This is a genomic window from Nostoc sp., assembly GCF_036918015.1.
Lineage (GTDB): Bacteria > Cyanobacteriota > Cyanobacteriia > Cyanobacteriales > Nostocaceae > Nostoc.
In genome coordinates this window covers 1-50,779 of the sequence record NZ_JBALEO010000072.1, presented here as the reverse complement: position 1 = coordinate 50,779, position 50,779 = coordinate 1, and the positions used below count along the sequence as shown (strand labels likewise).

The 50,779-nt window shown below is 42.1% G+C and carries 42 protein-coding genes and 2 pseudogenes; 22 read left to right on the top strand and 22 right to left on the bottom strand.

Going from position 1 to position 50,779, the window contains the following annotated elements; translation table 11 throughout:
- The first annotated feature begins 482 nt into the window (after positions 1–482).
- Positions 483–1,202, top strand: a complete 720-nt coding sequence (locus V7K61_RS19180; RefSeq protein ID WP_335055607.1) for a choice-of-anchor K domain-containing protein — start codon at positions 483–485, stop codon at positions 1,200–1,202.
- 231 nt (positions 1,203–1,433) lie between these two features.
- Here the strand turns inward: V7K61_RS19180 and V7K61_RS19175 are convergent, their stop codons facing one another.
- The 3 genes from V7K61_RS19175 to V7K61_RS19165 form a co-directional block, all read right to left on the bottom strand.
- Positions 1,434–2,558, bottom strand: coding sequence for a site-2 protease family protein (locus V7K61_RS19175; protein ID WP_335055613.1), 1,125 nt, complete (start codon positions 2,556–2,558; stop codon positions 1,434–1,436).
- Between the two features lie 611 nt (positions 2,559–3,169).
- A complete protein-coding gene (locus tag V7K61_RS19170; RefSeq protein WP_335055612.1) occupies positions 3,170–4,003 on the bottom strand; it encodes a sulfurtransferase in 834 nt (277 codons plus the stop codon).
- A 65-nt stretch (positions 4,004–4,068) separates the two neighbouring features.
- Positions 4,069–4,485 carry a DUF6220 domain-containing protein gene (locus tag V7K61_RS19165; protein WP_335055605.1) on the bottom strand — a complete coding sequence of 139 codons (417 nt, stop codon included), beginning with the start codon at positions 4,483–4,485 and terminating at the stop codon, positions 4,069–4,071.
- Between the two features lie 215 nt (positions 4,486–4,700).
- Here V7K61_RS19165 and V7K61_RS19160 point away from each other — a divergent pair, with 215 nt between their 5' ends.
- Positions 4,701–5,363: a LuxR C-terminal-related transcriptional regulator gene (locus tag V7K61_RS19160; protein ID WP_335055603.1), complete on the top strand. Its 663-nt coding sequence runs from the start codon at positions 4,701–4,703 to the stop codon at positions 5,361–5,363.
- Between the two features lie 120 nt (positions 5,364–5,483).
- Here the strand turns inward: V7K61_RS19160 and V7K61_RS19155 are convergent, their stop codons facing one another.
- Positions 5,484–7,184, bottom strand: coding sequence for a putative bifunctional diguanylate cyclase/phosphodiesterase (locus V7K61_RS19155; RefSeq protein ID WP_335055601.1), 1,701 nt, complete (start codon positions 7,182–7,184; stop codon positions 5,484–5,486).
- Between the two features lie 447 nt (positions 7,185–7,631).
- Positions 7,632–8,330, bottom strand: a complete 699-nt coding sequence (locus V7K61_RS19150; protein ID WP_335055600.1) for a 5'-methylthioadenosine/S-adenosylhomocysteine nucleosidase family protein — start codon at positions 8,328–8,330, stop codon at positions 7,632–7,634.
- 260 nt (positions 8,331–8,590) lie between these two features.
- On the opposite strand from V7K61_RS19150, the gene V7K61_RS19145 reads away from it, so the two are divergent.
- From V7K61_RS19145 to V7K61_RS19095, 11 genes are all read left to right on the top strand, one after another.
- Positions 8,591–11,344 (top strand): efflux RND transporter permease subunit, encoded by a 2,754-nt coding sequence (locus tag V7K61_RS19145; protein WP_335055599.1) that lies wholly within the window; start codon positions 8,591–8,593, stop codon positions 11,342–11,344.
- A complete protein-coding gene (gene hpnA / locus V7K61_RS19140) occupies positions 11,344–12,354 on the top strand; it encodes a hopanoid-associated sugar epimerase (protein ID WP_335055597.1) in 1,011 nt (336 codons plus the stop codon). The genes V7K61_RS19145 and hpnA overlap by 1 nt, the downstream gene beginning before the upstream one ends.
- Before the next feature lie 70 nt (positions 12,355–12,424).
- Positions 12,425–13,444: an adenosyl-hopene transferase HpnH gene (hpnH, locus tag V7K61_RS19135; protein ID WP_334716559.1), complete on the top strand. Its 1,020-nt coding sequence runs from the start codon at positions 12,425–12,427 to the stop codon at positions 13,442–13,444.
- Positions 13,445–13,617: 173 nt separating this feature from the next.
- Entirely contained in the window at positions 13,618–14,433 is an 816-nt protein-coding gene (locus tag V7K61_RS19130) for an alpha/beta fold hydrolase (RefSeq protein ID WP_335055595.1), read from the top strand.
- 419 nt (positions 14,434–14,852) lie between these two features.
- Positions 14,853–15,374 carry a phycocyanin subunit beta gene (locus V7K61_RS19125; protein ID WP_289795183.1) on the top strand — a complete coding sequence of 174 codons (522 nt, stop codon included), beginning with the start codon at positions 14,853–14,855 and terminating at the stop codon, positions 15,372–15,374.
- Positions 15,375–15,465: 91 nt separating this feature from the next.
- Positions 15,466–15,957, top strand: coding sequence for a phycocyanin subunit alpha (cpcA, locus tag V7K61_RS19120; protein WP_012411562.1), 492 nt, complete (start codon positions 15,466–15,468; stop codon positions 15,955–15,957).
- A 707-nt stretch (positions 15,958–16,664) separates the two neighbouring features.
- The gene (locus V7K61_RS19115) at positions 16,665–17,477 is read left to right on the top strand and encodes a phycobilisome linker polypeptide (protein WP_335055593.1); all 813 of its coding nucleotides are present in this window, start codon (positions 16,665–16,667) and stop codon (positions 17,475–17,477) included.
- 149 nt (positions 17,478–17,626) lie between these two features.
- Complete coding sequence (locus V7K61_RS19110; RefSeq protein ID WP_335055591.1) at positions 17,627–18,496, top strand: phycobilisome linker polypeptide; 870 nt, start codon at positions 17,627–17,629, stop codon at positions 18,494–18,496.
- Positions 18,497–18,578: 82 nt separating this feature from the next.
- A complete protein-coding gene (locus V7K61_RS19105) occupies positions 18,579–18,836 on the top strand; it encodes a phycobilisome linker polypeptide (RefSeq protein WP_335055589.1) in 258 nt (85 codons plus the stop codon).
- Positions 18,836–19,678 (top strand): HEAT repeat domain-containing protein, encoded by an 843-nt coding sequence (locus tag V7K61_RS19100; RefSeq protein ID WP_335055587.1) that lies wholly within the window; start codon positions 18,836–18,838, stop codon positions 19,676–19,678. The genes V7K61_RS19105 and V7K61_RS19100 overlap by 1 nt, the downstream gene beginning before the upstream one ends.
- 170 nt (positions 19,679–19,848) lie before the next feature.
- Positions 19,849–20,577 carry a HEAT repeat domain-containing protein gene (locus V7K61_RS19095; protein WP_335055585.1) on the top strand — a complete coding sequence of 243 codons (729 nt, stop codon included), beginning with the start codon at positions 19,849–19,851 and terminating at the stop codon, positions 20,575–20,577.
- A 147-nt stretch (positions 20,578–20,724) separates the two neighbouring features.
- Here V7K61_RS19095 and V7K61_RS19090 read toward each other — a convergent pair whose 3' ends face one another.
- Positions 20,725–21,375: an HD domain-containing protein gene (locus tag V7K61_RS19090; protein WP_335055583.1), complete on the bottom strand. Its 651-nt coding sequence runs from the start codon at positions 21,373–21,375 to the stop codon at positions 20,725–20,727.
- Positions 21,376–21,575: 200 nt separating this feature from the next.
- On the opposite strand from V7K61_RS19090, the gene V7K61_RS19085 reads away from it, so the two are divergent.
- From V7K61_RS19085 to V7K61_RS19070, 4 genes are all read left to right on the top strand, one after another.
- Positions 21,576–23,120, top strand: a complete 1,545-nt coding sequence (locus tag V7K61_RS19085; RefSeq protein WP_335055581.1) for a serine/threonine-protein kinase — start codon at positions 21,576–21,578, stop codon at positions 23,118–23,120.
- Positions 23,121–23,233: 113 nt separating this feature from the next.
- The gene (locus V7K61_RS19080; protein ID WP_335055579.1) at positions 23,234–24,601 is read left to right on the top strand and encodes a protein kinase domain-containing protein; all 1,368 of its coding nucleotides are present in this window, start codon (positions 23,234–23,236) and stop codon (positions 24,599–24,601) included.
- Between the two features lie 173 nt (positions 24,602–24,774).
- Entirely contained in the window at positions 24,775–27,768 is a 2,994-nt protein-coding gene (pruA, locus tag V7K61_RS19075; RefSeq protein ID WP_335055577.1) for an L-glutamate gamma-semialdehyde dehydrogenase, read from the top strand.
- A 327-nt stretch (positions 27,769–28,095) separates the two neighbouring features.
- Positions 28,096–28,551 (top strand): GNAT family N-acetyltransferase, encoded by a 456-nt coding sequence (locus tag V7K61_RS19070; RefSeq protein ID WP_335055575.1) that lies wholly within the window; start codon positions 28,096–28,098, stop codon positions 28,549–28,551.
- A gap of 199 nt (positions 28,552–28,750) precedes the next feature.
- Here the strand turns inward: V7K61_RS19070 and V7K61_RS19065 are convergent, their stop codons facing one another.
- Positions 28,751–30,979 (bottom strand): hybrid sensor histidine kinase/response regulator, encoded by a 2,229-nt coding sequence (locus V7K61_RS19065; RefSeq protein ID WP_335055573.1) that lies wholly within the window; start codon positions 30,977–30,979, stop codon positions 28,751–28,753.
- A 448-nt stretch (positions 30,980–31,427) separates the two neighbouring features.
- On the opposite strand from V7K61_RS19065, the gene V7K61_RS19060 reads away from it, so the two are divergent.
- A complete protein-coding gene (locus tag V7K61_RS19060; RefSeq protein ID WP_335055571.1) occupies positions 31,428–32,354 on the top strand; it encodes a cobalamin-binding protein in 927 nt (308 codons plus the stop codon).
- Between the two features lie 181 nt (positions 32,355–32,535).
- Here the strand turns inward: V7K61_RS19060 and V7K61_RS19055 are convergent, their stop codons facing one another.
- The 3 genes from V7K61_RS19055 to V7K61_RS19045 form a co-directional block, all read right to left on the bottom strand.
- Entirely contained in the window at positions 32,536–32,838 is a 303-nt protein-coding gene (locus V7K61_RS19055) for a TMEM165/GDT1 family protein (RefSeq protein ID WP_099100177.1), read from the bottom strand.
- A 39-nt stretch (positions 32,839–32,877) separates the two neighbouring features.
- The gene (locus V7K61_RS19050) at positions 32,878–33,309 is read right to left on the bottom strand and encodes a TMEM165/GDT1 family protein (protein WP_335055569.1); all 432 of its coding nucleotides are present in this window, start codon (positions 33,307–33,309) and stop codon (positions 32,878–32,880) included.
- 101 nt (positions 33,310–33,410) lie between these two features.
- On the bottom strand, positions 33,411–33,761 hold the full coding sequence (locus V7K61_RS19045) for a YkgJ family cysteine cluster protein (protein ID WP_335055567.1): 351 nt from the start codon (positions 33,759–33,761) through the stop codon (positions 33,411–33,413).
- 352 nt (positions 33,762–34,113) lie between these two features.
- On the opposite strand from V7K61_RS19045, the gene psb30 reads away from it, so the two are divergent.
- On the top strand, positions 34,114–34,257 hold the full coding sequence (gene psb30 / locus V7K61_RS19040; protein ID WP_069068686.1) for a photosystem II reaction center protein Ycf12/Psb30: 144 nt from the start codon (positions 34,114–34,116) through the stop codon (positions 34,255–34,257).
- A 65-nt stretch (positions 34,258–34,322) separates the two neighbouring features.
- Here the strand turns inward: psb30 and V7K61_RS19035 are convergent, their stop codons facing one another.
- The 6 genes and pseudogenes from V7K61_RS19035 to glpK all read right to left on the bottom strand — a co-directional run bounded on the left by V7K61_RS19035 (position 34,323) and on the right by glpK (position 40,869).
- A complete protein-coding gene (locus V7K61_RS19035; protein WP_335055565.1) occupies positions 34,323–36,494 on the bottom strand; it encodes a single-stranded-DNA-specific exonuclease RecJ in 2,172 nt (723 codons plus the stop codon).
- 113 nt (positions 36,495–36,607) lie between these two features.
- Positions 36,608–37,033 (bottom strand): hypothetical protein, encoded by a 426-nt coding sequence (locus V7K61_RS19030; RefSeq protein ID WP_335055563.1) that lies wholly within the window; start codon positions 37,031–37,033, stop codon positions 36,608–36,610.
- A 107-nt stretch (positions 37,034–37,140) separates the two neighbouring features.
- Entirely contained in the window at positions 37,141–37,491 is a 351-nt protein-coding gene (locus V7K61_RS19025) for a hypothetical protein (RefSeq protein ID WP_335055561.1), read from the bottom strand.
- Between the two features lie 109 nt (positions 37,492–37,600).
- The gene (argC, locus tag V7K61_RS19020) at positions 37,601–38,575 is read right to left on the bottom strand and encodes an N-acetyl-gamma-glutamyl-phosphate reductase (protein WP_335055559.1); all 975 of its coding nucleotides are present in this window, start codon (positions 38,573–38,575) and stop codon (positions 37,601–37,603) included.
- A gap of 72 nt (positions 38,576–38,647) precedes the next feature.
- Positions 38,648–39,250, bottom strand: a pseudogene (locus tag V7K61_RS19015) (hypothetical protein).
- Positions 39,251–39,354: 104 nt separating this feature from the next.
- The gene (gene glpK / locus V7K61_RS19010; RefSeq protein WP_335055610.1) at positions 39,355–40,869 is read right to left on the bottom strand and encodes a glycerol kinase GlpK; all 1,515 of its coding nucleotides are present in this window, start codon (positions 40,867–40,869) and stop codon (positions 39,355–39,357) included.
- Positions 40,870–41,482: 613 nt separating this feature from the next.
- On the opposite strand from glpK, the gene V7K61_RS19005 reads away from it, so the two are divergent.
- Positions 41,483–42,172 carry a CPBP family intramembrane glutamic endopeptidase gene (locus V7K61_RS19005; RefSeq protein WP_335055557.1) on the top strand — a complete coding sequence of 230 codons (690 nt, stop codon included), beginning with the start codon at positions 41,483–41,485 and terminating at the stop codon, positions 42,170–42,172.
- Positions 42,173–42,202: 30 nt separating this feature from the next.
- Here the strand turns inward: V7K61_RS19005 and V7K61_RS19000 are convergent, their stop codons facing one another.
- The 5 genes from V7K61_RS19000 to V7K61_RS18980 all read right to left on the bottom strand — a co-directional run bounded on the left by V7K61_RS19000 (position 42,203) and on the right by V7K61_RS18980 (position 48,500).
- A complete protein-coding gene (locus V7K61_RS19000) occupies positions 42,203–43,390 on the bottom strand; it encodes a PAS domain S-box protein (protein ID WP_335055556.1) in 1,188 nt (395 codons plus the stop codon).
- Between the two features lie 1,345 nt (positions 43,391–44,735).
- Complete coding sequence (locus V7K61_RS18995; protein ID WP_335055554.1) at positions 44,736–46,028, bottom strand: hypothetical protein; 1,293 nt, start codon at positions 46,026–46,028, stop codon at positions 44,736–44,738.
- 484 nt (positions 46,029–46,512) lie between these two features.
- Positions 46,513–47,367, bottom strand: coding sequence for a DUF4351 domain-containing protein (locus V7K61_RS18990; RefSeq protein ID WP_335055552.1), 855 nt, complete (start codon positions 47,365–47,367; stop codon positions 46,513–46,515).
- Positions 47,368–47,465: 98 nt separating this feature from the next.
- Positions 47,466–47,801, bottom strand: a complete 336-nt coding sequence (locus V7K61_RS18985) for a XisI protein (RefSeq protein ID WP_335055550.1) — start codon at positions 47,799–47,801, stop codon at positions 47,466–47,468.
- A 261-nt stretch (positions 47,802–48,062) separates the two neighbouring features.
- Positions 48,063–48,500 carry a hypothetical protein gene (locus V7K61_RS18980; protein WP_335055548.1) on the bottom strand — a complete coding sequence of 146 codons (438 nt, stop codon included), beginning with the start codon at positions 48,498–48,500 and terminating at the stop codon, positions 48,063–48,065.
- A 177-nt stretch (positions 48,501–48,677) separates the two neighbouring features.
- On the opposite strand from V7K61_RS18980, the gene V7K61_RS18975 reads away from it, so the two are divergent.
- On the top strand, positions 48,678–48,968 hold the full coding sequence (locus V7K61_RS18975) for a hypothetical protein (protein ID WP_335055546.1): 291 nt from the start codon (positions 48,678–48,680) through the stop codon (positions 48,966–48,968).
- Between the two features lie 148 nt (positions 48,969–49,116).
- Here the strand turns inward: V7K61_RS18975 and V7K61_RS18970 are convergent, their stop codons facing one another.
- Positions 49,117–49,497: an endonuclease domain-containing protein gene (locus V7K61_RS18970; RefSeq protein ID WP_335055544.1), complete on the bottom strand. Its 381-nt coding sequence runs from the start codon at positions 49,495–49,497 to the stop codon at positions 49,117–49,119.
- A gap of 259 nt (positions 49,498–49,756) precedes the next feature.
- Here V7K61_RS18970 and V7K61_RS18965 point away from each other — a divergent pair.
- Positions 49,757–50,779: pseudogene (locus tag V7K61_RS18965) on the top strand (CHAT domain-containing protein); the annotation flags it as partial.

Genomic DNA, 50,779 nt, shown 5'->3' with positions numbered 1-50,779 from the left:
ATTTCTCGGTTTTCGCACTATCCCTCAAGCTCAACGTGCTTTAGCCAATCAAATCCAAAAGGTTTTTTCTTTCTTTGTATGAAACCACCCTGCCTCCCCGCAAGCGAGGAGGGGGCTAAGATGTACCTCATGTGATTAGGAAACGCTATACGTAATTACTAGACTTCTTGCATAAATCAAAAAAAAGAACCCTACTTTGCCTTTGACTTACGTCAAAGTCTTTACTCCTGCTGGGTTTAGCGTGTTAGGGAACTTGTTGCAAGAGGTTTACCGTTTTACTAATTACAAATTAGTGAAATATATTTTAAAAAACCATAATTGTAACTTAATAAATATAAAGTATTCATTAAATTGTTTTGAAATACACATAAAATTTTTATAAAAAATACAATAAGATGTTGGCGGATTTTCCGTAAATTTACTAAGGTAGATTGAAGACCTACTTGAAAGAAGCTCCAGAATGATAATTAAAACCTAGAATTATGAAACTTAGTTTTGTTTTCGCTACTGCTATATCTAGTTTTTTTGTGAGTTTGACCACAGGATTTAGTTTCTCTGGTCAAGCACAAGCTCTAACTTTTTCTGGCATCTCTAGTGCGACATGGGGAAATCCTACTCCAGGAATCACTGATACTAATCCCATATATACAGGTGTGGGAAGTAACATATTTACTTGGGGTCAAGCTAATTTGCCGCCAGGACTTCCAAATAAACTAACCTCCAATGGAACTTCATTTTCTGCGGACATTAACTCTGTATTCAAAATAGCTGATTTAACTTACTTTAATGGAAAGGTACGCATTGATTCAAGCGTTGAATTTGTACCTTTAAATCTCAATGTATCTTTCAGCCCTCCTGTGGGAACCAGCCAAGTTTTTGACTTCAACTTGCGTTTAGTAAATACACTTAACGACCCAAAAGATCCTGAAAAGAGTGCAGACTTAGTATTTTTAGACACAAATTTCAGTAATCGCAGTTTCACCTTTGGAAGTAATAAATATACCCTTGAGTTAATCGGTTTTAATCCAGACAGTCGCCAGATAAGTATTAAAGCTTTTGAAGAAGCTACAACTACAACAGCTATTTATGCCAAAATCACAACTATACCCGAACCTGCGCCAGTGGTGGGTCTATCCTTGCTAGGGATATACCTGATATCTCGTAAAAATTCTTGGAAAAGAAATACAGGGAATAAGGAATAGATATATACTGAGTTTTATTCAAAAATTAAATAGGAGTGCTACATAACAATCCGATTTGATTTTTGAACTTATTTACGGGGACAGATAAGAGGCAACGGTCAAGAAGGCTCTTTCAATTGTACGGAGTTTTTTTATGCAATCAAAAATTTGGGTGATAAAAATGTAGAGACGCGATTTGTCGCGTCTCTACAAGGGTTTACGGTTTTTTGATAGATGCGATGAATTGCGTCTTTATGCAGGGTTAGGTTGGGTTCGGTTTTGAAGTAGCTGGATAATTGCAGCTTTTTCTAAGATTCCAACTAGGACGCCATTCTCACGAATTACGGGAAGCACAGATAGTTTTTGTTGTTCGAGTAACTGCATGACTTCCAGTAGAGGTTGATCTGATTGGACTGTGGTAGATTCGGTAATTGGTCGCATGACTTGTTTGACTTGAGTTTCTGACCACAGTGCTGTAGGGATGGTTCGTAAATTATCAACTGCGATCGCACCTACTAATTGTCCATCATCATCAGTCACTAAGAACCGATGCCAGTTTTGCCCACTTATGACTCGCTCATCGGCAAACTCTCTCAGGGTAAGATTAGCAGAGACAATCGGGCTGTCATGAGTTACAGCATCCTCGGCTGTCAAACCTGTGAGTTTTTCTTGCACTCTGGCAAATTGAGCCGAATTACCAGCATTTTGCAACAAGAAGAAGCCAATTAACAAATTCCAGAAGTTACCGGCGTTGCCAAATAATAGTAAGGGAACTACACCAGAAAGAATTGCTACCCAACCAAAGATTTGCCCGACTCGACTAGCAAAGGTTACACCTTTATAAGGATTACCTGTAATTTTCCAAACGATAGCTTTCAGTATATTTCCGCCATCTAAGGGCAAGCCAGGAATCAGGTTAAACAGGGCTAATGCCAAGTTAACAGAAGCTAGAACACCAAGAATTGCAGCTAACGGCCCTGATGCAGATGTAGTAACACCAATCGCTGTAACGATACCGCATAGTAGTAAGCTTACCATTGGCCCAGCGATCGCTACCCAAAAAGCTTCACCTGGGGTTTTCGATTCTTTTTCTAAGCTCGCCAAACCGCCAAATATAAACAGCGTGATGGATTTGACATCAATTCCCTGACCAATCGCAACAAAACTGTGGCCTAATTCATGGGCGACGACAGAGGCAAATAACATCAGCGCTGTCATCAATCCTAGTAGCAAAGCTAATCCCGCAGACAATTGGGGAAATTGCGCCGCCAGTCCACTGCTATAGCTCCACGTTACCAAACCCAGAACTAAAAACCATGACGGATGGATATAGAAGGGAATTCCGAAGAGATTACCAACGCGAATTGTGCCATTCATGTCGTTCACCTTTGATTTCAGCTTCGAGAGGTTTGTTTTCGTCCTTCTCGATGTCTCTAGTGTAACGAAAGGTTAAGAGATTTTAATCTTGATGGCAGTAGTGGTGTCCGTCTGTAAAGGTGCGGTTATTGGTAATATTGTCAGCATCCTAATTCAGGAGGTAGGAGCAACCCACGAGAAGTTCGACAGAGCTAAACTAATCAGCATTAAAGTTGCATTAGGGCGGGCAAGATGCCATAGGTGTCAACTTAAGCTGGAAATAGCTTATCTGTTGGCTTCCATGCCCGCCCGGAAATAAATTTTCGGGCTAATAGCTTAAGTCTACTGAAGTAGACTGGAGATTTTTGGCAATATTTAGTCATCTTCAGATGACTTTAGCTATGAGACGGGAATTTCAATTCCCGGCGGACGAGCGGTTTCACGTTAAGTTGACACCTATGGCAAGATGCCCACCCCACAAGATATTGAGAAAATTTTAATATGCAAATTAAATGTGTTTTAGTTTACCTGTGAGATTTGTCGTTGCGTAGCCTCTTATAGAGAAGGAAAGTTTTTTACTTTACTTTTTTCCTCCTGCCTTCTGCCCTCTGCCTCCTGCCTCCTGCCTTTCTTTACCTCTCGATCGCTACATCAGGCAAGCGACTCCATTCATTCCAAGAGCCATCGTAATTCCGAACATTCGGATAGCCCAATAAATACTTTAAGACAAACCAGATATATCCAGAACGCCCACCGATAGTACAGTAGGGAAACACTTCCTTATCAGCCGTAATGCCCTTACTGGTATAAAGATTTTTCAACTCGTTGAATGATTTAAAAGTTCCATCTTCATTGAGAATTAAGGTATGCTCAAGATGCACTGCACTTGGAATATGTCCAGTGAGTTGACCTTCTTGTGGTGGCCGATCGAAAAACCACTCACCAGAGTATTCTTGCAGTGTTCGGACATCCAATAATATGCGATCGCTTCTACCTATCGATGCCTGAACTTCATTGTGTAATACTCGTAGATGAGCATCAATACCTTTGGTATGGTAATCAGTAGAAGCAAATGTAGATAATTCAGTTGCTAGTGGACGACTTTCTGATTTCCATTTTTGGTAGCCGCCATTGAGAACTCGTACATTCTCATGTCCAAAGACTTTCAACAACCAGAAAATCCAGGCTCCTGTTCCCGGATAACTGCCATAAGCAATCACTGTGGTGTCATTGGTGATGCCTGAATGTGCCATTAGCTTTTCAAAAGCGATCGCATCCAAATTCATCTTCAAGTCGGGCAAAAGTAAGTCTGTAAAGATGTTCCAGAAGACAGCACCAGGTATGTGAGCATTTTTGTACGGCTCTGGACTCACATCCACTTCAATAATACGGATGTTTGGATCGTTAAGATGATTTGCAAGCCATTGGGTATCAATGAGAACAGATGGATCGGCGTATTGAGACAATTGAGACACTTGTATTTCTCCTGTAATAGCGCGAAAAGAATTGAAAATTGTGTTTCCTCAACGATTTAGTCTTGGTTGTGGTTGGGAAATACGATGTGTGATGTCCGATGCACTAAGGTTGTGGAAATAGAGAATAAAGAAAAGCCGATGAGTGGGTGGAACACTGCTAAAGGCAAATAATGCAAGTGAATTGTGAGAAATTGCAGTCCTAGCAGCACTGGCATACTTGCCGTAAGGTTTCGGATTCTTCGAGGAAACGGAATTAAAAACACCCATACCAACAAAATTAGTGAGAGTCCGCCATATCCTCGCACGAGCCAAATATGTAGGTTCCACCAATCAGAGTTGTAAAAGTAAGCCAGTCCAACACTGAATATTTGGATTATTAAACAGAGATTGAAAAGCACTGCGGCGATCAAAAAACTGATTTTAATCCAGCGCCCAGATATCTGTGTGTCATCAATGCCAGAATTTACAGTCATGTAAAGTAATCCCAAAAACCAAACAAATTAGTCATTGGTCATTGGTCATTAGTCATTAATAAAGAGTTTTTTGGTACATACCTCGCAACAGAGTGGGCGAAAAAACTAAGGACTAATAACTAATGACTCCGCGAAGCGGTTTGATCTGACTAAAGCTAAGATAAGTCTGGTTGCGATACTGCGGCTAGACCTCGAACGAGTACACTTTGCAAATCATGGTTGCCTTACAAGCTCTATTTCATGGAATTGCTCAAGCTGAAGATGAACAGACTTTGCGATCGCACATATCCGCAGAAATGAGTGAGTATTTTTCAGCTACACGATGTGGGCTGTTTTTCTTTGCCCAAATTTCTTTAGTTGACAGCAAGATTCAAAAAGCACTGCAAATTGCATTATCACCTCAACACAATCCAGTTGCACGCTACTTGCTAGAACGTCATGCCCCTGTTCATGAAGCTTTGGTAGTAGAACCTAAAACATGGAAATTGATTTGTCCTCGTGCCGATCACTGGCACGTCATGGCAGGGCCAATTGTCAGCAATGGTGAGTTAGTAGGTGTGGTAGGTTTGACTCGTCAGCAAGGAATGCCTGCATTTGATTCACAAAATCTTACAGATTTGAGTGCGCTTTGTCTGCATATTTCTACTTGGGTGGCAATGGCGCGATTGCAACAACCACTATTACAGACAAAGCGTTTAACGCCTCGTGAAATGCAAATTGCTTCCTTGGTGGCTCAAGGACAAACCAATGCAGAAATTAGTGCTGAACTTTGGATTACTGAAAACTCTGTCAAGCAAGCCTTAAAAAGGATGTTTCGCAAGCTTGAAGTTTCATCTCGCGCTCACATGGTTGCAAAGCTTTCCACAGTTTCAAAATAAATGACCTTTTATTGCCTGATTAATCCCGAATTTCTCTCCTCATCTCCCCCTGATAAGCATTTCTATGAAAATAATAAAGTGAAACGCGATCGGGGGGGATCTTCTGGCTTAGGCATCCACTTATGCTGGAATTTTCTCCATCTGCTGAGAAATTTTCTGCAACATCGGGGTAATTAGCTCGGCGGGCACAGGACAACTGAAGTAGTAACCCTGACCTTCATCACATCCCAGCATTTTCAGGTAGTCAAGCTGTTCTTGGGTTTCCACACCCTCTGCCGTGATGTTCAACCGCAGGCTTTTTGCCAGGGCAATAATCGCATTCGTGACGGCAGCACTATCAGGATTGGACGTGACATCCTGTACAAATGAGCGATCGATCTTGAGCATATTCACGGGAAAGCGCTTCAAGTAGTTAAGGGAGGAATAACCAGTACCGAAGTCATCTAGAGCCAAGCATATACCCAGTTCTCGTAATTGTTTTAAGGTTTTAACCGATCGCTCCATATCAGCCATCAAGAAGCTTTCTGTCACTTCCAATTCCAGGTAAGATACTTGGAGTCCAGTCTCCTCAAGAATTTGGCTGACGACCTCAACCAGATACGGTTGTTCAAACTGTCGAGCTGAAAGATTTACAGATATCCGAATTGGGTTAAATCCAGCAAGCTGCCAAGCACGGTTTTGGGTACAAGCAGTTCGCAAGACCCATTCGCCAATTGGTACGATCGCACCATTGGCTTCTGCAATGGGAATAAACTTGGCTGGAGAAACCAAACCTAATGTCGGATGCTGCCAGCGAACCAACGCTTCCATAGCTGTAATTTGTCCGCTGTGTAAATCAATTAGAGGTTGATAATAAACCAGCATTTCATTGCGCTCAAGCGCCCCATGTAATTGATTTTCTAAATTTATTCGCTCCTGCAACTGAGCATTAATTTCCGGTGAATAGAATTGGTATTGGCTACGCCCTTGTTGCTTTGCCTGGTACAGTGCTATATGAGCCTGTTGCAAAAGTTGATCTACGCTATTCTGCTCATTTATTCCATTAATTGTGATGCCGATGCTGGCGGTGAGATGAATCAAATTACCCTCTATGGAAAAGGGTTTGCTCAGGGTATTTAACACCATCTGAGATAGCTTAATCACGCTTTCAAAAGAAACAATATCTATACGGGCAATGGTAAATTCATCTCCACTCAAATGGGCAACAATATCTGTTTGGGTCATGCAGAGTGATAACCTCTGAGCAACTGCTCTTAACAACAAATCTGTTGTTTCATGCTCCAAACCATGACTCATAGCAGTGAAATCATCAATACCCAGTAAAAAAACGGCTACAAAGCGCTGGTTATTTTCGGGTTGAGATACAGTCTGATGGAGGCGATCGCGGAATAAATCACGATTGGGTAATCCAGTTAGATCGTCATAATTACTGATGTAGTGAATTAACTCATCTAATTTGTGAAGAGTTTGTGAGGTATCTGCCATCAATGTACCGACTTCATCAGCAAATTCTGTGGGTAATTCAGGCAAGGTTTTGGTGTTTAGATAATTTTGCAATGCCGCAGATGTCAAAATAACCGGTTTGAGGAGGTGGTGTATTGCGTAGAGGGTGGCGGCTGTACCCGCTAAAGTAGCCAACAGAGCAATAAGCATAACTCGGATCGTCATCTCTAAGGAATAGGAGTTTGAGATAACGAAACTCAAGAGTAAGCTTAGAAGTGGTATGTGAGTACCCAAAAATGCCACCAACATGATCTTAGCGGTGTAACTTTTTTTGAGTAATGGAAAACTAGCTAGGAACGAGTATAGATTGAGCTTCATAAATTCTGTTTGGTAGTTGGTAAATTAGTTCCGAGCTATTCTGGCAAAAGGGTATTTTTGATTTACAATTCAGTGCAGTTAGCTCTCATGGAACCCAACCCTGATAAGGTTATATATTATCGTTCCCAATCTAGGTTTCTACTTGATATGTTTGACTATAAAGTTTATGTAAAACTTATCCATAAACAATCTCATAATAAATACTTACATCATGTTGATTTTTATTAGTTTGTCTTCAGGTGATGTCATAGGAAAAAAATATATAAATTCGATTTTATTAGTTAAAAATTATTTTTATAACTAACGACAGAGACACAGAGAATGCAAATATAGTAAAGAGATATTTTCACAAATGATTTAGGATTGCTATATTTTGTCAGGGCATAGCAAAACTGTGTCCCTATCGCATGGTTATTTACCTATGGGTTGCTGTAAAGATGTAACAGATTATTTATTGCTAGAGCCTGAAAAAAGCAGATTTGTAACTTGCTCTAACACCTTTAATGCTGTTAATGAACCTCGAATCAACCGAGTAGCGGCAAAGGGTTGTCGAAGCATGGCGATCGCTAACGGAAAAGGGTTGAGAGAGCCATCAGAGTTAATTGCTGGTGTGAGATCGGGGATATTATGCTGACAATCGTCGCTAACTACTCGCAGCATTGCCACAGACACTCCAGCCGCATTGAAAAATTCTAAAGCGGTAAATCCTTCCATATCAACAACATCAGCCGCCAAAGTCTCACCTAAATGACGTTTTTCGGATGCAGACCAAATTAGGCGATCGCTTGTCAGTGACTTGACTAAATTTAGTGCTGAGTGCTGAGTGCTGAGTGCTGAGTGCAATTGTGTTGTAAAAGTGCGATCGCATTCTTGCTGTTTCCCCTGATAAACACAATCTTGATACAGCACAAGATCGCCGACTGTGTAGCGATCGCTCAAGCTGCCACATATACCCATAATCAGCACTCTGGATTTTGGAGTCAGAAATTGTCCTTGTTGCAGGTATTTTAGTAAAGGCTTCATCCCAACAGGTATGGGTACTATTGTTGGGATGGAGGCAGTAATGCCACTTAATCCGCGACACACAGCTTTGTATTCTGCTCCTTGAGGTACCAGAATGGTGTTGATGGGCAAAAAATTAGGCACTAGCTGTCTCGATAGTTTTAAATTTTAACGGTCAATATAATGTTTGAAGTAGCGGGCGTGGCGCAATTCTTCTTTACCAACTCAGTACTGAGTGCTGAGTGCTGAGTAAATTTAAGAAGTACTGCTTGCATTAAAGATTGGGTCATATCTGAGTGACAATAAGTAATATTGCTGTTTAGTAGTAACCAAAATTAGCAAACCGAAGATGATTGCTGTAGCATGACTAAATAATTGTGTCATCCACACGATAATTTTCCAAGATGGTAAAGCTTCATAACTCCAAATCCGCACGAGAACTCTTCAATATTTCCAAATTGGCAATTCAATTTTCGTGGCTGACGGTGAGTTTTTGGATTGCCGTAACGGTAGCTGGTGTTCTGGCTTTCAGTTCCCTGAAGTATGCTTTGTTTCCAGATATTACCTTTCCAGTGGTGGTTGTAAATGCTACAGCCCCCCTAACAACTGCCTTGGATACAGAAGCGAAGCTCACTAAACCCCTAGAAGAACGCCTCCGCTCTCTAGAAGGACTGGAGAATATTCGTTCATCAACCTATCCTAGTCAAACAGCTGTTGCTCTTTCTTTTGCTGTTGGGACGAATTTAGAAACATCGACCAAAAAGGTTGAAACTGCCCTCAAGCAGTTGACTCTACCTCAAGGAGGAACTTCTAAAATTATTCCTCTGAATTTAAACGAGTCAGCCGCCATTAGCTATGCCATAGAGAGTCCTACACGAAATCTCAAAGATTTGACGAAGTTGGCACAAGATGAGATTGTCAGTGCGATCGCTAAATTACCAGGAGTATTAAAAGTCTCACTACTAGGCGCTGCGACTGCAACTGCTCCGGTAAATCCAGCGAATGCGAGTGCAACGGTCCCCCAAGGTGGGGCGACATTAGTCCGGTTTAACGGTGAAGATGCACTCGCATTTCAGGTAATCAAACGCGGTAACGCTAACACTTTGGAAGTCGTGAGTCATGTTGAGAAAGAAGTTCAAAGGCTACGCTCAACCCTTAAAGATGTCAAAGTCACCTTAGCTGCCACCCAAGCAGAATATATCCGTCAAGCCACCCAGTCAACAATCGATGCTTTGCTGGAAGCAGTCTTGTTGTCTATCGTAGTGATTTTTCCTTTTTTGTGGAATTGGCGGGCAACTCTGATCTCTGCCTTGGCGATTCCTACATCTTTGCTGGCGACGTTTATCGTCATGGCGATTTTCGGCTTCAACCTGGAAACAATCACCCTGCTGGCTTTAGCTTTGGTGATTGGTAGCATTGTTGATGATGCGATCGTGGATGTGGAAAACATCATGCGACACGTTGAAGATGGTGAAACTCCTCGCCAAGCAGCGCTTTTGGCGACAAATGAGATTGGGTTGACAGTTACCGCCGCGACTTTGACAGCAGTAGCAGTTTTTCTACCCATAGGTTTAATGGGTGGAGTAATTGGTCAGTTCTTCAAGCCTTTTGGTATCACTGTTTCAGCGGCGATGCTTGCTTCTATGCTAGTTGCTCGGACTTTATCTCCAGTTTTGGCTATCTACTGGCTGAAACCTAAATCCTCACTCTCCCCGCGTCGAGAAGGAAAAATCTGGGTAGCTTTTACCCAATTTTACGGAAATTTACTGAGTTGGTCTTTAAATCACCGGAAAATAGTTATCGGGTTAGCTGTCTTCAGCTTCATCGCAGGTATAGTGCTGATTCCACTAATTCCCAAAGGATTTATTCCCAAACTCGATCGCGGCGAATTTAATATTGCTTATACGGCTCCTTTGCCGAGTATTCCTAGTGGAGGAGAGGGGCAGGGGAGAGGAGCAGAGGGGCAGGGGAGCAGAGGGGCAGGGGAGCAGGGAAGAAATTCTAGTCCCCAGTCTCAAATTCCCAACCCTTTAAATGATTCTCTAGAGGTTGCGAAGAAATTAGAAAATGTAGTCAGAAAATCACCGACAGTTGAAACGGTATTTACTACTGTTGGTTCTCGTGAGGGTGAGCCGAATAAAGGGATACTATATGTAAAGTTAAAGGAAAACCGCACAATCACAACAGCCGAACTACAGGATCAGTTGCGCTCCTCCTTACCTGTTCTTTCTGGGGTAACTACTAGTATTGAAGATATTCAATTTGTCGATTCTGGCGGTCAAAAACCTCTGCAAATAGCATTACAAGGTGATAATCTCCAAGCTTTGAGCAAAGCAGTCAAAGCCATTAAAGAAAGGATTCAAAGGCTACCGGGATTTGCTGATGTTACAGTTACAGGTGCAACGAATCCACAGGGCACGGTTTTTCAGATCGAGCGTTTGAATAATCAGCGCGTGGCTTACATCAGTGCTAATCTTGGCAAGGATCTGTCTTTGGGTGATGCCACTGACAAAGTGGTAGCGGAAGCAAAGGCGGTGTTACCCTCTAATGTTTCCTTAGATTTAGGAGGAGACTCTGCCCGTCAAGGTGAAGTATTTAGCAGTTTCGGCACTACTCTGGCTCTATCTGCTCTGTGCATTGTCATAGTATTAATTTTACTATTCAAAAGTTGGGTAGACCCTCTGGTGATTGGTGTTTCTTTGCCTTTAGCACTGGTAGGAGCGATGTTGGCGCTACTGATTACCAAGAGTGACTTTGGCATGATCTCATTGATCGGTTTCGTCTTTTTACTAGGGCTGGCAAATAAAAATGCCATTTTGCTTGTAGATTACATCAACCAGTTACGCAATGCTGGCTTAGACCGTACCGAGGCGATTCTCAACACCGGACTAGTGCGCCTCAGACCAATTATGATGACCACGGCCTCCACTATTTTAGGGATGTTACCGATCGCTTTAGGTTTAGGTGCTGGTTCCGAATTGCGATCGCCTATGGCTGTAGCGATCGCAGGTGGACTAGTAACTTCAACTATTCTTAGTTTGATTGTTGTGCCAGTAGTTTACACCATTTTGGATGATTGGTTTCCCCGGTTTAAGAAGGGGAGTAGCACTTCGGCTTCGCTCAGTGACCGGGGAACAGGGGAGCAGGGGGGAAGTTGATGCAGGTTTTTATCACGGGGGGTACGGGTTTTATTGGCGCCCATTTGGTACGGTTGCTCCTACAAGAAGGATATGCAATCAAAGCACTGGTACGCTCAACCAGCAATTTGGAGAATCTACGCGGTTTAGAGGTGGAAATTGTCAAAGGCGATTTGAACGATCCAAATCTCTGGCAACAAATGGCAGGTTGTCAATACCTATTTCATGTCGCAGCCCATTATTCCCTGTGGCAAACAGACCGTGAATTACTTCACCGTCACAATGTCCTGGGTACGCGCAATGTGTTGGCAGCAGCTCGCAAAGCTAACATTGAGCGCACCGTCTACACGAGTTCAGTGGCAGCGATTGGGGTAGGATCGTCAGGGGAAGTTGTCGATGAAACACATCAGAGTCCCTTAGAAAAGTTGGTGGGTGACTACAAAAAGTCTAAGTTTCTGGCTGAACAAGAAGCTATGCAAGCCGTTGCTACAGGTCAGGAGGTAGTTATTGTCAATCCCAGCAGCCCCATTGGCTCGTTGGATATCAAACCTACGCCGACGGGTGATATAATTTTACGGTTTTTACGACGGCAAATGCCTTTTTACTTGAATACTGGTTTGAATTTTATCGACGTGCGGGATGTGGCATGGGGGCATTTACTGGCTTTACAACGGGGTAAATCTGGCGATCGCTATATCTTAGGTCATCAAAACCTCAGTCTCAAGCAACTACTCGAACAACTCGCCGATATCACAGGTCTTAGCGCACCTCAACAAACAGTACCCGCTTGGTTGCCTCTAAGTGTTGCCTGGGTTGATGAAAAAATTCTCGCACCATTGGGTAAATCGCCCTCAGTACCATTAGATGGCGTTCGGATGGCAAAACAACCTATGTATTACAATGCTTCAAAGGCTGTACGAGAATTGGGTCTACCCCAATCTTCGCTAAACGCCGCACTAAAAGATGCTGTGGATTGGTTTGTTACTCAGGGATATGTCAACCCCTCTGGGAAATTCAAAATTCAAAATTGAAGACCCCACACATAAATCTTGGGGTTGAGAAAGTGGTGTATTTATCTTTAAAAGAGGAGCGATCGCAACAATGGCAGTTAATCTACAACAAGCTATGGATATTGGGAAGTATCTTGTTACTCAGCGTTTGAAAGGACGCAAACGCTTCCCCTTAGTATTGATGTTGGAACCTCTTTTTCGGTGTAATCTCGCTTGTACTGGTTGTGGTAAAATCCAACATCCAAAGGAAATATTAAAGCAAAATCTCACCCCAGAACAGTGTTTTGCCGCTGTGGAAGAGTGCGGCGCACCAGTTGTCTCCATTCCTGGGGGAGAACCTCTTCTACACCCCCAGATTGATGAGATTGTCCAGGGATTAATTGAGCGCAAGAAATATATTTACTTGTGTACCAATGGTTTGTTATTAGAAAAGAGCCTGGATAAGTTTCAACCTTCCCCTTATCTAACTTTCAGCGTGCATTTAGATGGAATGCGGGAATTACACGATCAATGCGTAGATCGTAAAGGTGTTTTTGATATTGCTGTTAAAGCCATTCGCGCCGCTAAAGCTAAAGGCTTTCGTGTCACCACTAACACCACTATCTTTGAAGGTACTGAACCTAAAGATATGCAAGAGTTCTTCAACTTTCTGGAAACACTAAATACTGACGGGATGATGATTTCTCCCGGCTACAGTTACGAGTGGGCACCCGATCAAGATCATTTTCTCCACCGCGAACAAACCCGCGCCCTCTTCCGAGAAATTCTGGCTCCCTACAAAAGTGGTGAAAAAAACTGGAACTTCAATCACAATCCGTTGTTCTTAGATTTTCTCACTGGTGATAAGGACTACGAATGCACGCCTTGGGGTAGCCCTAGTTATAGCGTTCTCGGTTGGCAAAAACCTTGCTATCTGCTAAACGAAGGTTATTACTCTACCTTTAAAGAATTACTCGCCCAAACTGACTGGAGTCAATACGGACAGAAGAGTGGTAATCCTAAGTGTGCCGATTGTATGGTTCATTGTGGCTACGAACCCACCGCCGCAATGGATGCAATGCAACCGCAAAATATGGCGCGTGCCCTTGGCAGTGTGTTTGGTAGAAATTAGTAGTCTATCCCAAAAGTTTTGAGAGGTTAATGGTGTTCAGATCCCCCGACTTATTAAAGAAGTCGGGGATCTAACAGCCCCTCAATGCAACAATATCCAGTGAGGATAAAAAGAGGATGCTTTTTTAGAGATATTGCGATCAACTTCTACGAAAATAATCAGGGAAAATACTCATGCCATTTGTATCTGTTCGTGACCTGCAAATGTATTATGAGATTCGTGGCACTGGTCAACGCCTACTTAGTATCAGTGGTACTGGAAGAGATTTGCAGCGATCGCCGACTATTTTTGACTCACCACTAGCCCCACACTTTGAAATCCTAGCCTACGATCAGCGCGGTCTGGGTCAAACCTCAAAACCTGATATTCCTTACACCATAGCAGATTACGCCGCCGATGCAGACTCTTTGTTAAATGCAGTCGGCTGGGAGAACGCTCATGTCATCGGAATTTCCTTCGGAGGTATGGTAGCCCAAGAGTTGGCACTGAGCTATCCGCACCGTGTTAAACGTCTTGTTTTAGCCTGTACTAGTAGTGGCGGTGCTGGTGGATCGTCATATCCACTACATGAACTCGCGAACCTTCCTAGTGAAGAATTAGCTCATCGGCAAATCACAATTGCTGATACTCGTTGGCAAGAGGAAGCTTGGCTCTCTAGCCGAACTGCACAATTTCAGGAATTAGTGAAGCTGACACTAGCAGTTTCTCAAGCGGGTATAGACGAACCAAGTCGTGAAGTTGGGCGTCGTCGCCAGCTTGAGGCTCGTGCTGCTCACGATACATATAATCGACTTTCTCAACTGCATATTCCTGTCTATATCTGCGGCGGTCATCACGATGGCATATCTCCTCCTGCCAATCTTGAGGCAATGCACAAACAGATACCAAGTTCGTATTTAGAGTTCTTTAAGGGCGGTCATGGCTTTCTTTACCAAGACTCCCAAGCATTCAAGCGCGTTATTGCCTTTCTCCAAAATAAATTCGAGTAATTTTACATAAGGCATATAAGACATAACTACAAAGTGACAGTAGCTACAACATTTATTGCCCTCCCACAAGAGCAGCGCTCGGCTCATAAATTAAACATAGACAAAACTATGAAGTTATGTAACTATTTTTCACAAACATAATAATAATTTGTAATAAATTATGATGCGGCAGCATTGTATAAAGAGAACTTGGAAGTAAAAAACAACATCTTAATCAGGTTTTCCAGTCGTTCATAGAAGTTTGAAGTTTTTTAACAAAAGTTTTAATCTGAAAGCCTGGAGATTGTAAACTTATTTCGTTGGGTGTCTGTTTTAAACCTTTCGTAACTCGTCAGGCAGTGCTGACATCAAAAATCAACTGAACCATTCAGTTTTGATTCCAATTATTCTTAACCAAGCAAATTAGGAGATTTAACGCAATGGTTTTAGATGCATTTGCAAAAGTAGTTTCCCAAGCTGATACACGCGGCGAATATCTCTCTGATGCACAATTGGATGCATTGAGCGAACTAGTCAAAGATGGTAACAAGCGTGCAGATGCTGTTAACCGTATTACCAGTAATGCGTCAGCTCTTGTTGCTGCTGCGGCTCGTGATTTGTGGGCAGAACAACCCCAATTGATCACTCCCGGTGGTAATGCTTACACCAGCCGTCGTGCAGCTGCTTGTATCAGAGACTTGGACATCATTCTTCGCTATATCACCTACGCTATCTTTGCAGGCGATTCCAGCGTGCTAGACGATCGTGCGCTCAATGGATTGCGGGAAACCTACTTGGCATTGGGAACTCCAGGAGCTTCAGTTGCTGTTGGTATTCAAAAGCTGAAACAAGCTTCTTTGGCAATTGTCAACGATACAAACAATATCACCAGAGGCGATTGCAGTGCTTTGGCATCTGAAATAGCTAGCTATTTCGATCGTGCTGCTGCTGCTGTAGCTTAAGCAAAGCTTGCATTGCTAATGTTGACTAAATAATTGTCCATAGGACAAAACAAAATTTCAACCATAACGTTTGTAAAAGGGAAATACCAAAATGACAAAAACACCTCTAACTGAAGCGATCGCATCGGCTGATTCTCAAGGACGCTACCTCAGCAGCACCGAAATTCAAGTTGCTTTTGGTCGCTTCCGCCAAGCTCCTGCTAGCTTACAAGCAGCAAAAGCATTGAGCGCTAATGCTCAACGCTTGACCGAAGGTGCTGCTCAAGCAGTGTATAACAAGTTCCCTTACACCACTCAACAACAAGGCCCTAACTTCGCGTCTGATGCGCGCGGTAAAGGCAAATGTGTGCGTGATGTCGGCTACTACTTGCGGATTATCACTTATGCTTTAGTTGTTGGTGGCACAGGCCCCTTGGATGATTTCTTGATTTCTGGCTTGGCTGAAATCAACCGGACTTTTGATCTGTCTCCTAGCTGGTACATTGAAGCTCTCAAGTACATCAAAGCTAACCACGGCCTCAGCGGCGACCCAGCTGTTGAAGCAAATTCCTACATCGACTACGTAATCAATACTCTAAGCTAGAGTGTTTCTTTAGCCCGGAGAGGAAATCAGCTCTTATGACAAGTAAGTTCTATGAGTTGTTTATCTCTCCGGGCAGTTTTTTAAGAAAAGCTACCTGAAAACCCTGGAGAAAGAGGAACGTAGTTCTGTATTTTTTGCTTTAGAACAGGGATAAAAGCTACCGACGTAGCACGGTATTTGCTACAACTTTGGGAAAGTTCACAACCCAGTGCCTCTTTTAAGCTACCGTCAATTGGCACAATATTTTTGTCAGCACAAGATTTAAAAACCTACCCTCTGACTAGGGGAAAGTATACGCCCGAAATAACGTAAGGAGATATCACTACGCCCTTGTGGCAAATGTGGTGAGGCAGCGAGGGCAATCTTCTCCCTTTTCTTACGAGACGCTACGTGTTCGCGGAGTGTTCCGTAGGGAAGGAAAGACGCTAGCGCAACGTTAGCAAGTCCGCGTCCCCTATTGAGGAAGCAAGCTATGCGTGGTGTCTGGCACAAAGAGAACGTCTGGAGGTTTCTCCCCCATGAGAGACTGCCAAACCTATAAGGTGAGCCTGGGAACCTGTGGAAACAGGATATTAAGGCAGCTATGTCTTAAAAATCGCCTTACTTTCGGTAAGGTGAGTATCAATTTCAAAAAGACTGTTAAAAGACTAGAAAAAATTTTCTAAAAAGTTTTCAGTTTTGCAGTTAAAACTGAGGAGGTTTTAAAGATGGCAGCTTTGGGACAAGCAGCAAGATTAGGGATTGGAGCGTTTGAAAATTCAGCACCAGTAGAACTACGCCCTGATAGAACAGAAGCCGATGTAGCAGTGGTTATCCGGGCGGCTTACCGTCAGGTTTTGGGTAATGCATATCTACTAGAAGCAGACAGTCTAGAGAGTGCAGAATCACTGTTGCAGCAAGGTGCAATCACCGTTAGGGGATTTGTGCTAGCCATTGCTCAATCAGAACTCTATCGGGATAAGTTTTTCTACTCCAACTCCCAAACTCGGTTTATCGAGTTGAATTATAAGCATTTATTGGGGCGTGCCCCAGAAGATGAGTCAGAGATTTCGTACCATGTTGAGCTTTACAACTCACAAGGTTATGAAGCTGAGATTAATTCCTACATTGACTCATTAGAATATCAAGAGAGTTTTGGCGAAAATATTGTCCCTTACTATAAAGGCTTTAAAAGTCAAGTAGGACAGAAAAACGTTGGCTATAGCCGACTGTTCCAACTGTATCGGGGTTATGCCAATAGCGATCGCGCTCAAGGACAAAAACAAGGACGCCTCACCTGGGAAGTGGCTAAGAATCTAGCTTCACCCATTTATCCAGTCTCTGCCGGAGCCTTAACAGGTCTCTCTACAGGTGGTCGCGGCGAAACATACCGCATCAGAGTGCTACAAGCAGCTTCTCCAAACTCAACTGTAGTAAGGCGCGGTACTGCGGAATTGATCGTACCCTACGAGCAACTTTCTAGTAAATTGCAGCAGTTGAATCGCAAGGGCAGTAAGGTTATTAGCATTACAGCCGTATAAATAGAGACTGGGGATTGGGGACTGGGGACTGGGGACTAGGAATTGGGACTAAGAGGATAAAGGGGATAACCAATACCTAATACCCAGTACCCAATCCCCGATCCCTAATCCCCAGTCCCCAATTATTAATTACAAAAGGAAAATTACCAATGGCTATTACAACAGCAGCTTCCCGTTTGGGAACAGAACCTTTTAGCGATCAGTCTCCTGTGGAATTGCGTCCGAATGCAACCAAAGAAGACATTGAGAGAGTAATTTCTGCCGTCTATCGTCAGGTGTTGGGCAACAACTACATCTTGACATCTGACCGCCTAACAAGTGCTGAATCTATTCTGCGCGATGGCAAAAGTACAGTCCAAGAGTTTGTGCGTCAACTAGCTAAATCAGAACTGTACAAAACCAAATTTTTCTACGACAACTTCCAAACTCGCGTTATTGAACTGAACTACAAACATTTGTTGGGTCGTGCCCCTTATGATGAGTCTGATGTCGTCTATCACTTAGACTTGTATCAAACTAAGGGATATGAAGCCGACATTGATTCTTATATTGATTCGCCAGAGTATCAATCTAGCTTTGGTGAAAATATAGTGCCTTACTATCGTGGCTTTAGTACCCAAACAGGACAGAAAACTGTCGGATTTAGCCGGATATTCCAACTTTATCGCGGCTATGCTAGTAGCGATACTTCCCAACTCAAAGGTAAATCTTCTCGCCTTGCTAGCGAACTAGGTCGCAATAGCGCATCCGTCGTTGTTCCTCCCTCTGGTGGCCCCTCAGGCTTTTCATACGTTGCTTCTGAAAAAGGCGTTACCCCCAACAGTACTTTTGGTGGTGCAGGAACCTTTGGTAAAGAAGGCAGACTTTACCGCATTGAAGTAGCAGGTGTTTTTGGAGCTGGTTATCCTAGCACACGCCGCGTCAATCAAGCGGTGGTTATACCTTATGAAGAACTATCTAGTTACTTCCAGAGAGTGGTAAAACAAGGTGGTAAAATAGCTAGTGTGAAGCCTCTTTAGTGTCATTTGTCAATAGTCATTAGTCAATAGTCATTATTAAGGGCAAAAGACTAATGACAATTTAGAATTGGGAATTAATTTTATGGTTGGATCAATTAGTAGTAGAACGAGTAGTCGCTACTTTCGGTATGAAGTAGTAGGTCTGCGCCAAAGCGAAGAAACTGAAAAAACCAACTATCCCATTCGTTCTAGTGCAACTGTGTTTTTCACAGTACCTGAGAACCGGATGAATCAAGAAATGCAGCGGATTAGTCGCTTGGGTGGCAAAATAGTCAGCATTCAGCCATTAAACGCTGAAGCTAAAACAGATAGCGAACAAAGCGATCCTCCTTCTTCATAATGAATTCCAGTCCGCAGAAATTTGAAGATTTATCACCGACAGGTAACTCTGGCGATGGTGAATCTTTAACAGTAGAGCAAGCGATCGCTAATCTTGAAAGTGCAGATTTAGGTCTGCGGTTTTATGCTGCTTGGTGGTTGGGTAGGTTTCGGATATGTGAAGCAGCTGCGGTTACAGGATTAATTAAAGCGTTAGAGGATGAAGCCGACAGAACACCAGAAGGCGGATATCCTCTGCGACGGAACGCAGCTAGGGCTTTAGGGAAACTAGGCGATCGCCAAGCAGTCTCACCTTTAATTGCGTGTTTAAACTGCTCAGATTTTTATGTCCGGGAAGCAGCGGCACAATCCTTAGAAATGCTGGGCGATTCGGTTTGCATTCCCGCCCTGATTGAGTTATTACAAGTAGGTTTGCAAGGAGAGCAGCTGATCTCACAGCCTGATTTATCTCAACCCTACGAAGCCATTTTAGAAGCCTTGGGAGCCTTGAGGGCGACTGAGTGCATCCCCTTGGTAAAACCATTTTTAGAGCATCCAATCGAATTGGTGCAATATGCTGCCGCACGAGCCATGTATCAATTAACCCAAGAACCAGTTTATGGAGAACGGTTAATAAAAGCTCTGGCAGGAGAAAAATTGCAATTGCGTCGAGCAGTGTTAGCAGACTTGGGAGCGATTGGCTATCTACCCGCAGCAGATGCGATCGCCGAAACTCTTGCTGAAAATAGCCTGAAGTTAATTTCCCTTAAAGGATTACTAGAACATCAAGTTAACCACACAGCAACAAACACTTTGTCTGATGGTGCGATTAAAGTAATAAATTTGATGGACTCGCTGTTGTAGTCATAATTTCCCAGGCATTAGTTGTTATTAATACGTTTAAACCAAATGTTTACCACACATAAATCTCCAACCCAACTGCGATATAAGGGCTAGGGGGTTTATGTCTGATGTCAACTACGGAGGACTTAAGCTACAATTGGCAGATCCCTAATGACTGATGGCAAATTATTATGAATAACAGTGACCTTGCTCAAATATTAATCCGTGCTGTGGAAGAAGCAGACTCCTCGGATCGCTTATTAGACGCAGTTCAGGAGTTAGCGGCAGCTGGCATAGAGGAATCTGTTCCCACTCTGATTGCAGCTTTGGGCTACAACAATCCAGGGGCAGCAGTGGCGGCAGTAGATGGACTAATTGCGATCGGAGAAGCCGCAGTACCGTCACTATTGGAACTAATTGATGACTACAACTACAGTGCTAGAGCCTGGGCTATCCGTGCCTTAGCGGGAATTGGCGATGTTCGGGCGCTCGATACCTTGTTAGAGGCAGCAAAAACTGATTTTTCCTTAAGTGTGCGGCGGGCAGCTGCCAGAGGATTAGGCACTTTGCGCTTGCATCAACTACCTGCTGAGAAAGTGGAATCTGTTCAGACTCAAGTATTAGAGGCACTATTACTAATTTCTCAAGATCCAGAGTGGATAGTGCGCTATGCAGCAGTGACGAGTTTAGAAACACTAGCCATCGCTATAGCAGTCACTTTACCCGATCAAGCATCGCGGATTACAAATCAACTTCAGCAAATACTCGATAATGATGCCGATGTGGGAGTTCGTACCCGCGTAGAATTTGCACAGCAAAAAATTCAACAGCAACAACATCAAGAAATGTTTGCACCGAAAAGAAAGCTAGAAGATACTGAAGTGTCTGAAATACCTCATCGTGGTGGTGGCAGACGGTAAATCACCAGACACCAACCGCCCTTGCGGTATGGTGTTAGGTTCTGCCAATTCATCGGGGATAGCCTTCAGAACTCCTTGTTTTATTAGTTCTTACATTCGCTTCTCCGATGGGGAGTCCTGGTTCCCAAGACCTTAGTTTTTCTAAAACTAACCAGGCGATAAAGACTGAATTTCTGCCTGGATATTGCCACGAGCAGATGGTTCGGCAAACTCTAACATTAAAGGCGTAAAATAAATCCGCGATCGCTGTAAAAATATTTCTAAAATTTTCTGGCGACCTGTGATATAATCTGCCTCTGCCACCCAGCCATATTCCTGACGAATAGCATGGGCGTATTCTTCATAATCAACTGAGTTAGTAGCCAAAATCGCTAAATCTGCATCAAGTAGGACTTGGCTATCATAGTCATTTACCGCAGCTTGGTGGTCTTTAGTGTTCAGAATCAGACGGGTGACGGTAGTTATGGTACTTTCTGGAATACCTAAATTACTCAGCAACTCAAAAGCATAGTCTGCACTTCGTTCTTCGTTATCTTTAGCTTCAGTGTCATACACGACATCGTGAAACCAGGCAGCTAGTTGAACAGCAGCTAGGCTGTTGGTGTAGCCTTGCAAAATCTCAATTGTGCTGAGGACGCGATCGATGTGTTTCAGTGTATGGTAGTAGCGACCAGGGGTAGAATAAGCTTCAACCAAGAGATTAAAGGCTTTTTCAGCCGCTACTTGGTCAACGCCAAAGGGTTGGAGTGTATGTTGCCAGTTATAAAATAAAATATCCATAAAGTTTTTTGTAGGCATAGAGGCAGTATACCCATTCTGAGTATTGGAAAAAATAAGTACATGCTGTTAAAACAGCAGTAGAAGACTTCAAGTAGAACCTCACCTTCTAACTCCGCCAGGAGAAAGAGGGAAAAATTTTCCTCCCCTTACTTGCAGTAAAGGGTTAGAAGTGAGTTCACGCGAATATATTTACAAGTTATAAATCTAGTTATAAATCAATGAAACTTTGGACGCCCAATCAACATCTGGACAACGGAAGATTCATTATACAAAAAGTCCTTGGTGGCGGTGGCTTTGGTGTCACCTATAGCGCCATAGAACAGCATACAGGTAAATTAGTTGTTATCAAAACCCTCAACCATATTCAACAAAGTAAAGAAGACTTCCAGCAGCGACAGGTAAAATTTGTCAATGAAGCCTTGCGGTTAGCCAGATGCAGCCATACCCATATTGTCCAAGTCTATGAAGTTATCCAAGAAGATGGCCTCTGGGGCATGGTGATGGAATATATTGATGGAGAAGATTTAGGTGTTTATGTTGAACAGCATGGACAATTGTCGGAAGATGAAGCCTTACGTTCCATTGATCAAGTAGGTCAGGCTTTAGAATATATCCACAAACAGGGGTTTTTACATCGAGATGTCAAACCCAATAATATTATTTTGCGTTGTGGTAAATCAGAAGCAGTTTTAATTGATTTTGGGTTAGCAAGAGAATATACCATTGGACAAGTGGGAAGCATGACTAACGAGAGAACTAATGGTTATGCACCCATTGAACAGTATGAAAGACAGGGCAATTTTGGTCATTATACTGATGTTTATGCCTTAGCTGCGACCCTGTATAGTTTGCTCACAAAGGAGGTACCTTTTCCTGCTAATTTTAGAGATAAGGGCATACCTTTACCACCACCAAAGCAATTTAATCCGCAAATTAGTGACAGGGTAAATGATGCCATTATCAAGGGGATGGCGTTGCAACCCCAAGAGCGTCTACAGTCGGTGTTAGAGTTTCGAGAATTGCTGGGTATTGCTAGCACCCAACCACGCCCACAGGAAGGGCAACAGTTAATTTCAGATATCAAAAGTTTGGCGTTGGCATCCCCAGAGTTTCCGCAATTGGCGTCAGAGTCTAAAGCATGGCTGGGGATAGATAAAGAAAAATCAGAGGAAGGCATGACTGTAGTGTTGCCAAAGCAATTTAATCCTCAAATTAGCGACAGGGTAAAGGATTGGATTGTTAAACATATAGCATTGCCATCCCCAAAAGGTCTAAAATCGGCACCGGATGGAGAAAAATCGCCTGAGATGAATTTAATCTCTGCTGTGGGCATAGATTACACCCGATTGCGAGATTTACTAGCAGATGGAGAGTGGAAAGAAGCAAATGAAGAGGCAACGCGAGTCATGCTAGCAGTCCCTAAAAGAGAAAAGGAAGGCTGGTTTCGCCCTCAAGATATTGACAACTTTCCCTGTGAGGACATCCGTACCATTGACAAGTTGTGGGTAAAATACAGCGATGGACGCTTTGGTTTTTCGGTGCAAAAGCGCATTCATCAAAGTCTGGGTGGCACTAGAAATTACAACAAAAAAACTTGGGAAGCTTTTGCCGATCGCGTCGGTTGGAAAAAAGATGGAGAATGGATATTATACTCCAGACACCTGTGTACTTGGAATTTAAATGCACCCTATGGACACCTCCCCCTCCCTCATCATGGTTTTATGTGGGGTTGTGGGTGTTTTCTTTCCCATCAAGATTTGTAATCAGTATTCAACCGGATTTAATCTCAGAGACTTTGCGGGATATGAGTGGTTCACCACTGTGATATCTGATACAGGTAAGTTATGATCGTGGACATTAATTTTTTATTGTTCAGATGCCAGCTAAAATCATCCTTACCGTTATCCAAGGACAATTATTAGGACAACAATATATTTTTGATTGCCGCACTAGCTGCATAATCGGTAGAAGTCCAGATTGCAATCCCCAGTTACCAGATGATGAGAATCATCGGGGCATCTCCCGCTATCACTGTCTACTGGATATTAATCCTCCTGATATTCGGGTGCGGGACTTTGGTAGTAAAAATGGCACTTACATTAACGGTAAAAACATCGGACAACGCCAACGAAATCAAACGGCTGAAGAAGCTGTAAAATGCCACTTTCCAGAGTATGACTTACGAACAGGCGACGAAATCAACTTAGGTCACACTGTCTTTAAAGTTAGTATAGAAATACATCAAGACGAAGTAAATATACCAACCTTCATCCCTGATGATGTTACTGTCAAAAATAACCCAGTACAACAGGCTTATTTCTTAGACATCATCAAATACTTTCTGAATTTGGCTGAGAGTGGCGATCGCAACCTGAAAGCAATTAGCGGTTATAATCTTGTCAAACTTCTCAGCACTAGTGAATTCGGGGAAGTTTATTTAGCACAGCATAATCAGTCTGGCAAGTTCATAGCCTTAAAGGTCATGTTACCAGCAGTGGCGGCGAATGACTTCGCTGTGCAGATGTTTCTCCGGGAGACGGAAAACACCAAGGCTTTGCAACATCCTCATGTAGTGCAACTGATGGATTGTGGCTTCTCGGAAATTATCTTCTTTTTTACAATGGAATATTGTGAGGGCGGTACTGTATGGGATTTCATGCAACAACTAGGTGGGCGATTGTCTGTTGAGATTGCTGTACCGATTATTCTGCAAATTTTAGACGCTTTAGAATATGCCCACAATGTTGAACTGCCTTATGTCAAACTGGCTGATGGTAAGTTTGGCAAAGGTAAAGGTATAGTTCACCGCGACCTCAAACCGAGTAATATCTTCCTGACTAATATTGATGGAAAACTGGTGGCAAAAATCGGTGATTACGGCTTATCTAAGGCCTTTGACTTGGCTGGTTTAAGTGGTCAAACTTTGACTGGTACTCAAGCGGGTACTCCCGTTTTCATGCCGCGACAACAAGTGCTTAACTTTAAATATGCCCAACCGGAGGTAGATATTTGGGCAGTTGCGGCTTGTCTCTACAATATGCTAACAGGTTGTTTCCCCCGCAACTTCACAGGCGATCCCTTTCTGGCAGTTTTACAGAATAATCCCATACCAATTCGCCAACGAGATGCAACAATTATGCAACCCTTAGCGCAGGTGATTGATTTGGCGTTGGTTGATAAACCAGAAATCCACTTTAAGAGTGCAGCTGAATTTAAACGGGCATTGTTAAGTGCGTTGTCATAGTAGAGTTTATAGGATTTTATTATCTATGTAAGTAAATCATTCAAAATCAATGAAATCCTTACGGTATGGCAATTACGAATTCCGCATAATGGTGACAGCTAAATGAAAGCGTCAAAATAGAAGACACAGGCTTTGTACAAAAAGCCTTGCCTTGATTAACGGAGTTATTATCAGTGGTATTACAAGTACAAACAAGCACCTACGAAGCTAAAACCCAAGAAATTGCTAAACAACTTCTAGCCGCAACGCAGGAAAATCGTTCATTTTTTTCTTCCCTGCGGGATCAAATGCGTTGGGATGATAAATTACTAGCTTGGGCAATGAGTAACCCTGGCTTGCGGGTGCAACTATTTCGCTTTATAGACACGCTACCTGCTTTACACAGTAAATCAGAAATTGCCTCACATTTACAAGAATATTTAGGCGATGAATCTGTAGAATTACCGGCAGCTTTGAAGGGAATGCTAAACTTTGCTAACCCCGACTCCATGCCTGGACAAGTTGCTGCGACAACCGTTGGGACAGCGGTTGAGACGCTTGCCCATAAATATATTTCTGGGGAAAATATTAAACAAGTCATCAAAACAGTTGAACGCCTGCGAAAAGAGAAAATGGCTTTCACCATTGATTTACTTGGTGAAGCCGTAATTACCGAAGCGGAAGCGCAGTCTTATCTAGAACGCTATCTAGAATTAATGCAACAATTGGTGGAAGCATCGAAGAATTGGTCAGCTATTCCGGCGATTGATGAGGCTGATGGCGAACCGATACCCAAAGTTCAGGTTTCTGTTAAGTTAACGGCGTTTTATTCCCAATTTGATCCATTAGATGCTAAGGGTAGTGAGGAGCGAGTTAGCGATCGCATTCGGATTCTCTTACGTCGTGCTAAAGAATTAGGCGCAGCTGTCCATTTTGATATGGAACAGTATGCCTATAAGGACATAACTCTCAGCATTCTGAAAAAACTCTTACTAGAAGAAGAATTTCGGCAACGCACAGATATTGGCATCACAATTCAAGCATATCTGCGTGATAGCGAACAAGATACCGAAGACGTAATTTCTTGGTTGAAAGAACGTGGTTATCCTCTGACAATTCGCTTGGTGAAAGGCGCATATTGGGATCAAGAAACGATTAAAGCAGCCCAAAAGCATTGGCAACAGCCAGTTTACAACGACAAAGCCGCAACTGATGCTAACTTTGAAATCATCACTCAGTTGTTGTTAGAAAATCATCAATATGTCTATTCTGCCATTGGTAGCCATAATGTGCGATCGCACTCTCGCGCCATTGCCATAGCTGAAAGTTTAAATGTCCCTCGCCGTCGCTTTGAGTTGCAAGTCCTCTACGGTATGGGAGATAAAGTTGCTAAGGCTTTGGTTGACAAAGGTTATCGAGTCAGAGTTTACTGTCCCTACGGTGAATTATTACCTGGAATGGCGTATTTAATTCGCCGGTTGTTGGAAAATACCGCTAATAGTTCTTTTTTACGGCAAAATCTCGAAAATCGACCGATTGAAGAGTTATTAGCGCCGCCGATTGTCAAAGAAGAAAACAACTCTTTAACTCCTAACTCCTCACTCTTAACTCCTAACTCTCATTTTTCTGGTGCTGCTGATACCGATTACGCTGAGGAAGAGGTGAGAACCAAGGCGGCGCAAGCTTTCCAAAATGTTCGCCAACAGTTGGGTAAAACTTATTTACCACTGATTAATGGCGAGTATGTCAACACGCCGGAATTTGTTGATTCTCTCAATCCTTCTAAGTTCAGTGAGGTAATTGGTAAAGTTGGGTTGATTAGCGTTGAACAAGCGGAACAGGCGATGCAAGCTGCGAAAGCGGCGTTTCCTGAATGGAAGAAAACACCAGCTAAACAACGCGCTGATATTTTGCGAAAAGCGGGTGATTTGATGGAACTCCGCCGCGCTGAACTTTCAGTTTGGATAGTTTTGGAAGTTGGGAAACCAGTTAAGGAAGCTGATGGAGAGGTTTCGGAGGCGATAGACTTTTGTCGTTACTACGCTGATGAGATTGAACGGTTAGATAAAGGTGTGAATTATGACATTCCTGGTGAAACTAATCGTTATATTTACCAGCCGCGAGGAATTGCTGTCGTGATTTCTCCTTGGAATTTCCCGCTAGCGATCGCTTGTGGTATGACAGTTGCAGCTTTGGTTTCAGGCAATTGCACTCTCCTCAAACCTGCGGAAACATCTTCTGTAATTGCAGCGAAATTTACAGAAATCTTGGTAGATGCTGGTTTTCCTAAAGGTGTATTTCAATACGTACCTGGGAAGGGTTCGCAAGTTGGTGCTTATTTGGTAAATCATCCAGATACTCATGTAATTGCTTTTACAGGTTCCCAAGAAGTCGGCTGTCGAATTTACGCAGAAGCGGCAACTTTGAAACCCGGACAAAAGCACATGAAACGGGTGATTGCGGAAATGGGTGGCAAGAATGCCATTATCGTCGATGAAAGTGCTGATTTAGACCAAGCTGTTGTTGGGGTAGTGCAGTCGGCATTTGGTTACAGCGGCCAAAAATGTTCTGCCGCCTCCAGGGTGATTGTGTTGCAACCGATTTATGATGCCTTTGTGGAGCGGTTGGTGGAAGCGACGAAATCCTTAAATATTGGGGAAGCAGAGTTACCGAGTACACAAGTTGGGCCAGTAATTGATGCCAATGCCCGCGATCGCATCCGCGAGTATATTGAGAAGGGTAAGGCAGAATCACAATTAGCTTTGGAATTACCAGCACCCGAACAAGGATATTTTATCGGGCCAGTCATCTTTAGTGAAGTATCGCCAAATGCGGTAATTTCCCAGGAAGAGATTTTTGGCCCTGTGCTGGCGGTAATTCGGGTGAAAGATTTCCAGGAAGCTTTAGCAGTAGCCAACGGTACAAACTTCGCTTTAACTGGCGGGCTTTATTCTAGAACGCCTTCTCACATTCAGCAGGCGCAGACAGAGTTTGAAGTCGGCAATTTGTACATCAACCGCAATATTACCGGAGCGATCGTTGGACGGCAACCCTTTGGTGGATTCAAACTTTCTGGAGTAGGTTCTAAAGCAGGCGGCCCTGATTACTTACTGCAATTTTTGGAACCACGCGCGGTTACAGAAAATATTCAACGTCAAGGTTTTGCACCAATTGAAGGAGCAGATTAAAATAACGTGAATTCCACAGCTAATATAGTGTCCGTCTAATTAGCCCAATCAAAACACCTCTCGCTGATTTTACTGCGTAAAACCCTCCCTCTCCGAGTCCTACGGTGTACACACATCTTGGTAATGAAGCCCTAATCCTGGATTTACCCCCCTTAATCCCCCCTTGTAAAGGGGGGAAATATCCGGTTCTCCCCCAAGGCATCGGGGGAGTTAGAGGCGGTCAGAAGGACTTGTGTGTACACCGTAGAGGGACAGGCTTGCACTTTATGGAGAGGTGCATCAAACTCACATTAAACTACAATAGGTATTAACATCAAAGAGAGTTTCATGAGTAATTTAGTTATAAAAGTTGCTGAATTACCTAAAGATTTTCCGGCAATTCAAGCAATAAGAAAATCAGTTTTTCAAGAAGAACAAGGGGTAGACCCCGCTTTAGAATTTGATGGCAAAGATGAAATATCCGATCATCTAATTGCTTATTTAAATATGGAAGCTGTCGGTACTGCTAGAATCAGATATTTAGATGATAAAACTGCCAAAATAGAAAGGTTAGCTGTTTTATCGACAGTTAGAGGGCAAGGTATTGGTAAAAAAATTATGGAAAATGCCCTACAGGTGATAGCTCAACAAAATATTCCAGAAGTAGTGATTCATGCTCAAGAATACGTGAAAGATTTATACAAAAAGTTGGATTTTATAGAAGAAGGGGAAATATTTGAAGAAGCTAGTATTCTCCATGTGAAAATGAGAAAAATATTTTCACATTCAAGTAAAATGATCTAGTATTTTTTCATTCGGCGTTCAGAAAAAAATGTATTTGTATGAGCAATTAGAGACTTCCAAATTAAAAAACATCCAAAAATATCGTACAACAATCCTCTCTCTTCTTCATCTCTCCGTGCCCGGTTATTGAGCGAAGTCGAAATACTGCGTCTCTGTGGTAGCCTACGTTTTTTTGGATAATTTATTTCTTGGAAATCCCTTAACTAAAATATTTCATTAGAACTGACTCTAGCTGGACTATGCGAATTGGCTTGACAAGGAAATCATTAACACTACCTGGCAGCATGGCAATTTCCTCCTCTAAAGGTTCGCTAAAGGTCATCATTACAATCGGTAAATGTTCCCGATAAGGCTCTTTTCTAAGGATATTTAACAAATTCAAGATATGAACATCCTTTACTAACTGCAAATCAAAAAAAACTAAATCTGGTTGGAAGCTTTGTACCTGTTTCAAAAAGTCGTTACTATTATCTATCCACTTGACTTGGTAGCCAATTGTGTGGAGATAATCTTGCAACACTGTTGCTGTATTTTCCTCTTCTTCTACAAGCAAAATAGTTTTATTTGTGGGGATGACTGAAGAAGAGGAGGACGAGGTAAAATTTGCTTCCTCTTCTGTCTCATCTATCTTATCTATCTCATTTGTCTCATTTTCCCCATTTCCCGGATGCTCTGAATTTGGTAGAAACAGAGTGAATTGACTGCCCTTTCCTAAAATTGATGTAAAGGTCACATCTCCACCATGTAAACGTGCTAATTTCCGCGTCAAGGCTAAACCCAAACCAGTGCCTTCGTACTGCCGATTTAACCGACTGTCAAGCTGTTTAAACGGTTCAAATAGAAATTGAAACTGGCTTGAATCTATACCAATGCCAGTATCTGAAACTGTAAACGTTATCCCTTGTGGCACTTTTTTGACTACCAGCGATACAAGACCTGCTGGGGTGAATTTAATGGCATTGGTCAGCAAGTTGAGTAGCATTTGCTTGATGCGCCGCTCATCAGCAATACAAATATCCGCTTCTAGATCAATTTTATGTGTGAGTTGCAATCCCTTTTCGGAGGCGCGATCGCGCACTGTCCAGATGGCATAATTACATATATCTGCCACTGACAACGATGATAGTAACAGTTCCTCTTTACCTGCTTCTACCTTAGATAAGTCAAGGATATCGTTAATCACTGCCAGCAGATGTTCGCCACTACTATATATACAACTTACATATTCGTTCTGCTTTTCATTCAGAGAGCCAACTATTTCTTGTTGCAATAACTGTGACAAACCCATAATCGCATTGAGAGGCGTCCGCAACTCATGGCTCATGGTTGCTAAAAATTCAGTTTTTGCTCGACTGGCAGCTTCTGCTGCTTCTTGAGAGGCGCGTAGTTTCAACTCTGTTTGCTTACGTTCAGTAATATCCTCAATCATCGCTAGAAAAAACTCAGGTTCCCCATTGCTGCCTGGTATAACAGAAACAGAGATATGAGTCCAAACTAAGCTACCATTTTGATGCTGGCAGCATCTTTCTATCTCAATACGATGTCTTTCGACAAGCTGTTTCTGATGGTTGGAGGGTTGTAAACCTTCCCTCGAAGTTCTCTTTAAGTCTGTGCGAATTCCTGACATCAGTCGTTTGTAAAGTTTTAAATCCTCCCTTTCTATGGAAATGTAATCTGTAAAGCGCTTGCCGTATAAATCTTCTCGGCTGTATCCTAAAATCTCGCACAGTGCCAGATTAGTATCGACTATTTGCCCTTTCATATCTATCAGACCAATGCCGATAGAGGAACGCTCAAAAATCGCCCGAAATTGTGCCTCACTCTGTCGTAGTGCTTCCTCTACCACGTTTCGCTCACTCGCTTCTATGGCCAGCGTCACAAAATCTGCAATTGAGCCAGCAAAACTCTCTTCTTCTAAAGTCCATTGGCGACCTTCACCTATGTGTTCGTGGCACACTACGCCTACCAAATGACCTTCTAGCCAAATTGGTGCGTCTAGTATAGATGTGATGCCCAAAACTGAAAGATAAGACTCGGATAATTCTTGGGTTCTGGGATCGTTTCTGGCATTCTCCGCAGCAATAGTACGCTCCTCTTCTAAAGCCTGGAAATAAGCAGGAAAATTTGTTTTTAAAAGAGAGTTACCAAGGGTATGCTCCTTAGTCCTGACATCATACAAATTAATGCATTCAATTTTTGAACGTTCTTCATTATATAACCATACCCCAACTCGCTCTACTAAAAGCGTCTGAGCAGCAGTTTCTGTGATTTCCCTCAACACGGCATTGAGATTACCTTGCTGAAATGTTTTGCTTCTTGCCAGTTGCACCAGCGTCTGGCTTTGTTTTCGCCGACTATTTTCTCTGATTCGTAAAGCCTCTTGGGCCTGGTTCTGCTCTGTAATATCTCTAGCTGACACCACTTGCATTAGTTGCCCTCAAGAAGAAATAATTTGGACTTGCAGTTTTACGGAAAAAGTAGAACTGTCTTTGTATAACTACAATTACTTGATATAGTTTTTCATAACCGGAAAGTATAATTTTTCTAATCAAATTTTATGATTCTGATTAATGAGTTCTAAACTAGATTTTGCTCATCACTTCTATTACTTCATACCAGTGATTTTTGCCAGGGGATAATTAGCATTTCAAGTAATTTCACTATTAAGTAATTCTACTATCAAGTAGTATAAGTAGTATAGTATTTTTAATCTGGGACTGGGTATTGGAAAGAGTTTTTCCCAATACCCAATCCTCAGTACAATTTCTTGCTTAGTGCTGAGTACCAAAACACCCTTGATTCTCCTAGAGAAAGATACCTAATGGCTCAAATTCTGCCAAAATTAAGGTGACGGCAGGTTTTGCGGAGGTGGAGCGATGACAGATAGTGATGTAAGAATTGTTTCCTTGATTCCCGGTGGAACGGAGATTTTAGCGACACTAGGGTTGGTTAATGCTATTGTGGGGCGATCGCACGAATGCGATTACCCTCCAGAAATCCTCAATCGCCCCATTTGTACCCAAGCACGTTTAAACAGTAATGCATCCAGCAGCCAAATTAACGATGAAGTGAACAAGTTATTGCAATCTGCTCTTAGTATTTATGAAATCAAAACAGATGTTTTAGAGCAATTGCAGCCTACTCATATTCTCACTCAAGACCAGTGCGATGTTTGTGCTGTTAGCTTACATGATGTTGAAAAGGCAGTTACTACACTCATTGACAGTAAACCTCAGATTATTTCTTTACAACCCAATATTCTCCAGGATGTTTGGGCTGACATTGAGCGAGTCGGCAATACCTTTAGCGTAGACTCGGTAAAAGTCTTAGAAAATTTACAAGCTCGCGTCAAAATCTGTCAGCAAAAAATCCAAGGACTTTCTTTAGATGAACTGCCTACCGTCGCCTGTATCGAGTGGACTGATCCTTTGATGGTCGCCGCTAATTGGATTCCTGAATTAGTTAACTTAGCAGGAGGACAGTCTCTATTTTGCGCTACAGGTCAGCCTTCTCCGATCCTGCCGTGGGAAACACTAGTAACAACTAATCCCGATATAATTGTTTTTATGCCTTGTGGCTTTGATTTAAACCGCACTCGCAAAGAAGCCAATTTATTAACTCAACGTCCAGAGTGGGAAAAACTACACGCTACCAAGGCTGGTAGAGTCTACATTACTGATGGCAATTCTTACTTCAATCGTCCAGGGCCGCGACTGGTAGATTCTCTAGAAATTTTGGCAGAAATTTTGCATCCAGAAATTTTTCAATACGGCTATAAAGGAACTGCTTGGGAAGTTTTGTAAAGAAGAATTCAGAACTCAGGAGTCAGAATTCAGTATTAAAAATAAGAATTCAGAACTCAGGAGCGCAGCCGGAGACGCTCCGCCTCCGGTCAGTACTCGGTATTAATTCGAGTCATTAGATAATTCTAATCCTCCACGAAGAGTAATTCTGATTCCTGGATTCTGAATTCTGAATTCTTCTCTAAGGTGTTTGTTCAGAATCTGCTGATGGTTCATTGTTAAATAACAGCAGGCGTGCCGCAAGTATGGCAAATCCTACAGCCGCGATCGCTTTTAAAACGCGTGTAGGTAGTAATTCGGCTACTGCACCCCCTGCTAACGATCCTAATAGGCTTGTCAACAGCAATGCGCCTGCTGCACCAAAAAATACTGCACGTGGAGAATTAGAACGTCCTGAAAGTGCGATCGCCGCTAGCTGACTTTTGTCACCCAATTCTGATAAAAAAACTGTAATAAAGCTAAGTCCTAATAAATGCCAATCCATATTATTTATGGGGGAGTGAGAGAGATTAATGACTAATGACTAATGACTAGTAAATACATCCCAAAACAGCATTATAGAAATTACTAACAACATCACCCCGGCTGATTTTTCTACAGTTTTCGGGCTGAGTCGATTGGCTATCCAACTACCTAAAAGTACGCCTAATAGGCTGGTAGTTATTAGCGCCGCCGCAGATCCGATAAATACCACCCACGGCGAATGAGATTGTGCGCTCATTAACAGAGTGGATAGCTGAGTCTTATCTCCAATTTCTGCTAGGAAAATGGTTACAAAAGTCGTACCAAAAACTACCAACACTGATTGCTGCTTTTGAGGACTATCGGCAATTACAGGCTGAACTGACAGAGCGATCGCAGGAGTTAAGTTTAAATCATTGCTATCTTCCAGTTCTAGCTCAACCTCAGTCTGAGATATGCCAGAAATCTCCAAAGGTACAGAGTCAAGTTTCATTAGGCAGTAGTTTTGGTTGCTAGGGTCTTTTCATATTTCTATCATTTTCTCATATTTTTGTCATAAATTGCAACTACATACAAAAAAGGAGGGTGGAAGTGTCAAAGGCCAACAGCTTTGTCGAAGCGTAGTATTTCTAAACTGCGATCGCCGTATACTCCTTCTATTTGCTGGCGACAGCAGTCAATAGCAAAATCGTTGACTTCTTCTGGCTCAACCCCATACATATCTTGAAACACTTCTGTTTCCACGCGACAGAAGCGAGGACGATTGGCGTAGATGCGACATTCTCGCGTGGTGTGGTCGAAATTAACGCACCATCCCTCTTCGCCTACCATGCTGAGGTAGAGTTCTAGTTCTGGTGGTGAGAGATAGTCTTCCAAATCTGGACGCTCTGCTGGATCGAGATTACAGCAGGCTCCACATTGCTTTATACATTGCCAAGTTGACATTTTGGATTTTGGATTTTGGATTCGGGATTCGGGATTCGGGATTGGGGATTGGGAATCAATACGGTTCGGTTAAGATTTTTTGATGAAAATTCGAGATCGCAAAGACGCGATAAATTGCCATCAAAACGAAAGACTGATTATTGTAGAGACGGCGATTCATCGCGTCTCTTGCCTTAACCGAACTAGTCCCCCATTCCTCAGTCCCCAATCCCCCTATTTTACGTTTTTATATCTTTTCTTATAATTTTGTTAAGTAAATTAAATCTAACAACCCATAGCCAGATATGATCGATTGCGGGTTTTGTAATTAAGTTATTGAATTTTTTAAGGCAATTGAAAGGAGAAAAGAAAAATGTTTGATGCTGTGTCTGACTTGTTTAACGCTTTTACCAGTATCAATTGGGAAGTTATCTTCCAATTGCTGTCCGTGGCGCTAATTGTGATTGCTGGCCCAGCAGTGATCTTTGTGCTGGCATTTCGCAACGGCAACCTATAAGAGTGCTGAGTAGTGAGTGCTGAGTGCTGAGTAGAAGAAAATTTTGGAATTTAAACACTGATAACTCATGAATCAGCACTCAATACTGATAACGCCTGAAGGGCAGCTTGGATAATATTGTCATACTGTGGTTGAGAAATATCAACTTCTTTGGCGTTTTGCCGATTAATCCCTAGCAAACCAATTATATGTCCTGGCTGCATAGCCAAAACTTTACCTTCAGAATTTTTAATTCTTAATTCTGCTTCAATACCGTTTTTATAGAAACCACAAGTATATTGTCGCTGGTTATATTCAAAGTTGGTGCTTGACTGAATAGGTGGCGAAGCAAAAAATTGTTGAAGCTGAATTGGCAACCTGACACCGATTAACTCTAGTTCAATGGTGGTGTTGCCGTTAAAGTAATTTTCTCGCAGTTTGTAAGCAACATCTACTCGCGATGGTAAGCGGAAATAGTCGCCCCAACGCCAAGCGATCGCTTTAATTTTATACTCCTGATTATCAATAGTTTGGGCAATTGTCAGTTTGATGTGACCCTTACCAACAATTTTTTGCTCAACTACTTGGACATTAGGTGTCCAGAAAACTGGATCGGGGTTGTCCATACCGCAGGGGTGCAGAGCATTAAGCTGTTGATAAAGCTGCTGATTAATGTGATTGAGGTTGACTTCGGCATCAATTTTGAGCAGGGGCTTGAGATGCTGGGGTTCAAGACACTGGTTAGCAAACTCAATCAAACGCGATCGCAGCATCTGTAAATTTTCTGCTGGTAGAGAGAATCCCCCGGCTGCTTTGTGTCCGCCAAATTTGCCTAGTAAATCATGACAATATTCCAAAGCTTCAAATACATGGAACTCTGGAATTGAGCGTGCTGAACCGCGTATATGTCCCTCATCTTCATAAGTACCGATGAACACGGGAACACCATAGCGTTCCACCAAGCGGGAGGCGACAATCCCAATAACGCCGTGATGCCAATTAGGTTGAACAACAATTAATACACGGTCTTGCTGTAGAGATGCAACAAATTCTCTCTCTACATAAGCGATCGCTTCTTGTTCAATTTGCTGACACATCTCCTGGCGAGAAGCATTGACTTGTTCGCACTGCATTGCTCTTTCCAGCGCCACCCCCATATCATCTGTAGTCAGCAATTCAATCACAGTCTGGGGATTACCAATCCGACCAATAGCATTAATTCGCGGCCCCAAGCGAAACCCGATATCTTCAGGCTTTAGCGATTTTGGATTTTGGATACTTCGACTTCGCTCAGTACAAGTTTTGGATTTTGGACTTGTACTGAGCGAAGCCGAAGTATTAGAAATTTTCTCCTCTGCTCCTCTGCTCCCCTGCTCCCCTGCTCCCTCATCTCCCCTCGCCTGTACTCCACCTACCTGAATCAACGCCTGTATACCAGGTAAGTTGGATTTGGGTAAATGCTGTAAACCACGTTTCACCCAGCGACGATTCACGCCAGTTAAGGGGGCTAAATCTGCGATCGTTCCCAGTGTAAATAGTGCTAACATCGGCTGGATCAACCCCTTAGTCGCCCCTAGCTGTTGTGCTAGAGACACTGCCAAAATGTAGGCGACACCAACACCAGCAACACCCCGATAAGGTGAGGATTCGGCTATTAGTTTAGGGTTCAGAATAGCATTAGCTGGTGGTAATTTTTGGGGGATATCATGGTGATCGGTGATAATTACTGCAAGACCAAGTTCTCTAGCTCTAGCAACTGGTTCAAACGCAGAGATACCATTATCGACAGTCAGAATTAGCCCCACACCTTCGCTGTGAAATTCTTCAACTATACGTTTATTAATACCGTAGCCTTCATGCATCCGGCTGGGGATAGCATAATCTACTTGTGCGCCTAAAGTACGGAGACTACGCAAAAGTAGAGCTGTGCTGGTCATCCCATCAGCATCGTAATCACCACAAATCGCAATTTTTGTTTGAGAAGCGATCGCATTTTCCAACAACTCCAAACTAATCGCTAAATCTGGGAAATCTTCTAACGGCGATGGCAAAACTAAAGACTCTGGCTCTAAAAATGCTTGTACCTGTTCTGGTGTTTCCATACCCCGATTAATCAACAGCTGGCTGATAATCGGTGAAAGATTTGTCAAAGCTGCCAGATTTTGGGCAATTTCTGGTTTTTGCGGATAAATTTGCCAGCGCTGATCGGGTAAGCGTCGGCGAGGCTTTGAAAGTTCAGATACAGGTCGGTCTAGCACAATAAAAGTTAGGAGTTAGGAGTAGAGACGCGATCAATCGCGTCTGTACAAGAGTTATGAGTGTTGAATTGAAAGTTGTTTCTTAACTCATAACTAATAACATTATTTGCTACCTATAACACGTTTACTCTACCATCATCCATAATATATAACGAGCGATCGCCTGGAGAGCGCCAAGTCGGACGGAGTTCTAGCCGCAACGTGCCAAAGTTAGGTTTGGAGACTATGGCTTGTAGTGATAAACCCTTTTCGCTCCAAAATATCAGAGATGTATTTGGCTCAGTACCCTCTATTTGTTCTAGATTTAATTTCTGCCCTGGACTCAAGGATATTGCATCAGTCCCGGAGGGTTTTTGAATTTTGATTAGGTTGGGTGTACTATTTATAACTTCAACCCGGATGGATTGCCCAGGTGTAAACTGAATTGGGTGCGACCCACACTTAGAGGCACAAGTTCGAGCTAAGGTAGCACTGGGATTATTGATTGATGCAACTAGAACGGTAGCTGCAACTAAAACAAATGATAGAGGCTTAAACATAATACACAGTATAACTACTTGAATTAAATACTACTTTGTTTAGTAACTTCAAGCCTCAGTGTATTTTCCAGAATTACTTTGCTAATTCCCAGTTATTAAATTACTAATTATTTTTTATAAACATCTCCTCTCGCACCAATGCCGTAAATTTCGATGTCTTTGGAATCAATATTGACAATTAGGATTAAATCGGAAAACAAACAAAGCGGAGTACCCTTAATGACAATGAATAATTCAATGGATAGCAAAGCTTTTAAAGTATTTAAGTAAGCAGACGCAATTAAATATAAGATGTCATTGCGTTCGCCCTTGGCGTTCCCGTAGGGTACGGAACGAAGTGAAGCAATCTCAGTCTTTGCGATTGCTTCACTTCGTACCCAACTCTTGGAGAGGCTGCGCCAACGGGTTCTCCAAAGGAGTACGCAATGACGAACTATCTTATATTTATTTAGATCCACCTACTTATTGAGAAGTTTTTAGTGCCAAATTTATGGTCAGGAGCAGTGGTAGTCATGGATAATTTATCCGCACTCCCCTGCTCCCCTGCCCCCACTCCTTAACCCTTTTTCATGACAATCCCAACTCTTCTGGAAAACCGAGCATGATGTTTAGGTTTTGGACTGCGGCTCCTGATGCGCCTTTACCCAGATTGTCAAGACGAGCAACTAGCAACGCTTCTTTAGTAGTGTCATTGGCGAATACAAAAACCTGAACAATATTGGTATTATTCAGTGCGATCGCATCCAGAAATGTTCCGTCTCTCAGCAGTGTAGAATCTTGGAATGGAGCAACCTGCACGAACTTTTCACTTTGGTAATAGTCAGCGATCGCTTCATAGATAACTTTACCTGATGGTGGATTATCCAAAGTTCCCAGTGGTAAAGGTATCTGTACTAACATCCCCTGCTCAAAATCTCCCACGGCTGGTACGAACAGTGGCGGTGATGCTAACCCCGAATACTGATGCATTTCTTTGACGTGCTTATGCCCAAACTGCAAACCGTAGATGCCATAAGGGTAGAGTGATTCTGCCCCGGCTTGCTGTTCGTGGAAGGTATGATACTGTTTAATGAGATTCTTGCCGCCACCAGAGTAACCTGACACTGCATTAACGGTGATGGGAAAGTTACTGTTCAGGAGTCCTTTGGCAATCAACGGACGAATACAAGCTAAAAATCCTGTGGGATAACAGCCCGGATTGCTGACAAACTGGGCGCTGGCGATTTTCTCTCGCTGTCCTGGATTTAGTTCGGGGAAGCCATATACCCAGTCTTTAGCTGTGCGATGGGCAGTACTAGCATCAAGGATCTTAACCCTAGTATTACTGACTAAGCTAACAGCTTCGCGGGCTGCATCATCAGGCAGGCAGAGAATAATAACATCAACAGCATTGATTAGTTTGGTTCGCTCATTTGCATCTTTACGTTTAGATGCTTCAATGCTAACTAACTCGATATCATCCCGTTGGTTCAGGCGTGAGTAAATTTGTAAGCCTGTGGTTCCTGATTCTCCATCAATGAAAATCTTCGGTTTAGTGGTCATGTGCTTCTTATTATATGAGAGTGATATTTTGACAAAGTAAGAGTTATTTTAACGATCGATTTTTAAATGAAATTAACCTGCTTTCACCATCCACACCAAAAAGCTCAGAATTGGTTCAATAGGAGGAAGAGAATAATCCATTAAATCAATTGTGACTGTTTGTCCCTCTAGTTTCAGAAATCGCCATTGGGTTCCACTGCTTACAGTACCGTAAACTGCTGTTAAGGTTTGTTCTCTTGCTTGGTTGAATCGCTGTGCAGCTACCATTTCTGCAATGCATTATCCCAACCCAGATTTTAAATCTGATTTTTTTGCTTCAACAATGACAATTGCAGGTGCTTCCACCGTTAATTGTTCAGGTGAACGGCAAAGTAGGAAGTCACATACATCGTTGAGTCCAATACTCGCATCAACGTTAAACTCTTCCCCTGAAAACACGCTAATTGTGGAATTGAAGATGCGTCGCACTTCTAACAAGATAGGATTAATTATTGCCTCTGAACGAGCTTTTTCTGTATCTACTGCGATCGCCCACGGTAAATCTTCTAAAATACCTTGCAGTCTGAAGCTTGGAGTAATAGGTTCAATCGAGTCTGGGAAAAAGCGGACTCCTTCGACAGTACTCAGATGAAAATCTTGTTTCACTCGGTCAATGGTGAATTGACTGTAGGGCATGATAAATCAATACTCCATCAATTTGCTTGATTGTAATAGTGTTTGTTGCTTCGACTTCCCCCTTTCAGGATATGAATTTTCGCTTTAACTCGTTTTTGGATCGGTTACTCCTCCCAAGCTAGAGTACGTTTCACTGCTTTTTGCCAAGTACCAAATTTGGACAAGGGGAAATCACTCTTCGGCTCAAACACGCGCTCAATTTGCCGTTGTTCCACCAATGATTCATAGCTCTCCCAAAATCCTACAGCTAAACCTGCCGCAAATGCTGCACCCTGAACGGTTGTATCGCGCATTATCGGACGTTCAACTGGAATACCTAAAACATCAGCTTGAAACTGCATCAAAAAATTATTCTCGCAAGCACCACCATCTACGGTTAATCGCCCAACTGGAGTACTGCTAGATGCGTTAATTGCTTGCACCACCTCCAGAACTTGATAAGCGATCGCTTCCAACACAGCGCGAACGAGATGCTCTGGTTGTACACTGGCGGTAATGCCGAAAAAGGCTCCCCTGGCGCTCATATCCCAGTAGGGTGCGCCTAATCCACTAAATGCTGGCACAAAGTAGACTCCGCCATTATCTTTTACCTGATTGGCCATCCCTTCAGTTTCAGCAGCAGTTTTAATCAACTTCAGGCGATCGCGCAACCATTGAATACAAGCTCCACTAGTAAACATACTACCTTCAAGGGCATAGCCGACATCTAAGGTATCGCTGGTATTTGCTTGTGTCCATGCCACTGTCGAAATGAGTTGATGGTGCGAGCGTACAATTTTATCGCCTGTGTGAGCAACTAAAAAGCTACCAGTCCCGTAAGTACATTTCATCAAACCGGGGCGATCGCAGCCATGACCAAATAGAGCTGCTTGCTGATCTCCCAAGATGGCAGTAATGGGAATTTCAGCACCCAACAAAGTCGCATCAGTAACTCCAAATACTCCTAAACTCGGCTGAATCTGGGGCAAAATATGAGCCGGAATTTGAAACAGATCCAGTAAAGTCTCATCCCATTCACAGGTTTTGAGATTCATCAACATTGTACGGCTGGCGTTGCTGTGGTCAGTAGCGTGGACTTTTCCACCTGTGAGATTCCACAGTACCCAGCTATCAATAGTACCTGCCAAGACATTATTCAGGTCAACATCTGTAACATTGTCTAATAGCCATCGGAGTTTAGTGGCTGAAAAGTAAGCATCAATGATTAATCCGGTGCGATCGTAAATTTCATCAGCATAGCCTTGTTCTTGTAACTGGTGGCAAAGGGGAGCAGTGCGGCGATCTTGCCAGACGATCGCTCTATGGATTGGTTTACCAGTAGTTTTGTCCCAAATCAAACAGGTTTCGCGCTGTACAGTTAGTCCCAAAGCTGCGATCGCTGATGGTGCAATCTGGGCATTTGCAATTGCGGTTTGCATCACCCAACAGGTATCTTGCCAGATTTGTTGAGGGTCATGTTCTAACCATCCTGGCTGAGGATAATACTGAGTTAATTCTTTATATGCTTGCCCAACAATCTTGCCGTCTGCGTTAAATACAAAGGCGCGGTTGCCTGTCGTACCTAAATCCAGTGCTAAAATGTAGCCCAATGATGGAGTTTTTTTTCCAAATGTATGCATAGCCGCTTTTAATGTTGCGTAGGCGTAGCCCAATCTAGACATCGCGATTTTAGCAATACGCCCTCAATCACATATACATTATTTTGGGTACATTTTGAATTCCCTATTTGCATAGCGTTACGTGTCTGTAAGTTTAAAAACGCTACATTTTTACGTAAAGTTTTACTTAGTACAATGAGTATTGATGTTCGCCTCAAATCCCAGACCGTCACAACGTTGCTTTTAATTATGTGTAATTATATCAGCACAATAAATCATTATCAAAATGCTGCGATCGCAGGAATATTACACACAAATTAATACAAGTTTTAGTATTAAATTTATGTGGCAATATACAAAGTGTCACTTTATTCAAGTCTGATTATGATACTCATGTCTTATAGTTTGCATATAAAAATTAATAGTAAAACCAATACAGTTTGGTTAAGGTTTTTTGATGAAAATTCTAGATCGCAATTATTGTAGAGACGGCGATTCATCGCGTCTCTTGCCTTAACCAACAGTATTAATAGTAAATCTCGTTAATATAGATTTTATTACAAGTAATCATCCTAACTTGATATAAAAACTATGGATTTCAAAATAGATGTGGTCTAAAAGTTAAAACCATCCCATGCTAAAAGCTAACCAAAATCAAAATGCACTACTAGCTCTGTTGTTACTTGTGCCAGTTCCGAGCATTGGTATTACAACTCAACTATATATACTCCCTGGCTTTCAAGGACATTTAGTAGCTTTATTAGCTAAAATCTGGTTGTTGGTACTACCGATTATTTGGTTATTATTTGTCGATAAAGAGAATTTAAAAGTTGAATATCCTAAAAGACGCGATTTATTGGCTGGAGTCGGATTAGGGCTATTGATGCTAGGCATCATCTTGATTGTTTATTGGCTGCTGGGAGCAAAATGGATAGATGTTGAATATGTTCGCGATCGAGCAACACAAGTTGGATTGAACAGTTTTGTGATTTACTTAGTAGGTTCAGTGTACTGGATATTTATTAACTCTTTACTTGAGGAATTTGTCTGGCGTTGGTTTGTCTATCGTAAATGTGAAATTTTGGTATCAAGTCCTTTAGCTGTAGTACTATCTGCACTGTTTTTTACGATTCATCACGTTGTTGGTTTGGCAGCTTACTTCGACTGGCGTGCAACAACGTTATGCTCATTGGGGGTGTTTATAGCAGGGGCGATTTGGTCATGGTGCTACTTAAATTATTCCTCAATTTGGCCTGGATACATCAGCCATGTTTTTGCAGATATAGCAATTTTCCTGATTGGCTGGCAACTTATCTTTGCTTAAGAAAAATATAATCAATCTACAGCGAACTAATTAATCAACATCTCTCAATATAATATGTTTTTTGAAATCGAAACTGATTATACCTTCTTCTTGTAATTTACCCATCAATCGTGTAATTGTTACCCTGGTGGTGCAGCAGGCGCTAGCAAAATCTTCGTGAGTAAAGCGAACACTTAAACGAGTTCCCTCTGGTACAGTTTCACCCACTTCTCGTTTCAAAAGTTGTAATAGATGGTGCAAGCGTTCTTGTACCCGTCGTCTTCCACAAATGACTAAAAAAGATTCTGTTTGCTGTAACCGCTGATTAATTTTTGGTAAAAGCGTATGGCTTAGTGTTGGAGAAGCTGCTATCTCTGCCGCGTAAATTGACACCAACTCAACATCAGCAAGAGCTGTTGCTTGGTAAATGTTTAAAGATGTCAAACTAGAACCAAAAACCATTCCTGTGGTTGCCAATCCTATCAGCACTTCTTCACCCGTTTCACAGTAGGTAGTGAGTTTGACTAAACCCTGAGAAACATACCAAATTATTAAGGGGTTGAGGAGAATAGTTTCTCCTTTAGTATATTTATGTATGGGGCGTAGTTTACCGCCGTAGGCATCGCTAAAGATGTTATCGTCGTTCTTGACTATTGTTGATTCTAAATGCTGACGCTCGGTAATATTACGCAGCATCCAGCGCAAAGAGATTGCCTCACCTTGGTGATTGCGGATAACTCCCACTGTCAAAGCCGCATCAAAGAACTCACCATAACGTTGCTGCAAACGTACCAATAACTCTCTAACTCTGTCTGATTGCGATAGCTGCATCAGTTCGTTGCGAATTTGCTGACGTTCTTCTAGAAGGACAAAGTTAACTATTGATTTGCCCACTAAAAAATGCTTGGAAACATTCAACAACTTAGCTGCGGTGAGGTTAGCTTCTTGGATGATTCCTTCTGTATTAGTCACTAAATAGCCGTCTGGCGCTAACTCGAATAAATCTTGGTAGTGTTGGCGTTCTGCTTCTAGCCAATTTCGTGTTTTTACTAGTTCCTCATTTTGCTGATAAAGATCCTCCGCCGCTAATTGTACTACCTTTGAGGTGTTATAGAGTTCCTTGAAAGCTTGCGGCAGCAGATCCGGGGAAATCCAAGGTAGTACACTAGCAGTTTCGTATAAATCTGCTAAACGCTTGTGCAATACTTCTGCGCGTTGGATAAATTTTTCTATGTTCACCTTAAATCCGGGCTACTTGCTTGCAGAGGTTGAGCAAAAAAATCTACTAGGTAAATCCTTAAAAAAATTGCATCATTTATAATTTTATTGAGTAATAAATTTAACTGGTTGTAAACTGCAATTTTTATCCAATTGAACTTATAAAACTACATTTATTTGAGGTTTTCGACAACTTATATTCCACAGTCGCTACAGATGGGCTAGTTTTTAAATGACACGTTTAGCATTCAACCTAGATTCTCAAAGTAAATTGAATCTAGCAAATTATAAAGCGTCCATTGATAACTTTCGCCACCCAGATGTTTTTTTACAAGAGATTTTACGGTGTTTTGCTAAGTATTACTTCTACCTTTGGTGGGAAAACGCTGTAAACTCAGCTAAATACGAGTGCCAAATCTCCTGTTCTAAGATTATGCTAATTTTTGACTAAACTGATAAGCCAGTCAAAATGATGACTAACAAAGAAATTAGATAAGATATCACAGTTGGAAAACCCTGCATTTCAACCTTAATTTCTGGTTATCATTGTTTAATCCGTTTTGTCATTCCCCCAATGAATGATTTAGTCCAAATGATAATTGTTTCCATTGTTACTAAGAATAACTGATAAGACTTTCCCAAACTTCCATCACAAGAATTAAGCAACTACTACTAAAGGCATAGAATCTAAGTTAAGTTTGTTTGTGATTCTGAATACATTGCCTATTCATAAAATTCACAACTTCTTAAAAAAGTTCGGAATCTGAGCCTTTCAATTTTCAAATTCATTATGGGACTATCTGGCATAGGTAAGAGTAAAACGTAAGAATTCAGGAGTTATATTATGTCCGCTTGATTACTTATTAAACCCGAATCACCCCACCCCCAACCCCTCCCCGCCTGCGGGGAGGGGAGACAAAGCACAGCTTTGGCGAGGTGGGGTTCTTTAATTATGGGTAATTTGGCGGATATGATATCAGAACTCAGGATTCAGAATAGTTAAAGAATCAGCAGAGCATTTGATGAATAAATATACCAATCATTCTAGATTCCTGATAAATTCTGACTCCTGACTCCTAGGTGCTGAATTCTTACAGTAAAACTATCTAGAACAAGCAATAGTCGAACTCGTATATCTAGAATTGCCAAGATAGATATGAATAAGTTAAAAATATTTGTATACAAAAGCACGTATTAACTTAATAATTATCCGCCTCTTTAGTTAGAGGATAAATGAAGTAGTAAGCTGGTGTAATTTAACAATGCGTAACAGCTAATCAACGCGCAAGTTATGAGGAGTGATGGGTGAGGTGTCAATGCTATAAAATCTCATCACTCCTTTTTACTTACATCAGTTTATGAGCTACTAACGAATGCCATCATTATCAATGGCGCTGTAGCTATCGCTGGGGAAAAGCCCCAACCAAGGGTCAGAACTAGGAGTTAAAAATAGTTGTCCGTATACTTGTTCATTGAGCGCTTCCACACTCCTTGTTTGCTTACCCTGCATAAACCATTGATGAATTTGGCTGTGCAGCATATATTCATTTCTGACTGTATCTAAAGCCATTGTGGCTTCAAAATTTTTCACTATTATCGGCAAATTATCTTCTTGAGTGTTGGTAGACGGAGACTTTTTAGCTTTGATTAAAGAAATGCTGTTTCCATCTAGCTTGACATCGGCGGCATAGAGTTGAGCGATTTTGTTCCAAACTTTCTCGTCAGTAATTTCAGCTAAGGCGTTTTGATTTCGTTCAGCACCAGACTGGAGAGCAGTTAGCATTGGCGTTTCAACTCTCATTTTAGAAACAGCTAGAGAGCTTGCTATTTCTGCTGTCGGTGGTTGACTGGGATTGCTGGGAATTTCTACCAACTTAGGGGGAGACTGGATACCCAGGCGAGATAAATCTGCAACCCATTGGGCTTGGATAGAATTTAAGCGATCGCTGTGGTATTTTCTTAAATAAGACTCGCGATCGCTTGGTGTAAGTTTACTGTAATTTTTTACTGCTAATTCAGCCTGCTGTAGCTGTCGCAAAAATGCTTTGGGACTATATAATCCTGGAATAGCATCGATTGGACGACCCGATGCATCCAATATATAGTGAATGCTATTGCCTGTAATCGTTCGCTCCAACTTGCGTCCGTCGCCAAAATCAATAGTTACTTTGGGTACAGGGCGCACTGATTGCCAATGCAAAATAAAGCGGTCTTGAAGCAGTTTAGAAATTTCAACATTCGGATACAGCGCTACCCTGAAGAATCTACTATTAGCACAACTCAAATCTTGATCCAGCCTGCCCAATAACCGCAGAGATAGAATGGGTTTACCACTGGTTCTAGCAGCAGCTTTGGCTTGTTCTATATCAGTGTACCAATACAAACGAGAGGCGTAACAGTCCCGTTGTTGACAAAGCTCGTCTAAAGCTACCCGAAGTGCAGGGGAAGGTAGAACTGCTCCTGAAGAAGCGGTATTTAACGTATTAGCATGGGATTTAAGAAATACTTCTAACCCTTTTGGGCCCTGTTTCCGAAGTACAGAAACTTCTTGAGATAGCTTGGAGGTTTCAGCTACAGGAGTTTGAGCATCAGCTATCTGCAAAAAACCGAAGCCGACTAGGATGAGTGCGAAAGGATATTTGCAGGTTCTAAATTTCATATATTTTCAGATATTTTCAAGAAAAATAGGGGGTGTGATACCAATTCAAAATTCAAAACTTGTACTGAGCTTGTCGTTGGCGTAGCCTCTCCACCAGGAGAAGTATTCAAAATTCAAAATTAAGAAAGTAAAACGTAGCATAGGTTTGGGCGTTTGCATCTGTATCATATTTTTTGTGAAATGGCGTGAGTGGGGAGCATCCGGTTTTGGCAACAACGAACAGAAAGAATTTGGTTGATACTCTTAACATTCCACTGTAAGCCAGAAATTTTAATCCTAGCGTTTACAGCAGTTTTGATTATTTGAACCTTCTCGAATGGAGGCAATACATTTTGACCTCTCTCCAAACCTCTCTCCTTTTAGGAGAGAGGCTTTGATGCTCACTCCCCAACGCTAGCAGGGAAAGGGCTGGGGGTTATTTGCACAATTGAGAACCGCTATATAAGATGCTGTGGGTAACTTGCTTACCCGTAGAGATAGTTTCTTAATCTTCCTGATTAGGTTGAGTTAAAGAGATATTTCCTAAGTAATTGACTAAATCGCTTTGATTGGAGAAATCCAATAGCGCCTCGGCTAAATCTTCTAGTTGAGTAATGGGTAATGTACGAATCTGCTGTTCTATCTCTGGTTCAATTGCGCTAACCCGACGTGTTAAAAGACGCAAAATCAGTTGTAGCGCCTCCTGTTTCTTTCCTCGTTCTTCTCCCTTTTGCAGAATGTCTTGGTAAATTACAGATTCTTGCATAATTTCCTCTCTGAAAAGCTGTGTAATCAAACTTTTATCAAACCGCAAACCAGCTAAAACCTGTACACAAGCTGATATATTTTGTCGCTCGTCTGTTTCTTCAATCATATCGACATTAACAGCGACTTGAGTTAACAAGTCGGCGGGTGAGTCGGTTCTGGCTAATGTCGCCAGTGGTAAGAGTGCAGGGTTAGCTAGCAGTGGTGTGGGATCTTCTTCCCATAAACGAATTACTCGATACTCATGTCTGGTTTTTTTATCTACATACTGAGTATTAAAAACAATTTCTGAGGAGGTGGGTTGTAAAAAAATCAATACCTGCTCAATATCACACCAGTATTCTCGCTTTAATCTGGTGTAGTAATCCAGCATCCGAAAATCAAGCGGGGTTTTAGATTTTGGTGTCGTTTGAAACTCTAAATGTAAGATTTGGTTGGCGATTTGCAGGAATGTCACCGAATCAGCACGAATCGGTTCGAGGTTGAGTTCGGTTTTGAGTACTTGGATATCTGAGGTGTCAGATGCAAGTAACCATCTGGCAAAGTCACCAGGGTATTTTTCGGCAAGGTATTTGCAAGTGTTATCGTAACTCAAGGGCTTATATTTGATTTGGACGGGTTAAAACTAAATATATGAACCAATTATGGAAGTGATTGTGAGATGTTTTTATCTAATTAGTTGATTGTTGATATTTAACCTACAGCATAATCTGTAAATTGGCGCTTAAATGGCGAATGAAAGCCGATGACAATATCCTGCTTGGGGATACCTAGATTTGCTAAATCTTCTCCTACTTCATTTTCTGTCCCATTGTGTTGCAGCCAAACTTTACCATCTTTGATGTCTAAATGTATAAAACAACCATAGACACGACGTTGGTTTTTCCAGCCGACATTTACAAGTTGATAGTGGTGGCGTTCTGTGTCAAAAATTAATTGAGTTTCAATTTCTGAGTCTTGGCTAGAAATCGCAGCATATTCTTCGAGAAGTTGCTGAATTATTTCTTGATATTTTTTTAGTTTATCCATTCGACAATCACCTCGGCTACAGGCTGATAAGTAATCAATTTAAGCTGATATGTAATGATATCGGACTCTTTCACAAGGGCGTAGGCGTAGCCCATCGTAGCTATCGCCACTATAAAGTTTAGATGGATTAAATGTACGTTGGGTTGAGGCTTTGCAAAACCCAACAACACGATCCATGTTGGGTTTCTTTACATCAACCCAACTTACATTTAATGCACAAATTTAGGCTTGACACGGCACTAGATTTATGCAAAAAGTGGATTATTGCAGCACAGGAGTTGTGCCGTTACCGTTAGTTGACGCATTCGCAATTGCAGCTTGAGCCGGTTGAGTGGAAAGAACCGCTACAACTGGAGCAACTTTTGAAATAGATTTTTTATTTCTTTTTCCATTAGAGCCGCCAGCTTTGGAATACTGTATGCTGTTTCTGCCGTAGATAGTTGCAACTCCACTTAGCATTCGTTCAGACATTTCGGAGAGGGCTTTATCCATCTGGATTATTGTTTTACGCGATTCTTCAAGATTGGACACAAGCGTGTTATGAGCTTCTAACGTCGCACGAGTAGTATTAATGAGGTAGTTGTAGGCTTCAATGTTTAATCCATGTCCTAAATCCAGATTTTCATCAACGGATTTAAGCAAGGCGAGACGAAGTTGGGCTTTGTCAACAGCAGCAGAACTACGAGTTCTTAAAGACATGAGATATCCTTTTTTTTAAGAATTCCTTTTTCAACATAGTGGAGTATCCTTTTGCCTGAAATGGGTAATTTTGGGGATTTATTTCATTAAAACTTCAACGAAATAATTACGAGTTTATCTGTATTTTTACTCATTTTTCATATCTATTTGTTGTTTGAGAATAAGTGCAATTAGCAAATGCGATCGCTAAATCAACAAATGCGAACGCCGAATCAGCAAATGCGAACTCCAAATCAGCAAATGCGATCGCTAAATCAACAAATGCGAACGCCGAATCAGCAAATGCGATCGCTAAATCAACAAATGCGATCGCTAAATCAACAAATGCGAACTCCAAATCAACAAATGCGAACTCCAAATCAACAAATGCGAACTCCAAATCAGCAAATGCGAACTCCAAATCAACAAATGCGAACGCCGAATCAGCAAATGCGAACTCCGAATCAACAAATGCGATCGCCAAAATAATATTAGAAAGGGGAAAGTAGAACATCGAAATTCCTCCCCTTTATAAGCTACGGTGTACACACAAGTTGAATTACCCCCCTTAATCCCCCCTTGTAAAGGGGGGAAACAAGAGAATCTATCTAGTTCCCTCCCCTTTATAAGGGGAGGGTTAGGGTGGGGTAACTTCCCTCAACCTACAAATAACTTCCCTAATCTTATCCACCACACCATCAATATCTTGACAAACCTCTTGATTCGTAAATCTCAAAAACCTCGTACCTTTTGATTCTAAAAATGCTTGGCGATCGCGGTCATATTCTGGAACTCCATCTTGATAGTGACTATCACCATCAATTTCTATAGCAAGTCTCAACTCCGAAGAATAAAAATCCACTACAAATCTGTCAATACTATATTGTCTACGAAATTTACAGCTTTCAATTTGTTGATTTCTAAGTTTTGCCCAAACTATTTTTTCAGATGGGGGCATATTGTTTCTGAGAGTTTGCCGTTTATGCCTTTCTGAGGTTTGGTTATACAGTTTTGTCATCAACTTTTTCATATTCCTGGACTGTGCTTATTATTCCCAGGATTACCCTCCTTAATCCCCCCTTGTAAAGGGGGGAAAATGGAAAATCTATCTAGTTCCCTCCCCTTTACAAGGGGAGGGTTAGGGTGGGGTAATTCAATAACTTGCGCGTACACCGTAGCCTTTTTAAGGAGGATCTAAAACTTTTCATCCCCTAATTTTTCGGAAATTGAGGATAATATTGAAGCTTCATCAAGATGCGTCTAACTCACACCTGCTCATGAACGAACAGCGCCTACAAGCTTATAATCAGCTAATTCAAACCCTGCTAGATTGCCCTAGCGGGGAAGAACCAGAGATATTAGCAGCGAATACAGAATTGCTAGATGCTGACTTTGTGCAGGTTGTTGTAGCAGCAGCAGAGCATTTTGCCCAGCAGGGAGAGGAAAATACTGCCGAGTGGTTGAGAAACTTAGCAACATCTCTCACTACCCAAGAAACTACCCCCATCACCCAAGAAGATATAGAGACTTACGGGCAATTTTTACAAAAAATACTGCAAGCAACAGCAGACAGCAACGGCGATGCTCAAGTAATTTACCCATTGCTAGCTACAAATACCGATAAACTCAATGATATTTTTGCAGAATTATTGCGCCGTTGGTCAACAAATACCCTAGCAGAAGCGGAACCAGATAGAGCAGAATCCATTGCTTATGTGATGGTTATATTGAGTAATCTGATTAGCGATTTTCCTTTAGGTAGCAAAGCCAACAACATGGAAATTGCGATCGCTGGCTACGAAATTGCCCTAACTGTATATACCCGCAGCGCCTTTCCTGTTGATTGGGCAATGACGCAAAATAATCTTGGGAATGCTTACGGTGAGAGAATAAAAGGAGAACGAGCCGAGAATATTGAATTAACAATCGCTGCTTATAATCAAGCACTATCTGTTTACACCCGCAGTGCCTTTCCTGAACAATGGGCAACATTGCAAATTAATCTAGGGGTTGCTTACCGTAACAGAATATTAGGAGAACGAGCCGAGAATATTGAATTAGCGATCGCTGCTTATTCTGCTGCTCTGGAAGTTACAACCCACAATGCCTTTCCTGAAAATTGGGCAACATTGCAAAATAATCTGGGGAATGCTTACGGTGAGAGAATAAAAGGAGAACGAGCCGATAATATTGAATTAGCAATCGCTGCTTATAATCAAGCACTCGAAGTTTACACCCGCAGCGCCTTTTCTGAAAATTGGGCAACGACGCAAAATAATCTGGGGAATGCTTACGGTGAG

What these genes read in the sequence shown, in the direction of transcription:
- V7K61_RS19180 (WP_335055607.1), top strand. Translation starts at nt 483, where the DNA reads ATGAAACTTAGTTTTGTTTTCGCTACTGCTATATCTAGTTTTTTTGTG.
- V7K61_RS19175 (WP_335055613.1), bottom strand. Translation starts at nt 2,558, where the DNA reads ATGAATGGCACAATTCGCGTTGGTAATCTCTTCGGAATTCCCTTCTAT.
- V7K61_RS19165 (WP_335055605.1), bottom strand. Translation starts at nt 4,485, where the DNA reads ATGACTGTAAATTCTGGCATTGATGACACACAGATATCTGGGCGCTGG.
- V7K61_RS19160 (WP_335055603.1), top strand. Translation starts at nt 4,701, where the DNA reads ATGGTTGCCTTACAAGCTCTATTTCATGGAATTGCTCAAGCTGAAGAT.
- V7K61_RS19155 (WP_335055601.1), bottom strand. Translation starts at nt 7,184, where the DNA reads ATGAAGCTCAATCTATACTCGTTCCTAGCTAGTTTTCCATTACTCAAA.
- V7K61_RS19145 (WP_335055599.1), top strand. Translation starts at nt 8,591, where the DNA reads ATGGTAAAGCTTCATAACTCCAAATCCGCACGAGAACTCTTCAATATT.
- hpnA (WP_335055597.1), top strand. Translation starts at nt 11,344, where the DNA reads ATGCAGGTTTTTATCACGGGGGGTACGGGTTTTATTGGCGCCCATTTG.
- hpnH (WP_334716559.1), top strand. Translation starts at nt 12,425, where the DNA reads ATGGCAGTTAATCTACAACAAGCTATGGATATTGGGAAGTATCTTGTT.
- V7K61_RS19130 (WP_335055595.1), top strand. Translation starts at nt 13,618, where the DNA reads ATGCCATTTGTATCTGTTCGTGACCTGCAAATGTATTATGAGATTCGT.
- V7K61_RS19125 (WP_289795183.1), top strand. Translation starts at nt 14,853, where the DNA reads ATGGTTTTAGATGCATTTGCAAAAGTAGTTTCCCAAGCTGATACACGC.
- cpcA (WP_012411562.1), top strand. Translation starts at nt 15,466, where the DNA reads ATGACAAAAACACCTCTAACTGAAGCGATCGCATCGGCTGATTCTCAA.
- V7K61_RS19115 (WP_335055593.1), top strand. Translation starts at nt 16,665, where the DNA reads ATGGCAGCTTTGGGACAAGCAGCAAGATTAGGGATTGGAGCGTTTGAA.
- V7K61_RS19110 (WP_335055591.1), top strand. Translation starts at nt 17,627, where the DNA reads ATGGCTATTACAACAGCAGCTTCCCGTTTGGGAACAGAACCTTTTAGC.
- V7K61_RS19105 (WP_335055589.1), top strand. Translation starts at nt 18,579, where the DNA reads ATGGTTGGATCAATTAGTAGTAGAACGAGTAGTCGCTACTTTCGGTAT.
- V7K61_RS19100 (WP_335055587.1), top strand. Translation starts at nt 18,836, where the DNA reads ATGAATTCCAGTCCGCAGAAATTTGAAGATTTATCACCGACAGGTAAC.
- V7K61_RS19095 (WP_335055585.1), top strand. Translation starts at nt 19,849, where the DNA reads ATGAATAACAGTGACCTTGCTCAAATATTAATCCGTGCTGTGGAAGAA.
- V7K61_RS19090 (WP_335055583.1), bottom strand. Translation starts at nt 21,375, where the DNA reads ATGCCTACAAAAAACTTTATGGATATTTTATTTTATAACTGGCAACAT.
- V7K61_RS19085 (WP_335055581.1), top strand. Translation starts at nt 21,576, where the DNA reads ATGAAACTTTGGACGCCCAATCAACATCTGGACAACGGAAGATTCATT.
- V7K61_RS19080 (WP_335055579.1), top strand. Translation starts at nt 23,234, where the DNA reads ATGCCAGCTAAAATCATCCTTACCGTTATCCAAGGACAATTATTAGGA.
- V7K61_RS19070 (WP_335055575.1), top strand. Translation starts at nt 28,096, where the DNA reads ATGAGTAATTTAGTTATAAAAGTTGCTGAATTACCTAAAGATTTTCCG.
- V7K61_RS19065 (WP_335055573.1), bottom strand. Translation starts at nt 30,979, where the DNA reads ATGCAAGTGGTGTCAGCTAGAGATATTACAGAGCAGAACCAGGCCCAA.
- V7K61_RS19060 (WP_335055571.1), top strand. Translation starts at nt 31,428, where the DNA reads ATGACAGATAGTGATGTAAGAATTGTTTCCTTGATTCCCGGTGGAACG.
- V7K61_RS19055 (WP_099100177.1), bottom strand. Translation starts at nt 32,838, where the DNA reads ATGGATTGGCATTTATTAGGACTTAGCTTTATTACAGTTTTTTTATCA.
- V7K61_RS19050 (WP_335055569.1), bottom strand. Translation starts at nt 33,309, where the DNA reads ATGAAACTTGACTCTGTACCTTTGGAGATTTCTGGCATATCTCAGACT.
- V7K61_RS19045 (WP_335055567.1), bottom strand. Translation starts at nt 33,761, where the DNA reads ATGTCAACTTGGCAATGTATAAAGCAATGTGGAGCCTGCTGTAATCTC.
- psb30 (WP_069068686.1), top strand. Translation starts at nt 34,114, where the DNA reads ATGTTTGATGCTGTGTCTGACTTGTTTAACGCTTTTACCAGTATCAAT.
- V7K61_RS19030 (WP_335055563.1), bottom strand. Translation starts at nt 37,033, where the DNA reads ATGTTTAAGCCTCTATCATTTGTTTTAGTTGCAGCTACCGTTCTAGTT.
- argC (WP_335055559.1), bottom strand. Translation starts at nt 38,575, where the DNA reads ATGACCACTAAACCGAAGATTTTCATTGATGGAGAATCAGGAACCACA.
- glpK (WP_335055610.1), bottom strand. Translation starts at nt 40,869, where the DNA reads ATGCATACATTTGGAAAAAAAACTCCATCATTGGGCTACATTTTAGCA.
- V7K61_RS19005 (WP_335055557.1), top strand. Translation starts at nt 41,483, where the DNA reads ATGCTAAAAGCTAACCAAAATCAAAATGCACTACTAGCTCTGTTGTTA.
- V7K61_RS18995 (WP_335055554.1), bottom strand. Translation starts at nt 46,028, where the DNA reads ATGAAATTTAGAACCTGCAAATATCCTTTCGCACTCATCCTAGTCGGC.
- V7K61_RS18985 (WP_335055550.1), bottom strand. Translation starts at nt 47,801, where the DNA reads ATGGATAAACTAAAAAAATATCAAGAAATAATTCAGCAACTTCTCGAA.
- V7K61_RS18980 (WP_335055548.1), bottom strand. Translation starts at nt 48,500, where the DNA reads ATGTCTTTAAGAACTCGTAGTTCTGCTGCTGTTGACAAAGCCCAACTT.
- V7K61_RS18975 (WP_335055546.1), top strand. Translation starts at nt 48,678, where the DNA reads ATGCGATCGCTAAATCAACAAATGCGAACGCCGAATCAGCAAATGCGA.
- V7K61_RS18970 (WP_335055544.1), bottom strand. Translation starts at nt 49,497, where the DNA reads ATGACAAAACTGTATAACCAAACCTCAGAAAGGCATAAACGGCAAACT.